Source organism: Kocuria sp. CPCC 205263, assembly GCF_040981075.1.
Lineage (GTDB): Bacteria > Actinomycetota > Actinomycetes > Actinomycetales > Micrococcaceae > Kocuria > Kocuria rosea.
The window spans coordinates 1-57,294 of the sequence record NZ_JAVKPV010000002.1 but is presented as its reverse complement, the minus strand read 5'-3'; the positions used below and the strand labels follow the sequence as shown (position 1 = coordinate 57,294).

Sequence of the window (57,294 nt, the reverse complement as noted above, 5' to 3'; positions counted from 1 at the left end):
ACGGGCTCGCTGGTGGCCGCGGGCGCCGTCGTCCTCGAGGGCACCGTGGTGCCGCCCCGGTCCCTCGTGGCGGGGGTGCCGGCCAGGGTCCGGCGCGAGCTCACGGACGAGGAGCAGGAGAAGGTCCGCGCCAACGCGCGCACCTACGTCCAGCTCTCCGCCGAGCACCGCCGGCTCACCGCCTGAGCCGGGCCCGGCGGCCCGTCACTGCGCCGCGAGGGTGCGCGCGTAGTCCAGGTACGCGCCGTGGTCGAAGCCGGGCAGCAGGCACGACTGCACCACCCAGCCCTGCAGCACCGAGAGGATGGCCTGGGCGAACATGCCGGCCCACTCGCGGGCCGCGTCGTCGTCGAGGCCCAGCTCCTCGACCGCCCACCGCCCGTAGCGCTCCTCCACCCGGTCCCGCACGCGCCCCAGGTGTTCCCCGGCCAGCGCGGCCAGACCGGGGTTGCTCACCGCCCCGCCCCACGTGATGAGCAGCAGGCGGGTGGTGGCGGGATCCGCCGCCAGCCGCTCCAGCAGTCCCACGACCCACGCCGCGGGGTCGGTGCCGGGCTCGTCCTCCGCGGCCGCGAGGACCCGGTCCAGGGCCGCGCGGGCGGCCGCGGCCACGAGCTCCTGCTTGCTCGGGAAGTGGTTGTAGAGCGCCCCCGCGGACAGCCCCGTGGCGGCGATGATGCGGTGCATCGACGCCCCCTCGTAGCCGTGCTCGAGGAAGCACTCGCTGGCGGCGGCCACGATCTCGCGGCGGCGCTCGTCCTTGTACTGCTGGCTCACCCGGGGCACGGGCTCAGCCTACGCCACGAACGGTCGTTCGATCGGAGCCGGCGGGCGGGATCCCGGCGGCGGGCGGCGTGGCAGAATGCGCCCATGCCTGCCCAGACCCTCAGCCCGTTCGTCGACGCCTCCCTCGACGCCGCCCACCTGGACGACCCCGGCACCGCGACCGGCCGCACGCTCGGATGGGGCGTGGTCAGCACCGCCGACATCGCGGAGAAGGTGGTCCCGGACATCGCGGCGCTGCCCGACGCCCGGCTCGTGGCCGTGAGCTCGCGGGACCAGGACCGCGCCGAGGACTTCGCCCGCCGGCACGGGGTGGAGCGGGCCTACGGCGGCACCGCCACGAGCACCGGACTGGACCGGCTCGCGGCCGATCCGGACGTGGAGATCGTCTACGTGGCCACCCCGCACGGCTACCACCACCGGGACGTCTCGGCGCTGCTGCGGGCCGGCAAGCACGTGGTGTGCGAGAAGGCCCTCGCCATGACCGCGGCGGAGGTCCGGGACCTGCTCCGCCTGGCCCGCGAGCACGGCGTCTTCCTCATGGAGGCCGTCTGGACCCGCATGACCCCCGGCTTCCGCACCGCGATGCGCTGGGTCCGGGAGGGCCGGCTCGGCCGGGTCCTCTCGGTCGAGGGGTCCATCGGCACGCACCGGGCCCTGGACCCGGCCCACCGCCTGTTCCGCCGGGCCGACGGCGGCGGGGTGCTGCTGGACATGATGGTCTACCCCCTGACGTGGACCTCCGCGGTCCTGGGGGCCCCGGAGCGCTGGAGCGCCCGCGCGGAGCTCGGCGCCACGGACGTGGACCTGGACACCGCCCTGACCCTGGACTTCGGGCATGGCCGGGCGCACGTGAGCGGCACCCTGTCCGCCACGGTCCCCCACCAGGTGACGATCAGCGGCACGGACGGCTGGCTGCGGGTGGACGGACGGATCAACTGCCCGACCACCCTGGTGCTGCAGACCGCCGAGGGCGCCCGCAGGGGCGCCGCCCCCGTCGTGGAGCGCGTGGACGTGGCGGGCGCCGGATACGTGTTCGAGATGCGCGAGGCCACCCGCTGCGTGCAGCAGGGCCTGCTCGAGTCCCCCGTGATGCCGTGGGCCGACTCCCTCGAGCTCGTGGAGCTCTTCGACCGGGTGCGGGCGCAGATCGGCGTGCGGTATCCCCACGACGCCCGCTGAGGGCGGTTCGCCCTGGGCGATGGGGGCCGGGACCCGTTGAAGACCGCGAGGAGCGGGATTATCATGGTCAACAGTTGAGTTGATCGGACTCAACTAAGTGTCGAAGACATTGCTCATATGGTTGAGGAGATGATTGACGTGGCCACGATGTTCACCCCGTTCAACGATTTCGACCGGCTCGCCGCCTCGCTGTTCGCCCGGCAGGGCCTGCGCGAGATGCCCATGGACCTGTACCGGGACGGCGACCAGTACATCCTGCGGGCGGACCTGCCCGGCATCGACCCGGAGAGCGTCGACGTCGACGTCGACGGCCAGCTGCTGACCATCCGCGCGGAGCGGGAGCTGCCCGAGGTGCAGGACGTCCAGTGGATCACCCGGGAGCGGCAGAGCTCCTCGTTCGTCCGCCAGCTCAACCTGGGCCAGGGCATCGACATCCAGAACATCGCCGCGAACTACGACAACGGCGTGCTCACGGTCACGATCCCCGTCTCGGCGCAGGCCAAGCCGCGCAAGATCCAGGTGGTCTCCGGCCAGGGCGAGCAGCAGGCCCTGGGCGAGGGCCGGGACGAGTCCGGCGACCGCGTGATCGGCGAGGGCGAGCTCGTCAACGGCGCCGGGGCCACCCAGTCCACGGAGGGCTGAGCCCGGCCCCCGGCACCGGCACGCCCCGGACGGGGCCCCACGGCCACGGGCCCGTTCCCCGCGGGGAACGGGCCCGCCGCCGTGCCATGGCCGCCCGCGCCCTCCGGCCGGACGGCGGGCCCGGCCAGCGGGCGGGGCGCCGCCTCGGGTATCTTGGCACCAGGAAGCACCACCACCGATCCGACGACATCCTGGGAGACAGCCCGCACATGGCCAAGATCATCTACACCCGCACCGACGAGGCGCCCCTGCTCGCCACCTACTCCTTCAAGCCGATCATCGACGCCTACGCCTCGACCGCCGGCGTCGAGGTGGAGACCCGCGACATCTCCCTGGCCGGGCGCATCATCGCCGCGTTCGGCGACCGCCTCCCCGAGGAGCAGCGGGTGGACGACGCCCTCGCCGAGCTCGGCGAGCTGGCCAAGAAGCCCGAGGCCAACATCATCAAGCTGCCCAACATCTCCGCCTCCGTCCCGCAGCTGAAGGCCGCGGTCAAGGAGCTGCAGGAGCAGGGCGTCGCCCTCCCCGACTACCCGGACGAGCCCCGCACCGAGGAGGAGAAGGAGACCCGGGCCCGCTACGACAAGATCAAGGGCTCCGCGGTCAACCCGGTGCTGCGCGAGGGCAACTCGGACCGCCGCGCCCCCGCCTCGGTCAAGAACTACGTCCGCAAGAACCCGCACCGCATGGGCGAGTGGACGGCGGAGTCGAGGACGAACGTCGCCACGATGGACGCCGACGACTTCCGGGACAACGAGAAGTCCGTGGTCATGGACGGCGACGACACCCTGACGATCCGCCTGGTGGCCGAGGACGGCAGCACCACGGTGCTCAAGGAGTCCGTCCCCGTGCTGGCCGGCGAGGTCATCGACGGCACCGTGATGCGCGCAGCCGCCCTGGACGCGTTCCTCGCGGAGCAGGTCGAGCGCGCCAAGCGGGAGGACGTCCTGCTCTCGGTGCATCTGAAGGCCACCATGATGAAGGTCTCCGACCCGATCATCTTCGGCCACGTCATCGAGGCGTTCTTCCCGGAGCTCTTCGCCGCCCACGGCGCGGCCCTCGAGAAGGCGGGCCTCTCCCCCGCCAACGGGCTCGCGGCGATCCTCAACGGCCTCGACGCCCTGCCGGCCGACGTGCGCGACGACGTGCGGACCGCGATCGACAAGGGCCTCGCCGAGGGCCCGAAGCTCGCCATGGTGAACTCCGACAAGGGCATCACGAACCTGCACGTGCCCTCCGACGTCATCGTCGACGCGTCGATGCCGGCCATGATCCGCACCTCCGGGCACATGTGGGGCCCCGAGGGCGAGGAGGCGGACACCCTCGCGGTGCTGCCGGACAGCTCCTACGCCGGGGTCTACCAGGTGGTCATCGACGACTGCCGCGCCCACGGCGCGTTCGACCCGACCACCATGGGCTCCGTGCCCAACGTCGGCCTCATGGCGATGAAGGCGGAGGAGTACGGCTCCCACGACAAGACTTTCGAGATCCCTGTGCAGGGCACCGTCCAGGTCGTCGACTCCTCCGGCTCCGTGCTCATCGAGCATGAGGTCTCCCCCGGGGACATCTGGCGGGCGTGCCAGACGAAGGACGTCGCGATCCGCGACTGGGTCAAGCTCGCCGTGACCCGCGCGCGGGCCTCCGCGACGCCGGCCGTGTTCTGGCTGGACCGCACCCGCGCCCACGACACCAACCTCATCGCCAAGGTCGAGCAGTACCTGACCGAGCACGACACCGAGGGCCTGCAGATCGAGATCATGTCCCCCGAGGAGGCCACCGCGTTCTCGATCGAGCGGATCCGCCGCGGAGAGGACACCATCTCGGTCACCGGCAACGTGCTGCGCGACTACCTGACGGACCTGTTCCCGATCCTCGAGCTGGGCACCTCCGCGAAGATGCTCTCGGTGGTCCCGCTCATCAACGGCGGCGGGCTCTTCGAGACCGGCGCCGGCGGGTCCGCGCCGAAGCACGTCCAGCAGCTGGTGGAGGAGAACCACCTGCGCTGGGACAGCCTCGGGGAGTTCCTGGCCCTCGCCGCGAGCCTCGACCACCTGGCGACCACGGCCGACAACGAGCGCGCCCGGATCCTCGGCGAGACCCTCGACCGGGCCACGGGCACGTTCCTCGAGGAGAACAAGTCCCCGAGCCGGAAGGCCGGCGAGATCGACAACCGCGGCAGCCACTTCTACCTGGCCCTGTACTGGGCCCAGGAGCTGGCCCGCCAGGACGAGGACGCCGAGCTGGCCCAGGCCTTCGCCTCCGTGGCGGAGCAGCTGGCGGCCAACGAGGACGCGATCAACGAGGAGCTGCTCTCCGTGCAGGGTCGTCCCGCCGACATCGGCGGCTACTACCGCCCGGACGACGCCAAGACGTTCTCGGTGATGCGCCCCTCGGAGACCTTCAACCGGGTCCTCTCCTCGCTCAGCGCGTGAGCTGAGCGCGCGGGTCGCCCGCGCGCTCCGGCACGGGCAGCACGCACGGCAGCGGCCGCACTCCCACGGGGAGTGCGGCCGTTGCCGTGCGGGGGGCATGCCACCCGGGGCCGCCTGCCCGGAGGCGGCCCCGGAAGACGGCTCAGTGGAAGAAGTGCCGCGCCCCGGTGAAGTACATCGTCACGCCGGCGGCCTCGGCCGCGGCCACGACCTCCTCGTCCCGGATCGAGCCGCCGGGCTGGACCACGGCGCGCACGCCGGCGTCGAGGAGCACCTGGAGGCCGTCCGCGAACGGGAAGAACGCGTCCGAGGCCGCCACGGCGCCGCGCGCGCGCTCGGCGCCGTCCTCGCCCAGGGCGTTGGCCCGCTCCACGGAGAGCTTGCAGGAGTCCACCCGGTTGACCTGGCCCATGCCGATGCCCACGGACGCGCCGCGGTCGGCGAGCAGGATCGCGTTGGACTTCACCGCCCGCAGCGACGTCCACGCGAAGGCGAGGTCGGCGAGCGTCCGCTCGTCCGCCGGCTCCCCCGCGGCCAGCGTCCAGCCGGCGGGATCGTCGCCCGCGGCGTCGAGCCGGTCCGAGACCTGCAGCAGCGCGCCGCCGGAGATCTGCCGGTACTCGAGGACGTCCCGCTCGAAGCCCTCGGGCAGCTCGAGCAGGCGGATGTTCTTCTTGGCCTGCAGGATCTCCAGGGCCGCCGGCTCGAAGCCGGGGGCCACGACGACCTCGGTGAAGATGTCCTGCACCGTCTCGGCCATCGCCCGGGTCACGGTCCGGTTCGCGGCGATGACCCCGCCGTAGGCGGAGAGCGGGTCGCACGCGTGGGCCTTGCGGTGGGCGTCGGCGATCGGGTCCTCGGCGCCGGGGGTGGCCACGGCCAGCCCGCAGGGGTTGTTGTGCTTGACCACGGCCACGGCCGGCTCGTCGAAGTCGTAGGCGGCGCGCAGTGCGGCGTCGGCGTCCACGTAGTTGTTGTAGGACATCTCCTTGCCGTGCAGCTGGTCGGCCTGGGCGATGCCGGGGGACGCGGCCTCGTCCACGTAGAGCGCCCCCTTCTGGTGGGGGTTCTCGCCGTAGCGCAGGGAGGCCGAGCGCTGCAGGGCCAGGCCGGCGTAGGGCGGCCAGAAGTTGGCGTCCTCGTCCTGCTCGAACTGCTGGGCCGTCCAGGTGGCCACCGCGGTGTCGTAGGCGGCGGTGTGCGCGAACGCCGCGGCGGCCAGCCGGCGGCGTGCCCGCAGGTCGAAGCCGCCCGAGGCCGCCGCCTCCACGACCGCGTCGTAGGAGGACGGGTCCACGACCACGGACACGGCCGCGTGGTTCTTCGCGGCGGCCCGGACCATGGAGGGGCCGCCGATGTCGATCTGCTCGACAACCTCGTCCTGGCCCGCGCCGGAGCGCACGGTGTCCACGAACGGGTACAGGTTCACGACCACGAGGTCGAACGGCTCGATCTCCAGCTCGGCGAGCTGGTCCATGTGGTCCTGCTTCCGGCGGTCCGCGAGGATGCCCGCGTGCACCCGCGGGTGCAGGGTCTTGACCCGCCCCTCCAGGCACTCCTGGAACCCGGTGACCTCCGCGACCTCCGTCACCGGCACGCCCAGGTCGGCGATGCGCCGTGCGGTCGAGCCGGTGGACACGATCGCGACGCCGGCCCGGTGCAGCCCCGTGGCGAGACCCTCCAGCCCGGTCTTGTCGTAGACGGACACCAGCGCCCTCTTGAGGGGCACGCGGTCAAGCTGGGTGGGGCTCACAGGTTCTCCAAGCGTTCGAGGTCTGGGGTTGCCGGCGGGATCCGCCGGGAACCATTTTACGGACCTTCGCCGGGTCTGCTCACCGGGCGTCGTGCAGGGCTCCCTGCCGGGCCGCCGCGCCGAGCGTGCGCACGAGCAGCTCGCGCTCGGCGGCCTTGATCCGCTCGTGCAGCTGCGCCTCGGTGTCCCCCTCCTCCACGGGCACCGCCGCCTGCGCCAGGATCGGACCGGCGTCGACGTCGGCCACGACCTCATGGACGGTGACGCCGGTCACCTTCACCCCGTGCGCGAGGGCGTCCCGCACCGCGTGCGCCCCCGGGAAGGACGGCAGCAGCGAGGGGTGGGTGTTGACGATGCGCCCCGCGAACGCCTCGACGAACTCGGCGTCCACGATCCGCATGAACCCCGCGAAGACGATCCGGTCGGGCTCCCGGGCGGCCACCGCCTCCTGCAGGGCACGGTTCCACCGCGTCCGGTCCGGGTGGTCGCCGGGCCGGACGAGGAACGTCTCGACGCCGGCCTCCCGGGCCCGCTCCAGGCCGGTGCAGGGCTTGTCCGCGCCCACGGCGGCGATCTCGACGTCGATCCGGCCCTCCCGGACGGCGTCGAGGACCGCCTGCAGATTGGTGCCGGAGCCGGAGACCATGACCACGATGCGCATGCCCCCGAGTCTAGTCGGGCGGGCGGGGAGGGGCCCCCGGGGTGCCCTAGAGTGAAGGGCATGACCCCTCCCCGCCCGACCCCCGAGGCAGCCCCCGCGGACGCACGACGCGCCGCCGCGACCCGCACGGCAGGGGGCGCGCTGGTGTGCGCGGCGGTCGCCCTGGTGCTCGTCGGCGCCGCCCTGTGGCCGACCGTGGCCGGGGTCGTGCTGGCCGCCCTCGGGATCGGGCTGGGCGTCGCGGCGCTCGTGCGCTCCCGCGGGACCGGCAAGCGCCAGCTGCTGGTGCTGAGCGCGGTCGCCGCGATCGTGCTGGGCGCGCTGAGCCTGCTCACCGGCGGGGCCCGTCTGGCGCTGTGGCCGGTGGCCGAGGCCTACCAGGAGTGTGTCGCCGGCACCCTCACCCTCTCCGGGGCGGCGCAGTGCCAGCAGGAGCTCGAGGACGGGATCTGGAGCTATCTCTCCGGCGGCCCGGCGGCGCCGGCGTCGGAGGACGCCGCGGGCGCCTCGGCCGCGTCCACGTCGAACGCCTCCGCGGACCCGGTCTCCGCCACGGCCGGCCCCTGAGCCGCCCACGGGCCCGCGTCCCGGTGCCCGTCCGCGGTGCTGCGGCCGGTCCCGGGTCCGTCGGCGCCGTGCCCCTCGGTCCCGTGCCGGTCAGCGCCGTGCCCGCGTGCGGGCCGCGGCCTCCGCCGGCCGGCCGAGCGCATGGCGCGCCGGGCCGCGGTCTCCTCCCGGCGCCGCCGGCGCGCCGCCCGCCGGCCGGCCGGCGTCCCGTCCTCGCCGTCCTCGCCGCCGCGGGGCGGCGCGAACGGCGGCTCGTGCTCGAGCCACGGTCCCACCACGCAGCCGACCGCCGCCCCGACGGCCACCTCGGCGCCGAACAGCAGCAGCACGGCGGGACCGTCCGGCCCCACGTCCGTGAGTCGGCCGAGCCCCAGCGAGCCGTGCGCGAGCCAGCTCAGCAGCATGACCAGCACGCCCGCGACGGCGCCCACGAAGACCCCGGTCAGCAGCGTCGAGAGCGGGTACGTGATCCAGCGTGCGGGCAGCCGCAGCGCCATCCAGTCGTCCAGGTGGTTCTCCCCCTCGCGCAGGAACCACCAGCCGGCGAGGACGCCGGCCAGGACCGGCAGCACGACCACCACGAGCGCCCAGGCCGGGAGCTCGGCGGGCGGCAGCGCGGCGAGCGCCGGGAGCAGCGGCACGGGCCCGGCCTCGGTGCCCAGCGGAGAGGCGTGCGTGCCCGAGCCGAGCTCGAAGCCCGCGCCCGTGGCCCAGGCCAGGGCGTAGACCGCGAGGTTGGGCAGGTAGCCGAGCTGGAGTCCCGTCAGCGCGGTGTCCCCCGGCACGCCGGTGCCGAGCCGCTGGTAGACGCCCACCACGTCGTTCCAGTTCCAGAACAGGGCGGCGGCCAGCAGGGCGGACCCGGCCCCGACCCCGGCCACGGCCGCGACGAAGCCGGAGCGCAGCACCGCCCACACGTAGGACCCGGCCCAGCGGGAGTACTGGCTCGTGCGCTCGACCCACGCGGCGGCGTTGACGCCGATCAGTCCCGGCAGCGACCGGGAGGCCCGGTACGCGCCCACGAACCCGCCCAGGGCCACGGGGACGAGCGGGAAGACGGCGGCCGCGGCCGGGCTCGCCGAGACCTGCCCTCCGCTGAAGAGCAGCGCAGCGGCGGCGCTGAACGCGGAGTAGGCGGCCAGGCCGCTGAGGTACGGCTGCCAGAACTGGCCCTCCCAGCAGGCGCGGGCCAGCCGTCTCCCGGCGTGCCAGGAGAGCGCGAACGGCACGAGGGTCAGCCCGAGCGGGACGAGGTTGAGCGTCCCGGTGGTCGCGGGCAGCCCTGCGCCCGGGTCCAGGGCCACCTGGAGCGGGGTGAGGTGGGCGAGCAGCCAGACGTGACCGGAGAGCACGAACCCGCCGGTCAGGCCGAGGGTGTCGAAGCCGTCGGCGAGCCACACCATGAGGACGGTCAGCAGGACCAGCAAATAGGACACCACGGCCACGGAGCCGAGTTCCAGCGCGCCCTGCAGCCACAGCGGCATGGGCACACCCCGGCGGTCCGGGCGTACGGCGGGGGAGGACAGGCCTAGGGAGTTCATCACCGCCCATCCTCCCACGCCCGGGCGGCACCCCGGCCGAGGCTTCACGGCGCCTTCACCGGCGGGCCACGCCCCGCTTGCCGTCCGGTCGCCCGGCCCCGGCAGGCTCGGGAGCATGAGAGTCGCCGTGGTCGCCGAGCAGTTCCTCCCCCACCTCAACGGAGTCACCCACTCGGTGCTGCGGGTCGTCGAGCAGCTGGTCGCCGGCGGGCACGACGTCGTGGTCGTGGCGCCCTCCTACGACCCCGCGCCGCTCGGGCGCCCGGCGGAGCAGGTCGTCGAGGACCTCGACGGGGTGCCGGTGCACCGGCTGCCCGCCGTTCCGCTCACCGGCTACCCCGCCGTGCGGGTGGCCGGCGGGACCGTGGCCCGGGTGCGGCGGCAGCTGGAGCGCTTCCGGCCGGACGTGGTCCACGTGGCCTCCCCGTTCGTGCTGGGCCGCCGGGCGATCCTGGCGGCCCAGCAGCTCGGGGTGCCGTGCGTGGCGGTCTACCAGACCGACGTGCCCGGCTACGCGGCCAAGTACGGGGCCCCGTTCCTCGAGCAGCTCCTGTGGGGGCACGTGCGCTCCATGCACAACCTCGCCACGCTCACGCTCGCGCCGTCCACCTCGGCGGTCCGGCAGCTCACCGAGCACGGCGTCCAGGACGTGCACCTGTGGCGGCGCGGGGTGGACACCGCCCGCTTCTCCCCCCGGCACCGGGACGAGCGGTGGCGGGAGGAGGTCGGCGGCGGCCGGCGGATCGTCGGCTACGTGGGCCGGATCGCCCCGGAGAAGCAGGTCGAAGACCTCTCCACGGTCGCGGACCTGCCCGGCACCCGTCTGGTGGTCGTGGGCTCGGGCCCGGAGGAGGACGCCCTGCGCCGCCGGCTCCCGCAGGCCCACTTCACCGGGCGCCGCAGCGGTGCCGACCTGGCGCGCATCATGGCGTCCTTCGACGTGTTCGTCCACCCCGGCGAGTTCGAGACGTTCTGCCAGACGATCCAGGAGGCCATGGCCTCGGGGGTGCCGGTCGTCGCGACCGGCCGGGGCGGTCCCCTCGACCTCGTGGACCGCTCCCGCACCGGCTGGCTCTATCCCCCGGGCGACCTCGGGGCGCTGCGCGGGCACGTGGCCGATCTCCTGGGCGACGAGGCGAAGCGGGCCGCCTTCGGCGTCGCGGCGCACGCGGCGGTCCAGGGCCGGACGTGGGACGTGCTGGTCGGGCAGCTTCTCGAGCACTACGAGCACGCCGTGGCGCTCTCGGCCCAGGGCCGGGGCCGGCGGCACCGCCGGGCCGTCTGAGGGCTACCGGCGGGCGGGGGACGCGTCCAGCACGGGCGCCCCGGTGCCGGCGTACCGCCCCGGCTCCGCGGTCAGCACGGTCAGCCCGTGCACCAGGGCCGTGGCCGCGGTGAGCCCGGCGAGCGGGTCGGCCGCCCCCGTCACGGACAGTGCTCCCCACGCCCGGGCCACGGCGGCGTCCGCGGGGAGCACCCGGCCCGGGAAGCGCAGCTCGAGCTGCTCCGCCCACAGCGTCTCGTCGGGCCGCTCGGCGAGCAGCTCGCCGAGCACCGTGGCCGGCAGGAACAGCCGCCGGTGGCCGTGCCGGCGCAGGACCTCGGCCAGCTCGGGACAGCGCTCCGGGGTGCGCACCCCCAGCAGCACGGAACGGTCCAGGAGGAGGTCCACGGCGGCGGGCCTCAGGCCGCGGCGGCGAACTCCCCGCGGGCCGGAGCCAGCAGGAAGTCCACGAACTCGGTGCGGACCTGCACCACGCGGGCGTAGTCCTCGACGCTCATGGCGGAGACGCTGATCGCCGGGACGCTCGGCGCGGGATCGCGGCGGGTCCCGTCCCCGGTGGCCGGGACAGCGAGGGAGTGCTGGATGAACGCGCCCGTGCGGGCGGCGGAGGGGCGGGGGTCGGACATGACCGGGATCCTTCGTGCGCTCTTGCTCGCACCGGGTACCGCTGCTGCGGCGATGCGAGCCGCTTCCTCATCCGAACCACCCGTGAACATGGGGTTGGTGCCCGGTCAAGTCGGAGCTTGCCGACCGGGTCTCTTGAAGCTCTCCCCATTGAACCACATCGGCCGAACCGTGTCCGTGCGCGGCGCCCGGGCAGGAACCGGTGCCACCCCCCTGTGCGCAGGCCTTCCCCGGGGCGTCACCGCTCGGACATCTCGACGACACATCGTTGTGCTGGAATGGGTCCCGCAGGACCGGGGACGGCGCAGGCGACGACCCCGCGCATTACGTTTCGGTGACACAAATCACGACTCGCCTGTCGAGGTGTCGGAGCCGCGGGGTAGCCTGAACCTGCTTCTCGAGATGCGGCGTCCACGCCCTCGGCCGGAGATCGACGATCCCCGGCGGGCCCGTGGAGGGGCTCCGACCCGCTGCACGCCAACCCGATGTTCCCGGGTGGATCGGATGACGAAGCGGCGGGCAACGCCATCGGATGCCTGCAAGAACGTCAGGAGAAAACATGACCATGTCCGAAGAAAGAACAGCCATCACCACCGACCAGCGCGAGGAGTGGATCGACGTGACCGTCACCGCCCTCCCCGATCTGCACCTCGTCCGTCTCACGTCGACCGACGGGGACGTGCAGGAGTACCTGAGCCCCGAGGCCGACGACCTGGCCGCCGCGGCGGAGCACACGGAGGGTACAGCGCAATGGTGCGCCAAGTACCGCCAGCTCCTCGTTCCCGGAGCCCTCGCGGCGACCGGACGGCACCCGTTCTTCAAGCTCCACCCCTCGTCCCTCCCGCTGTCGGCATAGCCGGCGGACAGGAGCGCGCGGAGGCCGCAGCCCGTTGGGCTGCGGCCTCCGTCGTGCGGGAGGACGGTGACGTCCGGAGCGCCGGTGGGACCTGCGGGGTGCTCACTCGAGGCCGTAGTCCCCCGCCGAGCCCCAGCCGCCGCCGGCCTCGTCGGCGGAGCCGTCGAAATCCCACTCGGAGGCCTCAACCTCGAACGGCACGGAGACGTCCAGCTCGGCGTCGGAGACACGGTTCACCACGAAGGGGTCCTCCGGCTCCTCCGCGGCGGGGAGCGGATCGGGAACGGTCACGGCGCTTCCTCCCGGTGCCGCTCGGCGGGTACGACGACAGAACCGCCGCCGGGCTCAGCCCGACGACGGTTCTGGAGGATCAACGGGCCGGAGCCCGCGGAAAATCCTTAGGAGATGACGTTGATGTTCGCAGCCTGGGGGCCCTTGGGGCCGTCCTGGGTCTCGAACTCGACGCGGTCGTTCTCGTTCAGCGAGCGGAAGCCGTTCGAGTTGATCGCGGAGAAGTGGGCGAAAACGTCCTTGGAGCCGTCCTCGGGGGTGATGAAGCCGAAGCCCTTGTCAGCGTTGAACCACTTGACGATACCGGTAGTCATGGGAGACCTGATCCTTCATGAGATGAACGTTTCCCGACGTTCGAGAAACAAAACAGTTGTGATGCATGGAAAACGTCTTCTCAGAAAAACTGCTGCACCCGAGTGGGCCGAACTGCTTGAAAGACAAAAACGAACCTCAACAACTGCGGACTACTCTACACGAGATCCGGCGCCGCACCACCCGGGGCGGTGCGCCGCACCCGACCCGGCACCGGGAACCGCTCAGAACCGGGGACCGCTCAGACCGGCGGGGCACCGAGCTCGATGAGGAGCACTCCGCCGGCGATCAGGGCCACCCCGGCCGCCGTCACCCAGGTGAACGGCTCGCGGAACAGGACCCGGCCGGCCAGCGCCGTCAGCGCCACGCCGGAGGCCGACCAGATGCCGTAGGCGACGCCCAGCGCCATGCCCTCGGCCAGGACGAGGCTCAGGCAGGTGAACGCCACCAGGTAGCCGACGGCCACGGCGGCGTACCAGCGGGGGCGGCCCCGGGCGGCCATCCGCAGGGACAGGGTCCCGGCGACCTCGGTGAGGATCGAGACACTGAGGAAGAGCCAGGCCATCAGGGGGCCTCCTCCGGCTCGGGGGCACGGCGCCGGGCGGGGCCGCGGGAGCCGAGCTCCACGCACAGCACGCCAGCTACGACCAGCACGATCCCGGCCAGCACGGCCGGGCTCAGCCGCTCACCGTAGACCACGGCCGCCGCCAGGGCGGTGAGCATCACCCCGAGGGCGGCCCACACGCCGTAGGCGACCCCCACCGGCATGCCGCGGCGCAGCACGGACGCCAGGAGGGTGAACGCGGCGAGGTAGCCGGTGACGACGAGCACGTACCAGGCGGGTTCGTCCAGAGCCGCCTTCAGCGACAGCGTGGCCGCCACCTCGGCGAGCACGGCGGCGAGCAGCAGCAGCCGGCGCAGCACGGCTCAGCCCTCCAGGAGCTCGTCGGCGACCGCCTTGACCCGGGCCCGCTCCTGCGGGTCGGGGGCGAAGACGCCCGCGGCGTCGGCGAACCACACGCCGTCGGCGAGCAGCCGCACGGCCAGCAGCCGGCTCCGGCGCTCGGCGGGCAGGTCCTCGGGCAGGTCCACCCACGGCTCCACCCGCGCGACCCAGCGCTCCTTGAGCGTCGCGCGCAGCCGCTGGTCGGTGAGCATCACGAGGTCGGTCTCGTCGACCTCCCCGGACAGGCACCAGTCGAGGTAGGCGCGCAGCCGCTCCTCCGCGGGCACCTGCTCCGGCGGGCCGGGCAGGCGGCGGGCCATCTGCGCGTCCCAGCCGTCCATCACCCGGTCCACCAGGGCGAGCATCAGCGCCTCCTTGGTGGGGAAGTGGTACATCACCCCGGGCTTGGTCAGACCCACCTGCCGCGCGGCCGACGCTAGGGAGACCGTGCCGCCGCCCCGGATCAGCTCGAGGGCGCCGTCGAGGATGCGCTCGCGGGAGGAGGTGCTCATGAAAAAGAACTTTACCAACCGGAAGGGTGGTGACACGATGTTGAGCATCCCGGTGCGCGGGCCTCGGCCGCCGCACCGGTCCGCGGGCACGACGACGTCCCGCCCCTGCCCGGTCCGCGCTGGACCCGGCGGGTGCTCCCCGACCCGGATCACCACTTCCAGGAGGACTCGTCCCATGACTTCCGCCCTGCACCAGTCACCGTCCGAGAGCGGCACCCCACCCGCCGGGCGCTCCCGGCCGGCCGTGAACCGGACGGTCTTCGCCGGCTCGGGCGTGACCATCATCCTGTTCTCCCTGTGGGCGATCCTCGCCCCCGACCAGGCCTCCGCGGTGATCAACGCCGTGGTCGGCTGGATCGCGACCAACATGGGCTGGTTCTACGTCCTGACGGCCACCGTGGTGACGGTCTTCGTCCTGGTCGTGGCGTTCTCCCGCGAGGGGACCATCAAGATGGGCCCCGACCACTCCAAGCCGCAGTACAACCTGTTCACCTGGACCGCGATGCTCTTCGCCGCCGGCATCGGCATCGACCTGCTGTTCTTCTCCGTGGCCGAGCCGGTCACCCAGTACTACGGCCCGCCCGCCGGGGAGGGCGGGACGGCCGAGGCCACCCGCATGGCCGTGGTGTGGACGCTGTTCCACTACGGCGTCACGGGCTGGTCGATGTATGCGCTGATGGGCATGGCCTTCGGCTACTTCGCCTACCGGTGGAACATGCCCCTGAGCATCCGCTCGGCCCTCTACCCGCTGATCGGCAAGCGGGTGCAGGGGCGCACGGGGGACGTCGTGGACATCGCGGCGCTGCTCGGCACGATCTTCGGCGTGGCCACCTCGCTGGGCATCGGCGTGGTGCAGCTCAACTACGGCCTCTACCTGCTCTTCGGGATCGAGGAGGGGACCGCGGCGCAGATCGGGCTGATCGTCGTGGCCGTGGTGATGGCCACCGCCTCGTGCGTCTCGGGCGTGGACAAGGGCATCCGCAGGCTCTCCGAGCTCAACGTGCTCATGGCCGTGGCGCTGATCGTCTGGGTGCTCGTGGCCGGCCGGACCTCGTTCCTGCTCGACGCCACGGTGCAGAACCTCGGCGACTACGTCTCCTCGCTGCCGGGGATGACCATGGAGACGTTCGCCTACACCGGTGCGGCGGAGTGGATGGCGGGGTGGACCCTCTTCTTCTGGGCCTGGTGGATCGCCTGGGCGCCGTTCGTCGGCCTGTTCCTGGCGCGGATCTCCCGGGGCCGCACCCTGCGCGAGTTCGTGATCGCGACCCTGACCGTGCCGTTCCTGTTCATCCTCATCCTGGTCTCGGTCTTCGGCAACAGCGCCCTGGCGATCGTCACGGGCGGCGACGACGCCTTCGGCCAGGCCGCCATGAACACCCCCGAGCGGGCGTTCTACTCGCTGCTCGAGCAGTACCCGGGCGCGCCGGTGCTCATCGCGCTCGCCTCGCTGGCCGGGCTGCTGTTCTACGTCACGAGCGCCGACTCGGGCGCGCTCGTGATGTCGACGTTCACCTCGACGATCCAGGACCCTACCCAGGACGGGCCCAAGTGGCTGCGCATCTTCTGGGCCGCCGCCACCGGGCTGCTGACCCTGGCGATGCTGCTGGTGGGCGGGGTGCCGACCCTGCAGGCCGCCACGCTGATCATCGGCCTGCCCTTCTCGATCGTGATGTACCTGGTCATGATCGGGTTCTGGAAGGCCCTGCGCGCCGAGCGCTCCCAGCGCGAGGGGCGCAGCTCCACCCGCCGCTCCGCGGCCGCGTCCCGCATCCCCGGCCCGGACAGCCACTGGCGCCGGCGGCTCTCCCGGACCGGCTCGTTCCCGGGCCCGAAGGCCGTGCGCCGCTACGAGGACGAGGCGCTCGTCCCCGCCCTCGCGGAGGTCGTCGAGGAGTTCCGGGCCCAGGGCCTCGACGCCGAGCTCACCAGCTCGGTGGTCGGCTACCAGGACCTGTCCGAGCACACGCTGACCGTGCGGATGGGCGAGGACCGGGACTTCTGCTACCAGATCTATCCGGTGGCCACGCCCGTGCCGGCCTTCGGCGGGTTCCGCACCAACCCGGACTCCGACCTGTACTACCGCCTGGAGGTCTTCAACGAGACCGGCTCCCAGGGCACGGACGTCATGGACTGGAGCCACGAGCAGGTCATTAACGACGTCCTCGACAGCTGGGAGGCGCACCTGGCCTTCCTGAGCATCCACGACGGGCCGTCCGTCATCCAGGACGGCGAGCAGGGCCACCCCGACTGGTCCACCGACATCCACGACGTGCCGACGGGGCAGATCCCCGCGGCGAAGGAGGCACACCCGTGAGCAGCACCTTGTTCATCGACGGCCAGTGGCAGGCCGCCGCCGAGGGCGGCACCCGCACCATCGTCTGCCCCGCCGACGGCGCCGAGGTCGGCACCGTCGCCGAGGCGACCGCGCAGGACACCGAGCGCGCGATCGCCGCGGCCCGCCGCGCCTTCGACGACGGCCGCTGGTCGTCCGTGCCGGCCCCGGAGCGCGGGGACCTGCTGCTGCGGGTCGCCGCCCGGCTGCGCGAGCGCAAGGACGAGTTCGCCCGCGCCGAGTCCCTCGACACCGGCAAGCGGCTGGTCGAGTCCGAGATCGACATGGACGACATCGCCGCGTGCTTCACGTACTTCGGCAAGGCCGCCGCGGAGCAGGCCGGGCGCGTCGTCGACGCCGGGGACCCCACCGTGGTCTCGAAGGTCGTCACCGAGCCCGTGGGCGTGTGCGGGTTGATCACGCCCTGGAACTACCCGCTGCTCCAGGCCGCGTGGAAGATCGCCCCGGCGATCGCCGCCGGGTGCACCTTCGTGCTCAAGCCCGCCGAGCTCACCCCGCACACGGCGATCCTGATGATGCAGGTCCTCCAGGAGGTCGGCCTGCCCGACGGCGTGGCCAACCTCGTGCTGGGCGCCGGCGCCGAGGCGGGCGCGCCGCTGTCCTCCTCCCCCGACGTGGACCTCGTCTCCTTCACCGGCGGCGTGCTGACCGGCCGGCGGATCGCGGCCGCCGCCGCGCCCACCGTGAAGAAGGTCGCCCTGGAGCTCGGCGGCAAGAACCCCAACGTGGTCTTCGCGGACGCCGACTTCGACGCCGCCGTGGACAACGCCCTCAACGCCGCGTTCGTGCACTCCGGGCAGGTCTGCTCGGCCGGGGCGCGCCTGGTGGTCGAGGAGCCGATCGCCGAGCGCTTCGTCGACGAGCTCGTCCGCCGGGCCGAGCGGATCCGCCTCGGCGGCCCCTTCGACGAGCAGGCCGAGACCGGGCCCCTCATCTCGGCGGCCCAGCGCGAGAAAGTGCACGCGTACGTGGAGCGCGCCCGCGAGCAGGGGGCACGCGTCCGCACCGGCGGCGAGCACTCCACCGGGACCTCCGCCGACGGGTCGCTGGACCTCGGGCAGGGCTTCTTCTACCCGCCCACCGTGATCGACCGCTGCACCCGCGAGATGGATTGCGTGCACGACGAGGCCTTCGGCCCCACCGTCACGGTCGAGACCTTCCGCACCGAGGACGAGGCCGTCGAGATCGGCAACGATACGATCTACGGCCTCGCCGGGGCCGTGTGGACCGCGGACGCCGGCCGCGCCCACCGCGTGGCGAGCCGGCTGCGCCACGGCACGATCTGGATCAACGACTTCCACCCCTACCTGCCGCAGGCGGAGTGGGGCGGGATGAAGCAGTCGGGCGTCGGGCGCGAGCTCGGCCCCACCGGCCTGGGCGAGTACCAGGAGCTAAAGCACGTCTACCAAAACACGGCCCCCGCCGTGACCGGCTGGTTCGCCGCATCCTGACCCGTGCCCGCCCGGCGTCGTCGTCGCCCGCACGACGACGACGCCGGCGCGCCCCCGACCCCGCACGTCCCGAGACCTGCCACGCCCCGAGAACCGCCAGGCCCCGAAAACTTCCCGAGACCTTCCCGAGGAGAGACATGACCACGCCCAGCACCACCCCAGCGCCCGAGACCCCGCAGGAGTTCGACTACCTGGTGGTCGGCGGCGGCTCCGCCGGCGCCGTCGTCGCCGCCCGCCTGTCCGAGGACCCGTCCGTGAGCGTCGGGCTGATCGAGGCCGGACCGCACGACCGGGACATCGACGAGGTGCTGACCCTCAGCCGGTGGATGGAGCTGCTGGAGTCCGGCTACGACTGGGACTACCCCGTCGAGGAGCAGGAGAACGGCAACTCGCACATGCGCATGGCCCGCGCCAAGGTGCTGGGCGGCTGCTCGTCGCACAACTCGTGCATCGCGTTCTGGGCCCCGGCCGAGGACCTGGACGAGTGGGAGGAGGTCCACGGCGCCGAGGGCTGGAACGCCGAGACCGCCTTCCGGCTCTACCAGAAGCTCGAGACCAACGACGACGAGGGCGCCCACCACGGCCACGACGGGCCCGTGCACCTGATGCAGATCCCGGACGACGACCCCTGCGGCGTCGCCCTGCTCGAGGCCTGCGAGCAGGCGGGGATCCCGCGCACCACCTTCAACACCGGCAAGACCGTGGTCAACGGCGCGAACTTCTTCCAGGTCAACCGCCGCGCCGACGGCACCCGGGCCTCCTCGTCCGTGTCCTACCTGCACCCGGCCGCCGACCGGGACAACCTCACGGTCCTGCACTCGACCCAGGCCAAGCGCGTGGTCGTCGAGGACGGCCGGGCGACCGGCGTCGAGGTGGTCGACAACGCCTTCGGCACGGCCCGGACCGTGCGCGCCCGCCGCGAGGTGGTCGTCTCCGCCGGCGCCATCGACACCCCCAAGCTGCTGATGCTCTCCGGGATCGGGCCCGCCGAGCACCTGCGCGAGGTCGGCGTGGACGTGCTCGTGGACGCCCCCGGCGTCGGCGAGCACCTGCAGGACCACCCCGAGGGCGTGCTCCAGTGGGAGGCCCGCCGGCCCATGGTCACCGAGTCCACCCAGTGGTGGGAGGCCGGGATCTTCACCCAGGTGGACCCGGACACCGACCGGCCGGACCTGATGATGCACTACGGCTCGGTCAACTTCGACCTGCACACCTACCGGCAGGGCTACCCCACCTCGGACAACGCCTTCTGCCTCACCCCGAACGTCACCCACGCGCGCTCCCGGGGCACGGTGCGGCTGCGCTCGCGGGACTTCCGAGACAAGCCCCGGGTCGACCCCCGCTACTTCACTGACCCCGAGGGCTACGACCTGCGCATCATGACCGCCGGGATCCGCAGGGCCCGGGAGATCGTCGCCCAGTCGGCGCTGGCCGAGTGGGCCGGTGCGGAGCTGTTCCCGGGCCCGGACGTGCAGACCGACGAGGAGATCGCCGACTACGTCCGGCGCACCCACAACACGGTGTACCACCCGGCCGGGTCCTGCCGGATGGGACCGGCCGACGACGCGATGTCCCCGCTGGACCCGCAGCTGCGGGTCAAGGGGGTGAAGGGTCTGCGCGTGGCCGACGCCTCGGTGATGCCGGAGCTGACCACGGTCAACCCCAACATCACCGTCTACATGATCGGGGAGCGCGCGGCGGAGCTGATCGCCGCGGACGCCTGAGCGCCTCCTGCGCAGCACCCCCGGCGCCGGGCCGGGCGCGGACGGGCCCCGGGTCGCACACCGACCCGGGGCCCGTCCGTCCCGGCCGCCCGCTCAGCTCATGAGCTTGTCCACCAGGGCCTGGGCGAACTCGGGCGTGACGTCCCCGTAGTTGAGCGAGAAGTCCTCGTCCACCTTGGCGGGCAGCAGCCCGGAGCACAGGACGGCGGCGCGGGCGTAGAGCCCGGCCAGCTCGGCGCCGATGGGCACGGAGAGCAGCTCCAGCTCGGGGTCGTAGGAGACGATCGGCACCCCCGCCTGCCGGGCCGCGAAGTGCTTGCCGATGCCCGAGGCCACGAACCGGGCGTGGCCGGACTCGACGTCGGCCGGGGTGCGGAACGCGTACCGGGTCCGGTGGTGGTGGTTGATCCGGTACAGCCCCGGGCGGTTCCGGTCCTCGGTGAGCTCCCACGTGGCGTCCTCGGGGACGAAGCGCTCGGCCACCCCGTTGTACTGCATCTCCGCGCGCCGCAGCTGCTCCTCGACCTCGGACAGCGGGGGCAGGGTCTCCAGCATCGCGGGCCCGGCGTCGAAGACGACGTCGCACAGCCCCACCGGCAGCGCCTCCTGCAGCGTCCCGAGGTCCACGTCCTGCAGCAGGGTGGTCCCGTGGTCCTCCGGGGAGAGCACCACCACGGACGCCTCCTGGGCCGCGGCCGCCTCCGCGACCACGGCCTCCTTCTCCGGGGTCCAGCCGCCCGTGAGCAGCACGGAGCCGTCCACGAGCTGGGTGAGCGAGGGCCCGCAGACCTGCCAGCGCCGCACGGTCCAGTGCTCGTCGCGGACCACCTCGAGGAAGCCGAGGGCCTGCAGGTGGCCCACGAACCACTCCTCGAACCGCTCGGAGTCCTCGAGCTGGCGGGCCACGATGGACAGGCTCGAGCGCTTCCCGCCGCCCAGGAACGTGAGGGCGTCCCGGAACGGCGCCCAGGACGTCGGGTACTCCCCCTCGTCCGGGCCGATGAAGCGCAGCGCCTCCACGGAACCGGTGGAGGTGAGCGCGGAGGGCTTCGTGAGCCGGCCCGGATAGCGCTTCTGCAGCCCGCACTGGGCGCACTGCCCGAAGATCCACGGCGCCTTCGCCTTGGGCTCCATGGCCGGCAACACGATGCGGTGCCGGCCGGTGGCCAGGCAGGAGCGCCCCTCCGGCTCGGGCAGCGCGTTGGTGCGCTCGAGCAGCAGCTGCCCCTCGGAGGAGTGCCAGCCCGGGGCGCCGGGGACCTCGTGGTCCCCGGCCGCCACCCGTGCGGGCAGGTTGTCGAACGCGCCCTGCACGTACCGCTCGGGCAGCTCCGCCACGATGCCCGCGGTGACGGGCCACAGGGGCTCCTCCTCGACGTGCACCATCTCGCCCTCGTAGCCGAGGGAGCGCTGGGTCAGGTGGAAGGACGAGTCCCGGAGCTTGAACTCGCGGCGCTGCCGCACCGTGCGCCCCGCCTTGAGGACGAGGGTGTAGTCGTTGGGCTTGAGGGTCCGGTCCGCCCGCGCCATCGGCGTGCCGTGCAGCGAAATCTGGAACGGGGGCACGCGCCCCTCCACCAGCTTGGCCTTCTCCAGCTTGAAGGAGTGCGGGTTGCGCCACTCGCACTCCACGGTGAGGGGCGCGTCCGTGTCCGAGGTGATGGTCACCTGCGGCGGGCGCAGCGCGGACCAGCGCACCACGTCGCCGGGGATCCGCAGCCCGCCGGAGAGGGTCACGGCGGGCACGAGACGGGGCACCAGGCCGGAGAAGTTGTCGTTCGCGGTCAGCTCCGGGTTGCCCGCGCGCAGCACCTGCACGTCGTCGAACATCACCCACCCCTCGGCGAGGCCGTGGCTGCCGGCCTCCACGAAGCGGTAGTCCGGGGAGGCGGAGTCGTCGAGGATCCGCTTGATCTGGGCGATCCACTCCGGCTCGTCCCGGACCATGATCCGGCACGGCCAGGCCGCGGGGATGTGGTCCACGGAGATGAAGGTGTCCGAGAACCCGTCCTTCGCGAAGATGACGACGGGGCGCGGGTGGCGCTCGAAGCGCACGTCCCCGGCGCTGAGCTGCAGGGTCCCGCCCAGCAGCGTCCCCGGGTCCATCCGCGCGGTGTAGGCGGAGACCCCCAGGAAGGCGTCCCCGATGAAGGACAGGAACACGGTGCGGGGCCCCGCCGTGGTCTCGAGCTCCACCTCCCGGCCGGAGAGGAAGCGCTTGGGCACCACGAAGCCGAGCTCGAACACGGGGTTGCCCACGTAGTCGGTGCTGTCCGTGAGGGACAGCGAGCAGGACTTCACGGCGCTGCGGCCAGGCCCCCGGCCGTTCGCGCGGACCTCGGCGCGGGCCTGCTCGCGGGACTGCTCCCAGACCGCGAGCTCCGCCAGCGCGATCTCGAGACCGGGCTCGCGGGTGAGGGGGTTCGCCCAGACCTGCTTCATGGCCTTGGACGCCTTCGTCTCGGCCATGTCGAGCCAGAAGTCGAGGTAGACCCCGAGCTCGGCGGCGGAGAGCCCCTGCGCGGTGGTCATCCCCAGGTCCTCGAACATGCGGTGCAGCTGGCGCCGCTCGGCCTCGCCGAACATCGTCTGGGACAGCGCGAGCCCGACCGGCCGCTGGTTCACGGCGTACGCCGTGGGCAGCCCGATCTCGCCGTTGCGCAGCTCGAGCCAGTAGCGCAGCGCGTCCCAGTACGCCTCGGTGTCCTTCTTGAAGGAGGACTCGAGGGCCTTCGCGTTCTCCGGCCCGGCCTGCAGGAGCACGGTCAGGGGCAGGAAGAACGTGGAGACTGACTTGTTGCCCGTGCGCGCGGCCAGGGTCGACATGTGCCGCCCGGCGAGCGCGAACAGGGCGAGCAGGGCGACGACGGGCGGCGGCGGGATCTCCGCGATGGAGTCCAGGCTGCGGCGGGTGGCGCGGTACCACTGGCCGTTGAGCCGGTTGAACACGTCGAACACCGAGCGCCGCCCGTCCTCGGTCACCAGCAGGGGCGTCACCGAGTCGGCGAGCGCCCGCAGGGTCGAGGGCCCGTCGAGGCCGCGCTCCTCGCCGATCGCGGCGAGCGTCTTGTCGTCGAGGTCGAGGTAGATCAGCTCTCCCGCCCGCTCCGGGCCGAAGAACGCCGCGCAGACCGCGTCGTTCCAGCGGAGGTAGGCGAGCTCCTCGGCACTGTCGGCAATGGCATGGTCTCCGAGGCGGAGCCCAGCAGTGTCGGGCACGAGTCCTCCGTCCGCGGCCGCACGTGGGGCCGCTGTCGTCGTTCGAGGGGTCGCCTCGATTATAGAGAGCCCGCGGGGCCGCTCCGCACGCGCGGCGCCCGGCGCCCCGGCCCGATACGGTGGGACGATGCACTCCCCTCCCGGTCCCCTCGTGGACTCCCGGCGGCTCGTCGCCGCCTCCGGGCCCGCCGTCTTCCGCCGCGGCCAGGAGTACTTCCGCACCGGACGCGTGCGCGCCGTGCGCTGGTCCCCGGGCGCCGAGGGGTCCGGCAGCCTCTCCGCCGAGGTCGAGGGCTCCGGGGCGGTGTACTCCGTCTCCGTGCGGGTCGGGGTCGGCGGCGCCCCGGGACCGGCCTGGTGCAGCTGCCCGGCCGGCGGGTTCTGCAAGCACGCCGTGGCCACCGTGCTGCGCCACAACTTCGAGACCGCGGTCCGGGCCCACCAGCAGGGCGGGACCGCGGCGCCGTCGTCCCCGGCCGGCGCCTCGGCCCCCGGGGGTACCGCCCCCCGGGTGGGCACCGCGTCCGTGCGACGGGGCGGGGCACCCGACTGGAAGGACGCCCTGACCGAGATCCTGGGCGGGCCGGACCCAGCGGAACCGCCCGCGGAGGAGCTCGAGGGAGTGGCCTTGGAGTTCGACCTGCGCCGGGAGCCGTACCGCTACGTGCACGGCACGGGCCGAGCGGGCTCGCCGTGGCACCTCTACGTCCGCCCGGTGCGCCGGGGCCGGCGGGGCGGGTGGATCAAGGGCGGGCTGGACTGGGAGAGCGTCACCGCCGACGCCGGCCGGTGGTCGCTGAGCCCCGCGCAGGTCGACTGGTTCGACGAGCTCCGGGCGCTGAGCGCCACCCGCTCCCCCTACGCGGTGCACGACCGGCACTGGATCCGGCTCGACTCCTACGCCTCCCCCCTCCTGTGGGGCATCCTCGGCCGGGCGGAGACCGCCGGGGTCACCCTGGTCGGCCGGGAGCACGGGCTGTCCGTGACGGTCGAGGAGCCGGGACGCTTCCACGTGGACGTGCTGCGCGGGCCCGGGAAGGACCTCGAGCTGCGGCCCACGGTGGACAGCGGCGGCCGCCGGATCGCCCTGGGCACCGCCCGGATCATCGGGGACCCCGGGCACGGGCTGTTCGCCCCGGACGGGGACCCGCAGGACGTCGCCGACACCGAGGACCTCAACGTCTTCCCGCTGCGCCTCGTGCCCCTGGCCACCCGGCTCACCCGCGAGCAGCGGCGGTTCCTGGACACGGCGGGCGGTCTGCGGATCCCCGAGGACGAGGTCGAGGAGTTCTTCGACCGCTACTTCCCGCGCCTGCACCGCAGCATGGACGTGGACACCGGGGACGGGTCCATCGAGCTGCCGCAGGTCGCGGACCCCGAGCTGGTGCTCACCCTGGAGCACCAGGAGCTCACGATCCGCGCCCGCTGGGAGTGGGAGTACCAGAAGGGCCGCGACCGGATCCTGCTGCCCTTCCGCCCCGAGGACCCGCTCGCCGACGAGCCCGTGCACCGCGAGTCGTCTTGGGAGACGGCGGTCACCGCCGCCGTCCGGCACCGGGCGCCGGGGGTGGACTTCCGCCGCTCGAGCTACGTGGCGCAGGACGCGCTGGTGCTCGTGCGGGAGTGGCTGCCAGCCCTCGAGAAGGTCCCGGACCTGCGGATCGAGCACACCGGCGGGCGCATGGCCTACCAGCAGATCGCCGACCCGCCCACCATCACCGTCAGCACCGCCGCCACCGAGCGCCGCGACTGGTTCGACCTCGGGGTCACGGTCAAGGTGGGCGAGTTCTACATCTCCTTCGCCGACGTCTTCCGCGCCCTCGACCTCGGCCAGGACGTGATGCTGGCCCCGGACGGGTCCTGGTTCTCCCTGGACCGCCCCGAGTTCGACCGGCTGCGCGAGCTGATCGCCGAGGCCCGCTCGCTGCAGGAGACCCCCGAGGGACCGCTGCGCATCCACCGCCACCAGGCCGGGCTGTGGCAGGACTTCGAGGACGTCGCGACGGACACCGACCAGGCCGAGGCCTGGCGGGAGGGAGTGCGCTCCCTGCTCGAGCTCGAGACCCTCGAGGCGCCCCCCGTGCCCGCGACCCTGCACGCCGAGCTGCGGCCGTACCAGCGCGACGGCTACTCGTGGCTGAGCGTGCTGTGGGACCACGGCCTGGGCGGGATCCTCGCCGACGACATGGGTCTGGGCAAGACCGTGCAGGCCATCGCCCTGATCTGCCGGGCCGTCGAGCGCGACCCGGACCTCCCCCCGTTCCTGGTGGTCGCCCCGACCTCCGTGGTGCCCAACTGGACGGCGGAGATCCGCCGCTTCGCCCCGTCCCTGCCGGTCGTGGGCGTGACCGACACCCAGGCCAAGGCCGGCACCGATCTCGTGGACGCCGCCGCCGGCGCCCGCGTGGTGGTGACCTCCTACACCCTGCTGCGCCTGGACGAGGCCGCCTACCGGGGGATGCCCTGGGCGGGGGTGCTCCTCGACGAGGCGCAGTTCGTGAAGAACCCGCGGACCAAGGCGCACCGGGCCGCGAAGGACCTGGACGCCCCGTTCAAGCTGGCGATCACGGGCACCCCCCTCGAGAACAGCCTCGTGGAGCTGTGGGCGCTGCTGTCCCTGACGGCGCCCGGCCTGTTCCCGTCCCGGCGGAAGTTCACGGAGACCTACCAGCGCCCCATCGAGCGCGGGGAGGACGCCGCCGCCCTCGCCCGGCTGCGCCGCCGCGTCAAGCCCCTCATGCTCCGCCGCACCAAGGAGTCCGTGGACCTGGAGCTGCCCCCCAAGCTCGAGCAGACCATCGAGGTGGAGCTCTCCCCCGCGCACCGCCGCATCTACGACACGCGCCTGCAGCGCGAGCGGCAGAAGGTCCTGGGCCTGCTGCGCGACCTCGACCGCAACCGGTTCACGATCTTCCAGTCCCTGACCACCCTGCGCCTGCTCAGTCTCGACGCGTCCCTCGTGGACCCCACGGCGGACGTCTCCTCGAGCAAGCTCGACCTGCTCTTCGAGCACCTGCCCGAGATCGTGGCGGAGGGCCACCGGCCCCTGGTGTTCAGCCAGTTCACGAGCTTCCTCAAGAAGGCGGCGGCCCGCCTGGACGAGCTGCGGATCCCCTACGCCTACCTCGACGGCTCCACGACGGACCGGGCCCGGGTGCTCGAGCGGTTCACGTCCGGGCAGGTCCCCGTGTTCCTGGTGAGCCTCAAGGCCGGCGGCTTCGGGCTCAACCTTACCCAGGCGGACTACTGCTTCCTCCTGGACCCGTGGTGGAACCCCGCCACCGAGGAGCAGGCCGTGGACCGGACCCACCGGATCGGTCAGCAGAAGAAGGTCATGGTCTACCGGCTCGTGGCCCGGGACACGATCGAGGAGAAGGTCATGGAGCTCAAGGAGCGCAAGGCCAGGCTGTTCACCGCCGTGCTGGACGACGACAGGATGTTCTCCAGCGCCCTCACCGCCGAGGACATCCGGGGCCTGCTCACGCCGTGACCTGCGGGTTCGTCCACCGGCCGTTGCTGGACGCGTCATCAGGGGGTCACATTCCCCCGCACGCACGGCGACCGGGGAGCAGGCACTAGCATCGGAAGTGCGTGGTGTCGTGCGGCGGCGTGGTGTCGTACGGCAACGCGGCCTCCTCGGCCCGGGCGCCTTCCCCGAGCCGATCCGACCATCTGACCTTCCGACCGGAGGATCCTCCATGCCTCATGCCGTGGCGGGTCTCGCAGCCTTCGTGCAGCGCTATGGCTCCCTGATCCACGCGATGGCCGACCGCGGGATGACCCGCGGCCAGGTGCGGATGCGCTTCCAGCTGCTGTTCCCGGAGGAGTCGACCGCCCTGCTGGACGCGGCGATCGCCCACCTGGGCGAGCGCTTCCCGCAGGAGGCCTCGGCCCCGGACCTCAACGACGGTGCGGTCGGCGCCGGCGTGTGGCTGGTCATGGCCCAGCACCTCGGCCTGGCCCCGGCCCCCGACTACGCGGCGCTGAACCTGAGCACGGCCCTGGTCCGCGACGTCACGGGGCTGCTCGCGGCGTCCGACGCCGACGGCTCGCTCACCCGGCGGACCCTCGGGCTGATCGGGGCCGCCCAGCAGCACTGCGCCGAGAAGGCCTCCTGCCGCCCGCTCAGCGCGCACAGCTACGAGATCGCACGGCTGGGCCTGTGCACGGAGTCCGACTTCCTGTGCGTGCTCGCCCACCACTGGCCCGCGCCCGAGCGCACCGTCTCCCAGCGCCTGGGCGGCGGACGGTGGGACGTGGCGCTCGAGCGGATCGGGCTGCAGGCCGGCGCGGAGCCCGCCCTCGAGCACGTCTTCACGGAGGAGGAGTACGCGACCGCCGTGACGGCGTTCCTCTCCCACTGCCGCAGCACCGGCCACCACCCGACCACCGCCCGCTACGGCCGGTGGGTCGTCGAGCAGGAGGCGGGCAGCACCCGCCGCCCCTACTTCGACGGCGTCCGCCGGTTCTTCGGCTCCTGGGAGGAGGCCATGCGCTTCGCCTCCGCCCGCCAGCCGGCCGGGGAGCCCATGGGGGACGGCTTCGCCGACACGAGGACCTGGTCCGACCTGGCCACCCCGGAGGCCCAGGAGATGCTGGGCCGCGCCGGCATCGGCGTGGTCCTGACGGACGCGGCGGCCCCGGTGGCCGACGAGGACGTGTGGGAGGACCTGCGCCTACTCATCGCCACGGTGCTCGCCCGGCTGCCCTGGAACGACTTCCTCGTCGTGGAGTACGAGCGCGACGACGACCGGTCGGAGGCCCCCGTCGCGTGGGCCGGGGTCGGCCCGCACGGCGTGGAGTGCGCCGTGCTCTCGGGCGGCCAGCTCGCGCACGCGGCCTGGCCCGTGGACGCCACCTTCTTCCACGAGGACGAGTGGAACGAGCCCACGGGCCGGGACCAGCCGTGGACCACCGCCCCGCTGGGCTTCCCGGAGGCGGCGCAGAAGCTCGTCGAGGGCCTGCGCTTCGGCTGGGGCTGCGCCGACCCGTACCGCTTCCACTGGGGCGTGGGCTCCTTCCCCGCGGAGACCCGCGACGAGGCCTCGGTCATCGCCCCCGAGCGCCGGCAGTGGCGCACCCCGGCGGCGCCGGACACCGTCGATTCCTGACCCCGCCCGCCGACTCATATGCCGGAGGCGGAGAATCATGCAGGATCGATATTTATCACCGGGAGAGCGGCGTCCTAGGCTGGCACGGTCCGCCGTCCCGACCCCGGCTCGCGCCGTCCGGTCCTGACGCCGCCGTCCGGTCCTGCGGTCGGACGCCGTCATCCGACCCCGCCCCGAGGAGCACCCCATGAGCCGCCACGTGCCGAGCACCACCCGGCAGGCCGGTCGGCCGGCCCGCGGCCTCCGGCGGGACTGGTCGGCGTCGGCGACCCTCGCGGGCTTCGTGGCCGTCGTCGTCTCCTACTCGGGGCCCGTGCTCGTGGTCCTCGAGGCGGCCCGGGCGGGCGGGCTCGACCCGGAGCTCACCTCCTCCTGGCTGTGGGCCGTCTCGGTCGGCTCCGGCGTCACGTGCGCCCTCATGAGCCTGTGGACGCGCCAGCCCGTCATGGTGGCGTGGTCCATCCCGGGGGCGGCGCTGCTCATCACCTCGCTCGGCGGCTACTCCTTCTCCGACGCCGTGGGCGCCTACGTGGTCACGGGCGTTCTGGGCCTGGTCCTGGGCGTGACGGGGCTGATCGGCCGGATCCTGGCCGCCGTGCCGAAGCCCATCACCGCCGCCGTCCTGGCCGGCGTGCTCTTCCCCTTCGCCATCAAGGTGGCGGCGGCCGTCGTCGAGAACCCGTGGGTGGCGGGCGCCCTCGTCCTCGGCTACCTCCTGGGCCGGCGGTTCTTCCCCCGCTACGCCGTCTTCGCCGCGCTGGGCCTGGGCGTCCTGACGGCTCTCGTCCGCGGCCGGATCGAGCCCGTGACCCTGGACCTGTCCCTCACCCAGCCGGTGCTGACCGTGCCCACGTTCTCGTGGGAGGCGATCGCCGGGATCAGCATCCCGCTGCTGATCGTGACCGCGGCCGGGCAGAACGCCCCGGGCCTGGCCATGATGCACACGGCTGGCTACGCCGCCCGGGACCGGCTGCTGCTCGGCGTCTCGGGCGTCGCGTCGGTCGCCTTCGCGCCCTTCGGCAGCCACGCCCTGAACCTCGCGGCCGTCACCGCGGGCATCGCGACCAGCCCCGAGTCCCACCCGGACCTCGGCCGCCGCTACGTGGCCGGCATCTCGTGCGGGGTCTTCTACGTCCTCTTCGGCCTGTTCGCGGACACCGTCGTCGCCGCGTTCGCGGCGATCCCCCCGGGGATGATCACTGCCCTCGCGGGGGTGGCCCTGCTGGGCGCCCTGCAGGGGTCCTTCTTCGACAGCATGCACCCCGGCCGGCACCAGCCGGCCGTCATCGAGGCGGCGCTCATCACCCTGGTGGTCACGGTCTCCGGCATCGCCCCCTACGGCATCGTCTCCCCGTTCTGGGGCATGCTCGCGGGCATCGGGTCGTACGCGATCCTGCGCCGCCCCGCGGCGGCCGCCACCCGCTGAGCACTCCCGCACGGCTTCGGCGCACCGAATCCCGGGGCCGGCGCCCCGGGTCTACACTCATCGGGAAGCGAAGGGGAGTAGTTCCCGGGTGCCCTGCACCCGTCGGTCTGTCGCCATCCCGGTCTCGACGAGGAGTCCCGGCAGCCCACCCGTGCCCGCGGGCGAACGAGACCTTCCGGACGACACCGCACCCCGGTCGGACCCCGCGCGCCCCGTGCCGCCCCGGGCCGCGCCGGGCCCGAGGAAGGCCGCATGACACCCGCACCCGACGCCCACGCCCCCACGCCCCGGGGAGACCCCGCCCGACCGGCCCGGCCCGAGCGCGGACAGATCCGCCGCTGGCGCAAGTACCTCGCGGAGGAGCGCGCCGAGGCGCGGATCTACAGCCTCCTCGCCGCCCGCAGCACCGGCCGGGAGCAGGAGATCCTGCGCCAGGTCGCCGAGGCCGAGCAGCGCCACGCCGAGCACTGGGTCCGGCTGCTCGGCCCCCACGCGGAGGCCGAGGCCCGGCCGTCCCTGTACTCCCGGCTGCTGATCTTCCTCGCCACGCACTTCGGCTCCGTCTTCGTCCTGGCCCTGATCCAGCGCGCCGAGAGCCGCTCCCCCTACGACCGGGAGGAGGACGCGTCCGACGCCATGGCGGCCGACGAGGCGGTGCATGAGGAGATCATCCGCGCCCTCGCCACCGAGGGCCGGCACAAGCTCTCCGGCAACTTCCGGGCGGCGGTCTTCGGCGCCAACGACGGCCTCGTGTCCAACCTCGCGCTGGTCATGGGCGTGGGCGCCACCGGCACCTCCCCCGGGATGGTGCTCTTCGCGGGCGTCGCCGGCCTGCTCGCGGGGGCGCTGTCCATGGGGGCCGGGGAGTTCGTGTCCGTGCGCTCGCAGCGCGAGCTGCTCGACGCCTCCCAGCCGACCCAGGTGACGCTCCACGTGGCGCCGAACCTGGACCTGGACGCCAACGAGCTCGTGCTGATCTACCGGGCGAGGGGCATGAGCGAGGAGGCCGCCGAGCACCGCGCGGCGGAGCGACTGGGCTTCTTCGAGTGCGACTGCGACCCCTCCCGGTCGTTCCGCGACACCGTCGAGGACGAGCCGGCGCCGCACTCCACCGTGGCGCTCGGCACCGATCTGGGGGCCGCGGCGTCGAGCTTCTGCTTCTTCGCCTCCGGCGCGATCATTCCGATCCTGCCGTACCTCGCGGGCCTCACCGGCATCCCCGCGATGCTCGTGGCCCTCGTCCTCGTGGGGCTCGCCCTGCTGGTGACGGGCGGCCTGGTCGGGCTGCTCTCCGGGGCCTCCCCCTGGAAGCGCGGGCTGCGCCAGCTGGCCATCGGCTACGGCGCCGCCTTGGCCACCTATCTCCTCGGCCTGCTGTTCAACACGAGCGTCGCCTGACCGGCCCGGTCGTCACGAAGGCAAATCGAACCTGTCCTCATTTGAGGGGACATCCCGGGCGGCCGGCGGACCCCCGGGTCGGGGACCGTCCGTGAAACCGCTGGTCGGAGCGGGTTTCCCCCCGATTCCGCCGCCCCCGCGCCCCGCCGACCGGCCCACGTTCCGGGGGCGGCCGGCGGCTCAGGGCCCGTCCCGCGAATTCCCCGGGGAAACCGGGTGCGGACGCGGCACCGCGTCGGATAAGGTGGCGATCGTGGTGAGAACCACAGCAATGGGGGAAATTGCACGGATCGGACCGATTCGGACGCACTGGGGGGTGCACCGTCTGCGGCATCCGTGTTCTGAAAGCCGCTCAGCCCACGGCTCTCCTCTGTTGAGGCGTTCAACGCCTGCCGATGGCCGCGGGTCCTCCATGGGAGGCGCATCTCTCCCCGCGCCGGGCGGACTCCTACCGCCCGTTCCCGCGGCCATCGGTCTACACCGCACCTCCTCCGCCTCGGTCGTCCCACTCCGCACGCCGTCTTGGCGCCCTGCCCGCTGGGGCTAGGATCGTAGGGCCGCGCCCGCCGTCGTCGAGACCGGACCGCGCGGCGCACCCGTCACCAGCGCCGAGGAGCCCGCCCATGCCCGCCCAGGGGACCGTCGAACACGTCCTGACCGTCCACTGCCCCGAGGCCCACGGGCTCGTGAGCGCCATCACGTCCAACCTGACGCAGCAGGGCTGCGACATCTTCGACGTGAAGCACTTCTCGGACCGCTTCACCGACGAGTTCTTCATCCGCTGCCACACCGTCAGCGAGGCCGGCACCGCCACCGTGGAGTCCCTGACCGAGGGCTTCGCCCCGGTCGCGGAGCAGCACGACATGCGGTTCCGGCTGGTCCCCGTACAGCGCCGGACCCGGGTGCTCGTCATGGTGTCCCGCTTCTCCCACTGCCTCACGGACCTGCTGCACCGCACCAGGATCGGCGAGCTGCCCATCGAGATCGTGGCCGTGGTCTCCAACCACCTCGATCACAAGAGCCTCGTGGAGTGGCACGAGGTCCCCTTCCACCACGTCCCCGTCACGGCAGCGACCAAGCCGCAGGCCGAGGGTCGGCTGCTCGAGCTCGTGGACCGCTACGACGTCGAGCTGGTCGTGCTGGCCCGCTACATGCAGGTGCTCTCCGACGAGCTGACGCGGGAGCTGTCGGGGAAGTGCATCAACATCCACCACTCGTTCCTGCCCTCGTTCAAGGGCGCCAAGCCCTACCACCAGGCCTACGCCCGGGGCGTGAAGATGGTGGGGGCCACCGCTCACTACGTGACGGCGGACCTCGACGAGGGCCCCATCATCGCCCAGCGCGTCATGCCCGTGGACCACGCCCACACCCCGGCGGACCTCGTGGCGGTGGGCCGCGACGCCGAGATGCAGGCGCTGTCCCGCGCCGTGAAGTGGCACGCCGAGGGCCGCGTGGTGCTCTCCGGCAACCGCACCATCGTCCTGGTCTGACCCGGCCCCCGCGCCCCGGGGCGGCCGGGCGCGCTCACGCGCGGGCGGGCCGGCGGACCGGCGGCGCCGAGCCGTCGGACGCCCCGAGATGCTCCACCCGGACGGCGACGCCCGTCTCGAGCGAGCGCTGCGCGGCGTCGGCCACCCGGGAGGCGGCCACGGCGTCGCGGGCCGTGCAGGGGCTGGGGATCTCCCCGTGCACCACCCGCACGAAGGCCGCCATCTCGCGGCGGTAGGCCTCGGCGAAGCGCTCGTGGAACGTGGTGTGCGGGGGCCCGGCCGGGAACCCGACCCCGGGCTCGGCCGAGGGCATCGCCATGTGCTCGTCCATCCCCACGGCCACCGAGCCCTTCGAGCCCTGCAGCTCGAGCCGCACGTCGTGGCCCGCGCCGTTGTAGCGGGTCGCGGCCACGGTGGCCACCGTGCCGTCGTCGAGGGTGAGCACGGCCAGCGCGGTGTCGACGTCGCCCACCTCGCCGATCCGGGGGTCCCCGCGGTTGGACCCGCGGGCGTACACCTCGACGACCTCGCGGCCGGTGATCCAGCGGAGGACGTCGACGTCGTGCACGGAGCAGTCCCGGAACAGCCCGCCCGAGGTCGCGAGGAACTCGACCGGCGGCGGGGTCATGTCACCGGTCACGGCGCGCACGGTGTGCAGCCAGCCCAGCTCGCCCGCGGCGTACAGCTCCCGGGCCCGGACGTAGCCTGGGTCGAAGCGGCGCTGGTGACCGATCTGGACCACGCCCTGCACGCGCTCGATCTCGTCGAGCAGGGGCAGCGCCTCCGCCACGGACAGCGCCACCGGCTTCTCGCAGAAGACCGGCAGCCCCGCGGCCAGGCCTGTCCGGATCAGCTCCGGGTGCGTGGCCGTGCCGGTCGCCACGACGAGGCCGTCCACCCCGTCCTCGAGCAGCGACTCGACCGTGGGCAGCGGCACTGCCCCCGTCCGGCCGGCCACGGCGGCCGCCTGCTCGGGCACGGCGTCCACGATGCTCAGCCGCACCGCCGGCTCACCCCCGGGATCGCGCAGTGCGGCGAGGTGGGCGGCGTGCATGGCGCCGATGCGGCCGGCGCCGATCAGTCCGATCCGGACGGTCATGGCGGGAAGTCCTTTCGACAGGGGAGGGTGCTGTGGGACCGGCCCCGCGCCCGGAGTTCTCCGGGGGCGCGGGGCCGGGGTCCGGTCAGGCGCGGGGGCGGGCCTGGGATTCGGCCATGTCGGCCTTCACCTGCTGCATCTGGGTGGTGTGCCCGCCGAGCTGCTCGAGCTCGTGGGTGAGCTCCTCCAGCTCCGCACCACCGGCCATCTGGGCGGTGAGGTCCCCGAGCAGGATGTCCTTCTTCTCGTAGTAGCCGATGGACCGCCCGCGCTTGAGCAGCAGGAACCGGTCCCCCACGGGGTAGGCGTGGTGCGGGTTGTGGGTGATGAACACGACTCCCAGGCCGCGTTCCTTGGCCTGGAGGATGTAGCGCAGCACCACCCCGGACTGCTTCACGCCCAGGGCCGCGGTGGGCTCGTCCAGGATCAGGACCTTGGCCCCGAAGTGCACCGCGCGGGCGATGGCCACGCACTGGCGCTCACCGCCGGACAGCGTCCCGATGGGCTGGTCCACGTCGCGCAGGTCGATGCCCATGTCAGCGAGCTCCTGCTTGGTGGTCTCCTTCATCCTCGCCACGTCCAGGCGCTTGAACGGCCCGAACCCGGTGGTCAGCTCGGAGCCCAGGAAGAAGTTGCGCCACACCGGCATCAACGGGACCACGGCCAGGTCCTGGTACACGGTGGCGATCCCGGCGTCGAGGGCCTGCCGGGGCGAGGTGAAGGTGGTCTCCTCCCCGCCGACCCGCAGGGTCCCGTCGGTGTGCTGGTGCAGTCCGGCGATGATCTTGATCAGGGTGGACTTGCCGGCCCCGTTGTCACCGAGCACGCAGGTGACCTTCCCGGCGTCGACGGTCATGGTGACCTCGCGCAGGGCGATGATGTTGCCGTAGCGCTTGCCGACGTCCGTGAGCTCCACCAGGGGCGCGGCGGTGTCGGTGGTGTCGGGGGTGGTGCCCGTGGGCGTGTTCTGCGTCGACACGGTGGTCACCTACTTCCTCTCGACGCGCTTGCGCACGTACATGTTCACGATGGTGGCCAGCAGCAGCATCAGGCCCAGGAAGAACTTGAACCAGTCCGGGTTCCACTCCGCGTAGACGATGCCGCGGGAGGCAATGCCGAAGATCAGCGCGCCCAGGGCACCGCCGATCGCGGAGCCGAAGCCGCCGGTGAGCAGGCACCCGCCGATCACCGCGCCGATGATGTAGAGGAACTCGTTGCCCACGCCCTCCCCGGACTGCACGGAGTCGAAGGCGAAGAGGTTGTGCATGCCCAGCAGCCAGCCGCACAGGCCCACGCCCATGAACAGACCGATCTTGGTCTTCGCCACCGGCACGCCCACGGCGCGGGCGGCGTTCTCGTCCCCGCCCACGGCGAAGATCCAGTTGCCGATCCTCGTCTTGAGCAGGATGAACGTGGCGACCGCGACCAGGGCGATCCAGTAGAACACCGTGATCCGCACGTTCACCCCGGCGATGGTCACCGAGGAGGCGAAGATCGCCTTGGCGGAGTCGAAGCCGTCCATGGTGCTGATCGAGGGCGAGGAGACCGAGCCGCCGATCAGCCGGGTCAGCGCCAGGTTGAGCCCGGTGAGCATGAGGAACGTCGACAGGGTCACGATGAAGGAGGGCAGCTTGGTGCGCATCAGCAGCCAGCCGTTGACCAGACCGATCGCCAGCGAGGTCAGCAGGGCGATGCCCACCCCGACCCAGACGTTGACGGCGAAGAACCAGCTGAACATCGAGGCGGCCAGCGCCGAGGTGATCACGGCCACACCGGTGGACAGATCGAACTCCCCGCCGATCATCAGCAGGGACACCCCGACCACCATGATCCCGATGGTCGAGGCCCCGTAGAGCACGGTGGAGATGGACTGGGCCTGGGTGATCGAGGGCGCGGCGACGGCGAAGAACAGCGCCACCACGATCGCCCCGACCAGCGCCCCGATCTCGGGGCGGGCCAGGAAGGTGCCCAGCAGGCCCTTGGTCTGGATCCGCTCGTCGGCCGGGGCCGCGGCGGTGGGCGTGGAGGGGGCTCCGGAGGAGCCGCGGTCCGGCGCCGGTGCGGCGGCCGGTGTACGGGTGGAGGTCATGGTCTTCTGCTCCTGGTTCCCGGGCCCGCTCAGCGGACGCCTTCCTGGGCGTACTGGAGGACCTGCTCGGCGTTCGACGAGTCCACGACGGCGGGACCGGTGAGCGTCGGCTGGCCGCCGCCGATCTTGAATGCCCCGCGGTGGTTCTGCCACAGGGAGTCCACGGACAGGTAGCCCTGCAGCCACGGCTGCTGGTCGATGGTGAACAGCACGTCGCCGTCGACGACGGCCTGGGCAAGGTCGCCGTTCATGTCGAAGGACGCCACGGTGACGTCGCTGCCGGCCGACTCCTTCGCCTCGAGCAGGGTCATGGTGATCGGAGCGCCGAGGCCGATGATCGCGTCCGCCTCTTGAGAGGCCTGCAGCTTGGCCGTGGCGGTCGAGGACACCTGGGTCATGTCGGTGCCCTGCACGTAGAGGATCTCCGTCTCCGGCAGCGCCTCCTTCACACCAGCACACCGGGCCTCCAGCCCCACATGGCCCTGAGCCTGGATCACGCAGATCGGGTGCTGAATGCCCTCCTCCTTCAGCCGCTGACCGGCCGTCTCCCCGGCCAGCTGCTCGTTCGAGCCGAAGTGGGCGAAGGCGCCGAGCTCCTGGAATTCGTTCTCTCCGGCATTGAGGGAGACTACGGGGATCCCGGCCTCCTCGGCGTTGGCCAAGACATCGCGCATCGCGTCAGGCGTAGCCAGGGTTACCGCGATGCCGTCGACGTCCTGGTCGATGTACTGCTGCACGAGCTGGGCCTGGCGGCCTGCTTCGGCGTCGGAGGCGTAGAGCAGCTCGACGTTGTCCTTGGCGGCAGCCTCTTCCGCCCCCTTGCGGATGGTGTCCCAAAACGTGTCCCCGGGAGGAGCGTGGGTGACCATCGCAATTTTCATCGACTCGGTCTGAGCCACCTGGCCACCCCCGCCCTCGCCCGCGGCCGTGGTCTCCCGGCCGCCCTCGGACGAGCAGCCGGCGAGCGCCATGGCCGGGACCAGCAGGGCGGCGGCCGCCAGGAGACGCCGGGGCGCCCTCGGCCGCAGGCTCTCGGGGGAAGGACGTCGTGCAGTCATGGGATGTTCTCCTCGTGTCGTTGCGGGGCCTCGCGCCTGCGGGCGCCGCCTGGGCCGTCCGCTTGGGGATCATCCTGGGTGACCCGGATCACAGATGTCAATAGAATGTATGGACATATTCACATCTCGCCCTTCACAATGGAGGAAGTCGGCGGTCCCGCCCTCTCGGTTCCACTCCTTGGAGGTCCACCATGTCCGGCCCACTCCGTCTCACGGTCGACAAGACCTCCCCCGTGCCCCTCTACCACCAGGTGGCGCAGGGGCTCGAGGACGCGATCCGCAGCGGTGAGCTGCCCCCGGGAACCAAGCTGGACAACGAGATCGACCTCGCCAACCGGCTCAACCTTTCCCGGCCCACCATGCGCAAGGCCATGGACCAGCTCGTGCGCGCCGGGCTGCTGGTACGCAAGCGCGGTGTGGGCACCCAGGTGGTGGGCAGCCAGGTCCGCCGCTCGCTCGAACTGACCAGCCTGCACGAGGACCTCCAGCGCAGCGGGGGCAGTCCCAGCACGGATGTGCTGGACTTCGCGCGGATCCCTGCCGACGACGAGGTGGCGCTGCTGCTGGGCATCGCGCCGGGCGACGAGGTCTACCACCTCGTGCGCCTGCGCGGCACGGACGGCGAGCCGCTGGCCCTCATGGAGAACTGGATCCCCTGCGCGCTCTGCGAGCTCACCCGCGAGCAGCTAGAGCAGGAAGGGCTGTACTCCCTCATGCGCGGCCAGGGCGTCAACTTCCAGCTGGCCCACCAGCGGGTGGGCGCCGTCTCGGCCGACGCGTTCCAGGCGGAGCAGCTGGGCGTCGAGCCCGGCGCCGCGCTGGTCAGCATGCACCGCACCGCCATGGACGACCTCGGCCGGCAGGTGGAGACCGGCCGGCACGTGTACCGGGCCGACAAGTACACCTTCGAGCTGACCCTCGTCCAGCGCTGAGCGCCGGACCACCGCCGCGGCCCGAGACCACCGCACGACGACGACACCGGAAGGCACACCGACCCATGCACATCGACAGCTCCCGCCCCGAATGGGTCCACCCCAAGGACTCCGCCGCCCAGGACGGCTGGTTCGTCTCCTTGGGCGGCCACGACTCCGCCACCGAGGTCCCCGGCTGGGCCCACACGGGCCTGCGCGTGGCCGACCTCGCCCCGGGCGGACGGATCCACCTGGACGCCGCCGAGGAGGAGCGCATCGTGGTGCCCCTGGCGGGGAGCTTCACCGCCGAGACGGGCGGCGAGCGCCACGACCTCGCCGGCCGGCCGTCGGTCTTCGCCGGCCCCACCGACGTCCTCTACACCGGGATCCGCCGGGACCTGACCGTGTCCACCGCCACCGGCGGCCGGGTGGCCGTGGCCTCGGCGCCCGCCCGCGCGGAGCACCCGACACGGATCGTGACCCGCGAGGAGATCCCGGTGGAGCTGCGCGGGGCCGGGAACTGCTCGCGCCAGGTGCACAACTTTGGCACCCCGGCGGCCCTCGAGGCCGACCGGTTCATCGTGTGCGAGGTGCTCACCCCCGCCGGCAACTGGTCCTCCTACCCGCCGCACAAGCACGACGAGGAGAAGGACGGGGAGACCGCGCTCGAGGAGATCTACTACTTCGAGACGCAGCTCGCCGAGGGCATGCCCGTGCCGGAGGCCGGCGGCACCGATCCCATGGGCTACCAGCGGGTCTACGCCTCGGACGACCGCCCCATCGACGTCAGCGCTGAGGTGCGCTCGGGCGACGTCGTCCTGGTGCCCTACGGCTGGCACGGGCCCGCCATGGCGACCCCCGGCTACGACCTGTACTACCTCAACGTCATGGCCGGCCCGGGCCGGGTGCGGGAGTGGCTGATCAGCGACGACCCCCACCACGGCTGGATCCGCCGGACCTGGGACGAGTCGGCGGTCGACCCTCGGCTGCCCTTCGGCCGCTGACCGGTTCCGTGCCGATCCGTCCGGGCGACCGCACCCGGAGTCGTCCCCCGGACGACGGGACCGCCCGCACGTGGAGCCGCCGGCTCGCGCTGCTCGTGTCCACCGTGCTGTTCATGGAGCACCTCGACGGCACGATCCTCGTCACCGCGGCGCCGAGCATCGCGGCCGATCTAGGCGTCGGCAGCGCCGAAATCAGCCTCGCGATGACCGTCTACCTCGTCACGGTGGCCACGTTCATCCCCGTGGGCGGCTGGCTCGCCGGTCGGTTCGGGCCCCGGCGGGTGTTCTGCGCATCCATCGTCGTCTTCACGCTCGCCTCCCTCCTGTGCGCCGCCGGCGGCAGCCTCCCGGCACTGGTGGCCGCGCGGGTCCTTCAGGGCCTCGGCGGGGCCATGATGGTCCCGGTCGGGCAGCTCATCGTCCTGCGCGCCACGGACCGGCGCGATCTGCTGCGGGCCATCGCCTGGATCACGTGGCCGGCGCTGCTCGCGCCCGTGCTGGCCCCGCTCGTGGGCGGGCTGCTGACCTCCTGGGCGAGCTGGCATTGGATCTTCCTGATCAACGTCCCGGTGGGCGCTGCGGCCCTCGTCGCGGCGCTGCGGCTCGTCCGCGACACGGAGACCGAACGCCGGTCCCTCGACGTGCCGGGGCTGCTGTGGTGCACGGTCGCCGTGTTCGGCCTGGTCGCCGGTCTGCAGCTCGTCCCGCACGCCGGGTGGGCCGGCACCGCGGTCGGGCTGCTGTGTGTCGCGGCCCTCAGCGGGGCCGTCGCCGTGCGCTGGCTGCTGCGCGCCGCGAACCCCCTGCTGGACCTGCGGGTCTACCGGATCGCTGGCTACCGGGCGGCGAACTCGGGCGGCTTCGTGTACCGGGCGGTCGTCAGCTCGGTCCCGTTCCTGCTGCCGCTGCTGTTCCAGGACGGCTTCGGCCGGTCGCCCGTGGAGTCCGGTCTGCTCGTCACCGCGGTGTTCCTCGGCAACGTGGGCGTCAAGCCGGCCACCACCCCGCTGCTGCGCCGGTTCGGGTTCCGCACCGTCCTCATCGCCTCCGTGTCCGGCGGCGCGGTCTGCATCGCGGCATTCCTGCTCCTGGCTCCGGGCACGCCCCTGTGGCTCGTCGCCATGCTGCTGCTGGCCAGCGGGGCGCTGCGCTCGATCGGGTTCACCGCCTACAACTCCCTGCAGTTCGCCGACGTGGAACCGGCGCAGATCTCCTCAGCGAACACCCTGTCCGCCACCAGCGCGCAGCTGGCCACCGGGCTGGGGATCGCCGTGGGAGCCCTCGTCCTGCAGCTGGCCTCGGCCGGTGCCGGAATTCTCCCCGAGGCCGGGGACCTGCTCCCGTACCGGGCGGCCTTCGCCGTCATGGCGGCCCTGCTCCTGCTGCCCCTGGTCAGTGCGCTGCTGCTCCCACCTTCGGTGGCCGAGCACGTCAGCGGGCACGCCACCACCGTCCCGGCGCCACCCCGCCCCCCTTCAGGACAGAGGACACCATGACCGCTCTGCCCGAACGCCCGCTCAGCGACGCCACGACCCTGCCGGCCCTCGGCTTCGGCACCTTCCCGCACGAAGAGGTGGACTCCGCCGCAGTCACCGAGCACGCCTTGGATCTGGGCTACCGGCTGCTGGACACCGCCCTGAGCTACGGCAACGAGCAGGCCGTGGGCCGCGGCATCGCCCGCTCGTTCGTCCCGCGAGAGGAGATCGTGGTGACCACCAAGATCCCCGGCCGCCACCACGGCTACGAGGGGGCTCGGGAGTCCGTGCGCACTTCTCTGGAGCACCTCGGCCTGGAGCGCATCGACCTGCTGCTCATCCACTGGCCCCTGCCCCGGCTCGACCGCTACGTCGACACCTGGCGGGCCATGATCGAGATGCGCGAGGAAGGACTGGTCCGCTCCATCGGCGTCTCCAACTTCACCTCCGCCCACATCACCCACCTGCAGGAGGCCACCGGGGTGACCCCGGCGGTGAACCAGATCGAGATGCACCCCTATTTCGGACAGCGCCCGCAGCGGCAGTTCCACGCCGAGCACGGCATCCTCACGCAGAGCTGGAGCCCGCTCGGGCGGGGCGGGGCCCTGCTGGCCGAACCGGCGCTGGAGGAGATCGCCCGCGCCCATGGCGTCGGGACCGGTCAGGTCGTGCTGCGCTGGCACGTCCAGCAGGGGGTCGTCCCGATCCCACCTCCGCGAACCCGGAGCGACGCCGCGTCAACCGGGAACTGAACTTCGAGCTCAGTCCCGAGCAGATGGCCGCCGTCGACAGGTTGGAGCAGGGTCGCATCTGGGGCCAGGACCCCGAGGAGTACGAGGAGTTCTGAGCCCCCGCTCCACCGGCCCAGGTGCGCGACAGGGCCCCCTCCACCCGGAGGGGGCCCTGTCGTCGTCCGTGGACGGTGTCAGCGCAGGGCGCCGACGGACGCGGCGGCGTCCTTCAGGACGCCGGCGGCGATCTCGAGACCCTCGATGCGGCCCAGGGAGACGTCCTCGTGCTCGATGTTGACCGCCATGTCCGGGTCCACCTCGTGCAGGGCGGTGAGGAACTCGGCCCAGTACGCGGTGTCGTGGCCGCGGCCCAGCGCCACGAAGTCCCAGGCGGAGTCCTTCGGCCACTCGTTGGCCCACTCGTCGCCACCGAGGTTGGTACGGTCCTCCTCGGGCGCGAGGCGGCGGAAGCTGTTGTCCAGCACACCGTAGAGCGCGGCGTTCTCCGTGTTGATCCGCACGTCCTTCGCGGCCGCGTGGAAAATCAGCGGGCCGAGTTCGCGGACCACGGCGACCGGGTCCATCTGCTGCCAGAACAGGTGCGAGGCGTCGAGCTCGACGCCCACGTGCGTGGCGCCGGTCAGCTCGATGAGCTTGCGGACATCGGCGGTGTTGAACACGACGTTCTGCGGGTGCAGCTCCAGGGCCACCTTCACGCCGTGGTCGGCGGCCATGCGGTCGGTCTCCCGCCAGAAGTCGGCGACGAGACCCCACTGGTAGTCCAGGATGTCCAGGGCGCCGGAGTTCCAGGCGTTGACGACCCAGTTGGGCACGGTGGCCCCCGGCTCCCCGCCGGGCAGCCCGGACATGGTGACCACCCGGGTCTCACCCAGGCGCTCGGCCAGCCGGATGGAGCGGCGGATGTCCTCGGCGTGCTTCTCGCCGATCTCCTGCTTGGGGTGCAGCGGATTGCCGTTGCAGTTGAGGCCCGCGATCGAGACGCCGGTGCCCTCAAAGATCGCGAGATAGTCGTCGCGGGCCGCGTCGCTCTCCAGGATCTGATCCATGTTCGGCACGTGGACGGCCGGCAGGAACCCGCCGGTGTTGATCTCGATGCCGGTCAGACCCAGGTCCGCGATGACCTTCAAAGCCTCGGGCAGGGGTCGGTCGTGCAGGATCGCGTTGTAGACACCGAGCTTCACAGGACGACCTTCTTTCCGTGATTGGCAGCCGAATCCACAGCGGCCGCCAGGATCTCCATGTTGTGCACACCCTCGTCGAAGGAGGCGTTGCGCGGCAGCGAGACGGACTCGTCAACACCGGCGACCTCCTCGAGGAAGGCGCGGGCCTGGTAGCCGAAGGCGTCGTTCTGGCCGAACCCGACGCCGGGGGCGTCCATGGCCAGCCCCTGCGACAGGTAGGCATGGCCGGGGCCCAGGTTGACGGTGCGGTAGCCGTTGGTGGCCTCCGCTCCCTCGTGGAGGAACAGCTCGATCTCGGCCGGGCGCAACTGGTTGAACCGCGCCGCGCCCTTCTCGCAGAACACCTCGAAGGTCAGGGTGTTCGGGTGCCCGGCGGCCACCCGGGAGACCTCGAGGCTGCCGGCGCCGGAGGCGAACTCCGCCGAGAACGCGGCGTAGTCGTCGTTCTCCACCGGCTCGAACGTGTCGCTGACCTCCACCAGGTGATGGCCGGTCACCGCGCCCAACGGCAGCGGCCGCTCGGTAACGGCCGTGGCCAGCCGGCCGCCGGACACGGAGGCGATGTCGCCGCAGAGGAACTCAGCGACGTAGGCCAGGTGGCTGCCGACGTCGGCCAGGGCCCCGGAGCCGGGACCGCCCTTGTAGCGCCAGCTCATCGGGGCCTTCGGGTTGAACCCGTAGTCGGTCCAGTAGCGGCCGCTGAAGTGCAGGACCTTGCCCAGGGTGCCGTCCTGGATGAGACCGCGGATCGCGGCGATGCCGGGCGTGCGCCGGAACGTGAAGCCGATCCGGGCGATGGATTCGGCCCGCTCGGCGGCGCGGGCCATGGCCCGGGCGTCCTCGAGGGTGTCGCTGAGCGGCTTCTCGCACAGCACGTGCTTGCCGGCCTCCAGCAGGCCCTCGACCGCCCGGCGGTGGAAGCGGTTCGCGATGACGACGCTGACCACGTCGATCTCCGGGTCCTCCGCGACCGCCTCCCAGGACCCCAGTGCCTTCTCGTAGCCGTAGCGGCGGGCCACGTGAGCCCCCAGCGTCTCGTTGACGTCGCCGATGGCGACGTAGCGCAGCGGGGGCAGGACGGGGTCGTAGAGCGTGGGGGCCACGCGGTAGGCGGCCGCGTGGGCCTGGCCTGCCATGCCGGCGCCGATGACGGCGATGCCGATGCTGTCGGTCATGTTTCTCTCCTGGACTGGGGACGGGACGAGGACGGTTCGGGAACGGGATGAACACGAAGGGAGAGCGGCCGTCGCTCCGGGCCCTGTGGCACCGGTCACGATTGGAGCGCTCCAACGAGCGTAGGATCTTCCGCGGACCGGGTCAAGAGATTTGTCAGGACAAATTCGGGAGAGCGATCAGGGACAATGCTGTGGTGAACACTCGACCGCCCACCATCTACGACGTCGCCCGGAGCGCGGGCGTCTCCAAGTCCTTGGTGTCCCTCGTCCTGCGCGGCTCCCCCAGCGTCTCGGAGGCCCGGCGGACCGCCGTCTTGGAGGCGGTGGAGCGGCTGGGCTACCGCCCCAGCCAGGCCGCCGCGGCGCTGGCCGGGGCGACGACGCGCACCATCGGGGTGGTCATCGACGACTGGCGGAACCTCTGGTTCGTGGAGCTGCTGCGCGGTCTGCAGGAGGGCCTGGCGCCGCACGGGCTGCGGATCGCGGTCGCCGACCACACGCTCAACGCGCACGTGGAGGCGCACCCGCTGGACGGCTTCCTGTCGATGCGCGTCGACGGGCTGGTGATCGCCACCGAACCGACCGGGGCCATGCGCGTGCCCGAGGGGCTGCCCGTCGTGGTGGCCGGCCACCGGGAGGGCGTGGTGCCGGGTGCCGAGGTAGTCGCCAACGACGACCGGCTCGGCGCGCGCCTGGCGACGGAGCACCTGATCGGCCTCGGCCACCGCGGCATCGGCCACCTCACGGGCGGCGGCGGAGCGGCCCGGCTGCGGGCGGAGGGCTTCGCGGCGGCGATGGCCGCGGCCGGCCTCGACCCCCGCACCGTCGCCGGACACGGTGCCACCACGGAGGAGGACGGCTACGTCGCCGCGGTGCGCCTGCTCGACGCCGCTCCGGAGACCACGGCGGTCTTCGCCGCCAACGACACCATGGCCATGGGGGCGCTCGCGGCGGCCGGTGAGCGCGGGATGCGCGTGCCGCAGGAGCTCTCGGTGGTCGGCTACGACGACTCCCCCATCGCCTCCACCCACCTCCTGCGGCTAACCACCGTCGACAGCCGCAACGCGGAGATCGGCGCGGTGGCCGCCGAGCGGCTGGTGGCCCGGATCGGCGGGGGCCCGGACACGGGGGCGGCGGTCCTGCTCGAGCCCGAGCTGGTCGTCCGCGGCTCCACGGCGGCACCCCGCGCGACCGGGTGACGGCGGCGCCCTGCCAGCGCCCCGCCGCCGCGCCGGGGAAACGCGTCAGGGCGCGGCGGGGCCGTCGCCCCGCCGCGCCCTGACGCCGGCCCCCGCTGCCGCTCAGGCGCGGGCGGCCACCGGTGCCGTGCTGTAGAGCTCCGGCCTGGGCTGCATCCGCACGGGCACGATCTCCCCGCTGGCCTGCGCCCGGACGCCGGCCTCGCAGCACGCGGCCGTGGCGTAGCCGTCCCACGCCGAGGGACCGCCGATCTGCCCGCGCGCAGCCGCGTCGACCCACGCCTGGATCTCGCGGTCGTAGGCCTCGACGAAGCGCTCCTCGAAGCCCGGGGTGACGCTGCCGCCCCAGGTGCCGGCCGTGCGGACGTAGGGCTCGCTGTCGCCGCCGATGCCCACCACGCCGGTCTCGAAGGACGCCTGCGTGGCGACCTGGTAGCCGAACTGCGCGTTGACGTAGGCCTCTACCTGGGCGAGGATCCCGGACTCGGTCTCCATCAGCACCATCTGCGGGTCCTTCTGGCCCTCCGGGGCGTTGCGGGTGGAGCGCCCGATCCGGACCTGGACCGAGGTGATCTCCTCCCCGGTGAAGAAGCGCACGGCGTCGAACTCGTGCACCACGGAGTCGTTGATGATCATCTCGTTGGTGAACCCGGGCGGGGTGGTCGGGTTGCGGTGCTGGTGGTGCAGGGTCAGCAGCTCCCCGTAGGTCTGCTCCTCGATCATCCGGCGCAGGGCGAGATAGCCCGCGTCGAAGCGGCGCATGAAGCCGACCTGGATCAGCTGCCGGCCGGCGGCCACCTCGGCCTCGACCACGCGCCAGGAGGACTCCGCGTCCGGGGTCAGCGGCTTCTCGCACAGCGTGGGCAGCCCGTGCTCGATCGCGGACAGCAGCACCTGCTCGTGCAGGAACCCGGGGGTGGCGATGAGGGCGGCGTCGATGTCGTCCCGGTCGAGCACCTCCTGGAAGTCCGTGTGGGCGACCGCGCCGGGGATGTGGGCGATGGCGGCCTCGGCCCGGGCCCGGTCGATGTCGACGACGGCGGCGATCTCGGCGCCGTTGATCCGGCGGTGGATGCGTTCGATGTGGTCGGCGCCCATGCGGCCGGCTCCGACGACGGCTACGCGCAACGGGGTGTTCATGGTGTTCTCCTTCCGCCGCCCCTGCGGGGCGGGATGTGCGGGGCGCTCCCGCCGGTCCGGGGACCGGCGGGAGCGGGGTGACGTGCGGGTCAGTGGTCGGACGAGGACGGGAACGCGAAGGACGCCCCCGAGGCGTGGTGCGGCTCGGGCCACCGCTCGGTGACGGCCTTGCCGCGGGTGTAGAAGCGCACCCCGTCGGGCCCGTAGATGTGGTGGTCGCCGAACAGCGAGGCCTTCCAGCCGCCGAAGGAGTGCCAGGCGACGGGCACGGGGATCGGGACGTTGACGCCGATCATGCCCACGGTCACGCGGCGCTTGAACTGGCGGGCGTAGGCGCCGGAGGAGGTGAAGATCGCGGTGCCGTTGCCGTAGGGGTTGGCGTTGATGACCTCGATGCCCTCGTCCAGGGTGTCCACGCGCAGCACCACGAGGACGGGCCCGAAGATCTCCTCCTCGTAGGCCTGCATGTCCTTCCGGACCTTGTCCAGGACGGTGGGGCCGACGAAGAAGCCGTCCTCGTGGTCCTTCACGATCAGGTCCCGGCCGTCCACGACGACGGCGGCGCCGTCCTGCTCGGCGGCGGTGACGATCCGGCGCACGCGGTCCCGGGAGGCGGGGGTGATGACCGGGCCCATGTCGGAGGAGGCGTCCATGCCGTTGCCCACGGTGATGTTCTTGGCGCGGGCGGCCAGCTTGTCCACGAGCAGGTCCGCGGCCTCGCCGACGGCCACGGCCACGGACACGGCCATGCAGCGCTCCCCGGCGGAGCCGAAGGCGGCCGCCGTGAGGTTGTCGGCCGCGGAGTCCATGTCCGCGTCCGGCAGCACGATCGCGTGGTTCTTCGCCCCGCCGAGGGCCTGGACGCGCTTGCCGTGCTTGGTCGCGGTCTCGTGCACGTACTGCGCGATCGGGGTGGAGCCCACGAACGAGATGCCGTCCACGTCCGGGTGGGTCAGCAGCCCGTCCACGGCCTCCTTGCCGCCGTGCAGCACCTGGAACACCCCGTCCGGCAGTCCGGCCCGCTGCCACAGCTCGGCGATCAGCAGGGCCGGGGAGGGGTCGCGCTCGGAGGGCTTGAGGATGAAGGCGTTGCCGGTGGCGATCGCCACCGGGGCCATCCACAGCGGCACCATGACGGGGAAGTTGAACGGGGTGATGCCCGCGACGACACCGAGGGGCTGGCGGAAGGAGTAGACGTCGATGCCGGTGGAGAACTGGTCGGAGTACTCCCCCTTGAGCTGCTCGGCGATCCCGCAGGCGAACTCGACGACCTCGAGGCCGCGGCCCACCTCGCCCTTGGCGTCGGAGAGCACCTTGCCGTGCTCGGCGGTGATCAGGGCGGCGAGGTCGTCGGTGTGGGCGGCCACGAGCTCACGGAACTTGAACAGCACGGCGGTGCGCTTGGCCAGGGACACGTCGCCCCACGAGTCGGCGGCCTTCCGCGCCGCGGCCACCGTGGTCTGCAGGTCCTCCTCGGTGGCCAGGTGCAGGATGCCGGACACCTGCCCGGTGGCGGGGTTGTAGATCTCCTGGGTGCGGTCACCGGTGCCGGGCGTGCGGGCCCCGGCGATGAAGTGCTCGACGTGCTGGATCTGCTGCTGGGTCTGCTGGGTCATGGGATTCCTCCTTCAGTTCCCCAGCAGCGGACGCTGCCGGGCCTTGTGCTGCTGGTAGACCTCGTAGGCCTCGTTCGTGGACTCGAGGGTGGCGGTGCCCGTGACGGGCACGTCCCACCAGGACTCGGAGCTGGGCGCGTCGATCAGCGGGTCCGACTCCACGTGCACGAGCACGGGACCGGAGCCCTCGGGCACGGCCTTGGCCTCGGCCACGGCCGCCTGCAGCCGGTCGATCACGCCCTCGCCGGGCTCGACCCGCAGCACGCGCACGCCGAGGGACTCGGCGTTCGTGGCGAGGTCGATCGGCAGCGTCGAGCCGTCGTCGAAGCTGTGCCGCTGCCCGTCGAGGTAGCGGTACTTCGTGCCGAAGCGCTGGGACCCCAGCTGCTCCGAGAGCGCGCCGATCGAGGCGTAGCCGTGGTTCTGGATCAGCACCACCACGAGCTTGAGCCCCTCGGCCACGGCCGTGACGAGCTCGGTGTGCATCATCAGGTAGGAGCCGTCCCCGACCATGACGACGACGTCGCGCGCGTCCTGCGGCGTCCCGGCCCGCTCCGCCTCGGCCACGGCGGCCCGCTTGACCCCGAGCCCGCCGGCGATCTCGTAGCCCATGCAGGAGAACGCGTACTCGACGTGGTAGCCGAAGGCGTCCTTGACCCGCCACATCTTGTGCAGGTCACCGGGCAGCGAGCCCGCCGCGCACACGACGACGTCGCGGTCGTCCATGGCCTCGTTGACGGCCCCGATAATCTCGTTCTGGCTGGGCAGCGGCAGGTGCCGCTCGGAGAACGCCGCGTCCACGGTCGCGTCCCAACGCTGCTTCTCGGCCTCGACGGTCTCGGCGAGGTCCGCACCGACCCGGTACCCGCCGAGGGCCCTCGTCAGTTCGACGAGCGTCTTGCGGGCGTCGGCGACGACCGGCACGGCGGTGCCCTGCTTGTAGGCGTCGAACGCCGCGACGTTGATGTTGACGAAGCGCACGTCCGGGTGCTGGAACGCGGTGCGGGACGCGGTGGTGAAGTCCTCGTACCGGGTGCCGATGCCGATGACCAGGTCGGCGTCGGCGACCACGGCGTTGGAGGCCGTGGAGCCGGTGGAGCCGACGGCCCCGAGGCACAGTGGGTGGTCCCAGTCCATGACCCCCACACCCGCCTGGGTGTAGGTCACGGGGATCCCGGTGGTCTCGGCGAACTCGGCCAGCGCCTCGGTGGCGAAGGAGTAGTGCACCCCGCCGCCGGCGATGACCACGGGCCGCTCGGCCGCGCGGATCGCCGCGACGGCCGCGCGGACGTCCTCCTCCTCGGGAGCCGGCCGACGGATCCGCCACTCCCGGGGGGCGAGGAACTCCTCGGGCACCTCGAGCGGCTCGGCCTGCACGTCCTGCGGGAGCGCGATCGTCACGGCGCCGGTCTCGGCCGGGTCCGTGAGCACCCGCATGCCGTTGAGCAGCGCCGAGAAGAGCTGCTCCGGCCGCCAGACGCGGTCGAAGTAGCGGCTGACCGGCCGGAAGACGTCGTTGACGGTGATGTCGTTGGCGTCGGGCCGCTCGAGCTGCTGGAGCACCGGATCCGGGCGCCGGGAGGCGAACTGGTCCGAGGGGAACAGCAGCGCGGGCAGCCGGTTCGTGGTGGCCAGGGCGGCGCCGGTCACCATGTTGGTGGCACCGGGGCCGATCGAGGTGGACACCGCGAAGGTGGCCCGGCGCCGGGTGTGCCGGGCGTAGCCGACGGCCTGGTGCACCTGGGCCTGCTCGTTGCGGCCCTGGTAGTAGGGCATCAGGGCGGGGTCCTGGGCCTGGTACTGCTTCAGGGCCTGCCCCACCCCGGCCACGTTGCCATGGCCGAAGATGCCGAACATGCCCGGGATCGTGCGCTGCCGGTACTCCTCGGCACCGATCCGGTCCACGGTCCACTGGTTGGCCAGGAACTCCACGAGCGCCTGGGAGACGGAGAGGGTGCGGGTGCTCATCGGGCGGCTCCTTCCTCGACGGTGTGCCCCTTGAGCAGGGACGCGGCGGTGGCCACGGCGCCGGCGACGTCGCCGTCCTCGGGGTAGAGGAGGGTGCGGCCGACGGTCAGGCCCTGGACGCCGGGCAGCGCGAGGGCGGCCTCCCAGGTCGCGAAGACCTCGTCCGGCCGGCCGCTCGGGTCCCCGCCCAGCAGGACCGTGGGCAGGGTGGTGGCCGCCATGACGCGCTCCATGTCCTCAACCACGGGCAGCTTCATCCACGTGTGCGCGGAGGTTCCCCCGAGCCCCTGGGCGATCGCCACGGACTGGATGACGGCGTCGGCCGAGAGGTCGTTGACGATGCCGGTGCCGGTGATCCGGGAGATGAATGGCTCCACCATCGCGATGAGCCCCAGGGCGGCGAGGGAGTCCACCGCCCTGGCCGTGTTCTCCAGGACGGAGGTGGTGTGCGGGTCCTCGAAGCAGATGCGGGTGAGCATCTTGCCGCCGTCGGCGCCGATCCGGTCCAGGGCCTCGGCGGTGTGCCCCGTGAAGCGGTCGTCGATCTCGTTGACGAGGCCGGGCAGTCCGCCGCGGTTCATGGAGCCGAAGACGAGCTTGCCCTCGAGCGCCCCGAGCAGCAGCAGGTCGTCCAGCACGTCCGGGGAGGCGAGCACGCCGTCCACCTGGGGGTCCGCCAGGGCGATCTGCAGCCGGTCGAGCAGGCTGCGCCGGTCGGCCATGGCGTCGGCCTCGCCGCGCACCCGCAGGGCGCCGCGGGCCGCGTGGTCGGCGGCGACGACGAAGTTCTGCCGCCCGTGCACGGGTCCGGGGTGACGACGGCGGGAGTCGGCGGCGCGCTGGACGGCGCGCGGGTCCTCCAGCCGGACCCGGGTCAGGTGCTCGTAGCGGCGGGGGTCCGCCGTGTCGAGCTCGAGGGGGGTTGTCGTGGTCATCGGGTGGCTCCTTCGGGTACGGCGCGGCCGCGCTCGCGCAGCAGCTGGAAGACCTCGTCGGGGGTGGGCATGGCGTCGGAGCACGAGATCTTCGAGGCCACGATCGCGCCGGAGGCGTTGGCGTAGTCGAGGACCTGCTCGAGGCTCCAGCCCTGGTTGATGCCGTGGCAGAAGGCCCCGCCGAAGGAGTCGCCGGCACCGAGGCCGTTGACGGTCTCCACCGGGACGGGGGCCGAGACCACGCGCTCGTCGCGGGTCTTGGCCATGACCCCCTCGGGGCCGAGCTTGACGACGGCGATCCGCACGCCGGCCTCCAGCAGCCGGTCGGCCTGCTCGTCGGGGGTGCCCTCCCCCACGGCCACCGCGCACTCCTTGTCGTTGCCGATGGCGATGGTCACGTGCTGGAGCAGCTCGTGGACCTGCGCGCGGGCGTCCTCCTCGGTGTCCCAGAACATGGGCCGGTAGTCGAGGTCCAGGATCGTGTGCTGGTCGGCCCGCAGCTGCTCGCGGGGACGGGCCTCGTGCGCGGCGAAGTGGGCCGCGCGGGACGGCTCCTGGCACAGGCCCGTGACGGTGGACCACAGGATCCGCGTGTCGCGCACGACCTCGGTGTCGATCTCGTCGGGCCGGATCTGCAGGTCCGGGGCCGTGGGGAAGCGTCCGTAGAAGTACAGCGGGAAGTCCTCGGGCGGGCGGATCGCGCAGAACGTGGCGGGGGTCTGCAGCCCCGGCACGGCGCTCACGAACCGGTCGTCCACGCCGTAGCGGGCGAGCTCGCGGTGCAGGTAGGTGCCGAACGGGTCGTCGCCGGTGCGGGTGATCACCGCGGTGGACTCGCCGTGGCGGGCCGCGGCGACCGCCACGTTGGAGGGCGATCCGCCGAGGTACTTGCGGAACGTGGTCACGTCCTCGAGTCCGACGCCCACGTCGTCGGGGTAGATGTCGACGCTGATGCGTCCCAGGGTCACGACGTCGTAGCTCACGCGTGGGCCTCCGTCCTCTGCTCGGTGTGCTGCGGGGTGCGGGCGGCGGCCTTCCGGGCCGCCTCTGCGCGCTCGGTCATCTGGGCCAGCTGGTAGCGGGAGACCTCCATCGCGCTCTCGTCCTCGGCGAAGACCGAGGAGACCATCACGGAGTCCGCCCGGTCGAGGAAGCCGTTGGTGGCCAGCCCGCCGAAGAACTCGTCCCAGTCGACGTCGCCGTCCCCGATCTTCAGGTGCTGGTGCACCCGGGCCGCGTTGCCCGGGGGGTTGGTGATGTAGCGCAGCCCGTGCGAGCGGTGGTGGTCCATCGTGTCCGCCACGTGCACCACGCGCAGGCGGTCGCCCACCGCGGCCATGATGTCCAGGGGCGCGTCCTCCATGTGGAAGGTGTGCGGGGCCACGTAGGCGAAGCCGAGGTTCGGGGAGTTCACGCCCCGGATCACCCGCCACGCCGCCAGGCCCTGCTCCACGAAGTCGTCGGGGTGCGGGTCGATCGCGATGTGCACGCCCTCCGCCTCGATGAGCGGCAGCAGCTCCTCCATGGAGCGGTAGAACGCGCGCTCGGACTCCTCGGACAGTTCGGGCCGGCCGGAGAACTCGGTGTTCATCTGCTGCACCCCGAGGTCCACCGCCATCCGGACGGCGCGCTTCCAGTACCGCACGGCGGCCTCACGGGCGTCGGGGTCTGGGGAGGACCAGCGCAGCACGGGCAGCACGGAGGCGATCTGCACCCCGGCGGCGCGGCAGGCCGCCCGCAGGTCCGCGACGAGCCGGTCGTCGGCCTTGGGGTGGTGGAAGAAGGGCAGGAAGTCAGCGTGCGGCGTGAGCTGCAGGTGGTCGTAGCCCAGGTCCGCGGCGAGCTGCGGGAACTCGAGCAGGGAGTGAGTGGCGTGGAACGGGGTGGGATCGAGGGCGATCTTCATGGGCGGATCTCCAGGTCTGTGGTGCGCGGACGGGTCAGCGGACGCGGGTGCGGGAGCCGCAGCCCAGCAGGTAGGAGCGCGTGCGGGTGGCGATGGGCAGCGGGACGTCGAAGGAGGAGACGGGGTACATGTCCTGCTCGACGATGCCGAAGATCGGCCGGTCCAGCTTCTCCACCTCCGCGATGACCTCCGCGAGGTCCGGCAGACCGGCGGGCGGCTCGACCATCACGCCGGCCAGGTTGGCGGCGGCCCAGGTCAGGTTCTCCCGGCGCACGCGCTCCATGATTACGGGGTCGATCTGCTTCAGGTGCAGGTAGCCGATCCGCTCGGGGTACTTGCGGATCAGGTCCGCGGAGGACGCTCCCCCGTACTCGGCGTGGCCGGTGTCCAGGCACAGGGTGACCAGCTCGGGGTCGGTGCGCTGCAGGAAGGTCTCGATGTCGGGCTGGCCGCACACGTGGGAGTCGGCGTGGGAGTGGAACTGCTGCTGCAGACCGAAGTCGTCGCGCAGCACCTTCCCCAGCCGGTCGTGGCCCTCGCACAGCGCGTCCCACTGCTCGGTGCTCAGGTGCTCGTTTTCGAGCGCCTGGCCCGTCACGTCGTCGCGCCACATGGCCGGGATCACCACGATGTGCTCGCCGCCCACGGCGGCGGTCAGCTCGGCGACCTTCCGCGCGGGCTCCCACGCCTCCTGCCACTGGCCGGCGCCGCGGTGGAACGCCGTGAAGACGGTGCCCGCCGAGACCTTCAGGTTGCGCTGGGCGAGCTCGTCGGCGAGCCGGGAGGGGTCCGTGGGCAGGTAGCCGTAGGGACCCAGCTCGATCCAGGAGTAGCCCGCCTCGGCGACCTCGTCGAGGAAACGCTCCCAGGGGGTCTGCTTCGGGTCGTCGGCGAACCACACGCCCCAGGAGTCGGGGGCGGTGCCGATGAGGACGGGGTTCTGCTGCTGCGCCGCCGCGCCGGCGGTCGTGGAGGTCGCGCTCTGCTGCGCCATGGTGACCTGCTTTCTGGTGCTGGACCGGCGTCACGGTGCGGATCCCGTGCGCCCGGCCGATCAGTGGTCCGGATCACAACCAGAATACGACATCAGGTCAGTTTGTAAAGACATACCGTCTAACTTCGCGCCCGACGATCCCTGGAACCCGATTCGGGGCCGTCGAAGGGGCGAAGGGACGCCCATCATGTCTTCTATTTGTCGTAATGTCTTGACATACTTTCGAGCACGGTGGAACAGTCGTCCACCACGTGCCATCCACCGGAAGGACCCATCCGTGCCCCTCGTGCGCATCGACGTCACCGAAGACCGTCGAACCCCCGAACAGCTCCGCGAGCTCGCCGACACCGTCCAGGACGTCATGCTCGACACCTTCGCGGCCCCGCCCCGCGACCGCTACCAGATCATCACCGAGCACCGGCCCGGCCAGATCATCGCCGAGGACACCGGCCTCGGCTTCACCCGCACCGACGACCTCGTCATCGTCCAGGTGGTCCAGCAGGGCCGCAACGAGGCCCAGAAGCAGGCCATGTACCGGGCCCTGGCCGACCGCCTCCGCGCACGCACCGGGCTGGACCCGCAGGACCTCATCGTCTCCGTCACCGAGAACACCCGCGAGGACTGGTCCTTCGGCGAGGGCGTCGCGCAGTTCCTCGAAGGCCGACTCTGACTCCTCGGCCGGCCCGGAGCACGGGGAAGGCCCCGTCCACGGTGTTCGCGGACGGGGCCTTCCCCGCGTGCCGGGTCGACAGGTCGGAGCCCGCCGGATCACTTGGTCTCGAAGATCTCCCGCATCAGCTGGGCGGTCTCGGACGGGGTCTTGCCGACCTTCACGCCCGCGGCCTCGAGGGCCTCCTTCTTGGCCTGCGCCGTGCCCGAGGAACCGGAGACGATGGCGCCGGCGTGGCCCATCGTCTTGCCCTCGGGAGCGGTGAAGCCGGCGACGTAGCCGACGACCGGCTTGGAGACGTTCGCCTTGATGAAGTCCGCGGCGCGCTCCTCGGCGTCGCCGCCGATTTCGCCGATCATCACGATGGCCTCGGTCTCGGGGTCCGCCTCGAACGCCTCTAGGGCGTCGATGTGGGTGGTGCCGATGACCGGGTCGCCGCCGATGCCGATGGCGGTGGTGAAGCCGATGTCGCGCAGCTCGTACATCATCTGGTAGGTCAGGGTGCCGGACTTGGAGACCAGGCCGATCTTGCCCTTGCCGGTGATGTTCGCCGGGGTGATGCCGACGAGCGACTCGCCCGGGGTGATGATGCCGGGGCAGTTCGGGCCGATGATGCGGGTGGTCTGCTTACCGTCCGCACCGGTCCTCGACTTCGCGTACGCCCAGAACTCGGCGGAGTCCTGCACCGGGATGCCCTCGGTGATGACGACCACCAGCGGGACCGAGGCGTCGATGGCCTCGATCACGGCGTCCTTCGTGAAGGCCGGCGGCACGAAGACGATCGACACGTCCGCGCCGGTCTTCTCGACGGCCTCGGCGACGGTGCCGAAGACCGGCAGCTCGACGCTGTTGCCGTCCTTGTCCTGGTGGGCCACGGTGGTGCCGGCCTTGCGGGCGTTGACGCCGCCCATGACCTGCGTCCCCGCCGCGAGCATGCGGCCGGTGTGCTTGGTGCCCTCGCCGCCGGTGATGCCCTGAACGATGACCTTGGAGTCCTTGTTCAAAAAGATTGACATTGCTGTTCGTTCCTTAGAAGTGTTCGTCCGGTCGGCGGATCAGTTGGCGGCGTGGGCGAGCTCGGCGGCCTTGTCCGCGCCCTCGTCCATGGTCTCGGCGAGGGTGACGAGCGGGTGGTTGGCGCCGGCCAGGATGCGCCGGCCCTCCTCGACGTTGTTGCCGTCCAGGCGGACCACGAGCGGCTTGTCCTCCTCGTCCCCGAGAATCTCGAGGGCCTTCACGATGCCGTTGGCCACGGCGTCGCACGCGGTGATGCCGCCGAAGACGTTGACGAACACGGACTTCACCTGCGGGTCGTTGAGGATCACGTCCAGGCCGGCGGCCATGACCTCGGCCGAGGCCCCGCCGCCGATGTCCAGGAAGTTGGCCGGCTTGACGTTGCCGTGCTTCTCGCCGGCGTAGGCGACGACGTCCAGGGTGGACATCACCAGGCCCGCGCCGTTGCCGATGATGCCGACCTCGCCGTCGAGCTTGACGTAGTTGAGGTCGTGCTCCTTGGCCTTCTCCTCCAGGGGGTCGGCGCTGGACTTGTCGGCGAGGGAGGCGTGCTCCGGCTGGCGGAACTCCGCGTTCTCGTCGAGGGTAACCTTCCCGTCGAGGGCGATGACCTGCCCGTCGCCGGTCTTCACCAGCGGGTTGACCTCGACGAGCGTGGCGTCCTCCTTCTTGAAGACGTCCCACAGCTTCACGAGCACGGGGACCACCTTCGCGGCGGTCTCGTCGTCGAACTTCGCCTCGCGGACGATCTCCTGGGCCTTGGCCTCGGTGATGCCCTCGGTCGGGACGACCTCGACGCGGGCGAGGGCCTCGGGCCGCTCGACGGCGAGCTGCTCGATCTCCACGCCGCCCTCGACGGAGCACATGGCCAGGTAGGAGCGGTTGGCGCGGTCCAGCAGGATCGAGAAGTAGTACTCCTCGGCGATGTCCGCGCCCTGGGCGATCATGACGCGGTGGACGGTGTGGCCCTTGATGTCCATGCCGAGGATCTGCTGGGCGTACTCGTAGGCCTCGTCGGCGGTCTTGGCGACCTTGACGCCGCCGGCCTTGCCGCGGCCTCCGACCTTGACCTGCGCCTTCACGACGGTGACCCCGCCGATTTTCTCGGCTGCGGCCCTTGCTTCTTCGGGGGTGGTCGCGACGATGCCCTGGAGCACGGGGACGCCGTGCTTCTCGAACAGGTCGCGTGCCTGGTATTCGAACAGGTCCACGGGTGAATGCCCTTCTTCGTCGAAGTCGTGGGCGGCGGCGACCCGGGCAGTGTGCGGGTCGCCCTCCGACCTGGTGGTGAACGGAGCACTCCGCATCCTCCCGGCCGGGGCCGGCAGGATGCCTCCGGGCCGTTCCGCGGAGCCGTTCCGGGCGCGGGACGTACCGGTGCACTCCCTGTACGAGACTGTAGTGCATGCTGAAACTGCGGCCACAACCGGGGGCGCGCGCGTGCGGCCCGGCGATTCTTGATTGACTGGCCCCATGAGCTCTGTCGACTCCCCCGAGAACCGGGCGTTCGCCCCCGCCGATGCCGGCTTCCTCGTCTCGATCGCGACCTTCGCGTTCGTGGCCCTCGGGCTGGAGGCTGTGGTCGACGGCACGGTGCTCACCTTCACGGGCGGGATCCCCGACGTCTACCCGCTGGGCTGGCAGGTCGTCACCTGGCTGACCCTCGGCGCGGCGTGGCTCGGGATCCAGCGGGGCCTCGTGGCGTGGCTGCGCCACCGGGCGGCGGACCCCGCGGCCCCTGCGCCCTCGGCCCCCTCCCCCTCGTCCGCGGTCGACCACCGGCGGACCACCACGGCCCTGGTCGTCTTCGTGCTGGCCGTCCTGCTCGGGGTGATCCTGCCCGTCTTCCTCGTGGGCGAGTGGCGCGTGCAGCCGATCCAGCTCTACCTGGACCTCTACGCGGAGTACGGCACGGGCGCGTGGCTCGGCATGGTGGGCTTCGCCGCCTACCACGTGGGGCGGGCCCTGCTCCTTGCGCTGGTCCTGACGTGCGTGCAGCGGGCCGTGGAGCTGCGCCGGCCGGTCCCCTGGACACGGGTCGCCCCGGTGGGCGGGCTCGTCCTCGGGCTCCTGCTCGCCCTGCCCGGGCTGGTCCTCGGCGGCTGGGCCTCCGTCGCCACGGCCGTGGTCTGCTGCACGCTACTGGGCGTGGTGCACAACCTCACCGGCAGGTCGCTGCGCTGGACGGCCCCTGCGGCCGTGGCGGTGCTGCTGTTCGTCTAGCGGCATCGGCCGGGGCCCCTGTCGCGGTGATGCCCTCCGGCTTCGACCCGAGCAAGGCCTCGGCGGAGAAATGTTGCGGCGATCACAAGAATTTGCCCACCGGGGTTCCCCGGCCCGGCCATATGTCCTAACATAATGACATCAGGACCACTGAGACGTGCGTCACGCACCGCGCGACGCGTCCGACCCGTCAGCACCGTGAAGAGCGCACCGGTTGCGCCCGAGCAAAGGAACTCCCGATGGCCACCTCCTCACCCCGGGAAGCAGCCGCTGCGCTGCCTCCCCTCACCTCCGGGCCGCATCGCAAGCGCCTCGGTCTCATC

At 72.3% G+C, this 57,294-nt stretch carries 49 protein-coding genes and 1 riboswitch (1 of these 50 only partly in view); of the genes, 22 read left to right on the top strand and 27 right to left on the bottom strand.

Features of this window, described 5'->3' with window-relative positions; genetic code table 11:
- Window positions 1-186: the 3' portion of a gamma carbonic anhydrase family protein gene (locus tag RF647_RS02715; RefSeq protein WP_368810394.1), read on the top strand. Its footprint begins 351 nt before the window's first position; the window shows 186 of its 537 coding nt (coding positions 352-537); its start codon lies off the left edge, out of view; its stop codon occupies window positions 184-186.
- Between the two features lie 18 nt (window positions 187-204).
- Here RF647_RS02715 and RF647_RS02710 read toward each other — a convergent pair whose 3' ends face one another.
- Window positions 205-786, bottom strand: coding sequence for a TetR/AcrR family transcriptional regulator (locus tag RF647_RS02710; protein WP_368810393.1), 582 nt, complete (start codon window positions 784-786; stop codon window positions 205-207).
- Between the two features lie 84 nt (window positions 787-870).
- Between RF647_RS02710 and RF647_RS02705 the strand changes: the two genes are divergently transcribed.
- From RF647_RS02705 to RF647_RS02695, 3 genes are all read left to right on the top strand, one after another.
- Complete coding sequence (locus RF647_RS02705; RefSeq protein WP_368810392.1) at window positions 871-1,965, top strand: Gfo/Idh/MocA family protein; 1,095 nt, start codon at window positions 871-873, stop codon at window positions 1,963-1,965.
- Between the two features lie 138 nt (window positions 1,966-2,103).
- Entirely contained in the window at window positions 2,104-2,607 is a 504-nt protein-coding gene (locus tag RF647_RS02700) for an Hsp20/alpha crystallin family protein (RefSeq protein ID WP_368810709.1), read from the top strand.
- 209 nt (window positions 2,608-2,816) lie between these two features.
- A complete protein-coding gene (locus RF647_RS02695) occupies window positions 2,817-5,039 on the top strand; it encodes an NADP-dependent isocitrate dehydrogenase (RefSeq protein WP_368810391.1) in 2,223 nt (740 codons plus the stop codon).
- A 142-nt stretch (window positions 5,040-5,181) separates the two neighbouring features.
- Here the strand turns inward: RF647_RS02695 and purH are convergent, their stop codons facing one another.
- Entirely contained in the window at window positions 5,182-6,792 is a 1,611-nt protein-coding gene (gene purH / locus RF647_RS02690; RefSeq protein ID WP_031282321.1) for a bifunctional phosphoribosylaminoimidazolecarboxamide formyltransferase/IMP cyclohydrolase, read from the bottom strand.
- A gap of 79 nt (window positions 6,793-6,871) precedes the next feature.
- Window positions 6,872-7,453 (bottom strand): phosphoribosylglycinamide formyltransferase, encoded by a 582-nt coding sequence (gene purN / locus RF647_RS02685; RefSeq protein WP_017832163.1) that lies wholly within the window; start codon window positions 7,451-7,453, stop codon window positions 6,872-6,874.
- A 60-nt stretch (window positions 7,454-7,513) separates the two neighbouring features.
- Here purN and RF647_RS02680 point away from each other — a divergent pair, with 60 nt between their 5' ends.
- Complete coding sequence (locus RF647_RS02680; RefSeq protein WP_368810390.1) at window positions 7,514-8,020, top strand: hypothetical protein; 507 nt, start codon at window positions 7,514-7,516, stop codon at window positions 8,018-8,020.
- Here RF647_RS02680 and RF647_RS02675 read toward each other — a convergent pair.
- Entirely contained in the window at window positions 7,909-9,561 is a 1,653-nt protein-coding gene (locus RF647_RS02675) for a DUF6350 family protein (protein ID WP_368810389.1), read from the bottom strand. The two genes, RF647_RS02680 and RF647_RS02675, sit on opposite strands and share 112 nt — an antisense overlap.
- 115 nt (window positions 9,562-9,676) lie before the next feature.
- Between RF647_RS02675 and RF647_RS02670 the strand changes: the two genes are divergently transcribed.
- Entirely contained in the window at window positions 9,677-10,846 is a 1,170-nt protein-coding gene (locus RF647_RS02670; RefSeq protein ID WP_368810388.1) for a glycosyltransferase family 4 protein, read from the top strand.
- Between the two features lie 3 nt (window positions 10,847-10,849).
- Here RF647_RS02670 and RF647_RS02665 read toward each other — a convergent pair whose 3' ends face one another.
- Together RF647_RS02665 and RF647_RS02660 are read right to left on the bottom strand one after the other, a co-directional pair.
- Complete coding sequence (locus RF647_RS02665) at window positions 10,850-11,233, bottom strand: PIN domain-containing protein (RefSeq protein WP_368810387.1); 384 nt, start codon at window positions 11,231-11,233, stop codon at window positions 10,850-10,852.
- 11 nt (window positions 11,234-11,244) lie between these two features.
- Complete coding sequence (locus tag RF647_RS02660; protein WP_368810386.1) at window positions 11,245-11,472, bottom strand: hypothetical protein; 228 nt, start codon at window positions 11,470-11,472, stop codon at window positions 11,245-11,247.
- Between the two features lie 13 nt (window positions 11,473-11,485).
- Window positions 11,486-11,611, bottom strand: a riboswitch (SAM riboswitch).
- A 418-nt stretch (window positions 11,612-12,029) separates the two neighbouring features.
- Here RF647_RS02660 and RF647_RS02655 point away from each other — a divergent pair.
- Entirely contained in the window at window positions 12,030-12,326 is a 297-nt protein-coding gene (locus RF647_RS02655) for a hypothetical protein (RefSeq protein WP_017832157.1), read from the top strand.
- 102 nt (window positions 12,327-12,428) lie between these two features.
- On the opposite strand, the gene RF647_RS02650 is transcribed toward RF647_RS02655, so the two are convergent.
- The 5 genes from RF647_RS02650 to RF647_RS02630 all read right to left on the bottom strand — a co-directional run bounded on the left by RF647_RS02650 (window position 12,429) and on the right by RF647_RS02630 (window position 14,387).
- Window positions 12,429-12,617, bottom strand: a complete 189-nt coding sequence (locus tag RF647_RS02650) for a hypothetical protein (protein WP_368810385.1) — start codon at window positions 12,615-12,617, stop codon at window positions 12,429-12,431.
- A gap of 107 nt (window positions 12,618-12,724) precedes the next feature.
- Entirely contained in the window at window positions 12,725-12,931 is a 207-nt protein-coding gene (locus RF647_RS02645) for a cold-shock protein (RefSeq protein WP_017832155.1), read from the bottom strand.
- Window positions 12,932-13,170: 239 nt separating this feature from the next.
- The gene (locus RF647_RS02640) at window positions 13,171-13,494 is read right to left on the bottom strand and encodes a multidrug efflux SMR transporter (protein WP_368810384.1); all 324 of its coding nucleotides are present in this window, start codon (window positions 13,492-13,494) and stop codon (window positions 13,171-13,173) included.
- Complete coding sequence (locus RF647_RS02635) at window positions 13,494-13,853, bottom strand: multidrug efflux SMR transporter (protein ID WP_368810383.1); 360 nt, start codon at window positions 13,851-13,853, stop codon at window positions 13,494-13,496. Before RF647_RS02635 ends, RF647_RS02640 begins: the two co-directional genes overlap by 1 nt.
- Window positions 13,854-13,856: 3 nt before the next feature.
- The gene (locus tag RF647_RS02630; RefSeq protein ID WP_368810382.1) at window positions 13,857-14,387 is read right to left on the bottom strand and encodes a TetR/AcrR family transcriptional regulator; all 531 of its coding nucleotides are present in this window, start codon (window positions 14,385-14,387) and stop codon (window positions 13,857-13,859) included.
- Between the two features lie 175 nt (window positions 14,388-14,562).
- On the opposite strand from RF647_RS02630, the gene betT reads away from it, so the two are divergent.
- The 3 genes from betT to RF647_RS02615 all read left to right on the top strand — a co-directional run bounded on the left by betT (window position 14,563) and on the right by RF647_RS02615 (window position 19,918).
- Window positions 14,563-16,704 carry a choline BCCT transporter BetT gene (gene betT / locus RF647_RS02625; RefSeq protein ID WP_368810381.1) on the top strand — a complete coding sequence of 714 codons (2,142 nt, stop codon included), beginning with the start codon at window positions 14,563-14,565 and terminating at the stop codon, window positions 16,702-16,704.
- Complete coding sequence (locus tag RF647_RS02620) at window positions 16,701-18,194, top strand: aldehyde dehydrogenase family protein (RefSeq protein WP_368810380.1); 1,494 nt, start codon at window positions 16,701-16,703, stop codon at window positions 18,192-18,194. The genes betT and RF647_RS02620 overlap by 4 nt, the downstream gene beginning before the upstream one ends.
- Window positions 18,195-18,331: 137 nt before the next feature.
- Window positions 18,332-19,918, top strand: coding sequence for a GMC family oxidoreductase (locus RF647_RS02615; RefSeq protein WP_368810379.1), 1,587 nt, complete (start codon window positions 18,332-18,334; stop codon window positions 19,916-19,918).
- Window positions 19,919-20,011: 93 nt separating this feature from the next.
- On the opposite strand, the gene RF647_RS02610 is transcribed toward RF647_RS02615, so the two are convergent.
- Window positions 20,012-23,137 carry a hypothetical protein gene (locus tag RF647_RS02610; RefSeq protein ID WP_368810378.1) on the bottom strand — a complete coding sequence of 1,042 codons (3,126 nt, stop codon included), beginning with the start codon at window positions 23,135-23,137 and terminating at the stop codon, window positions 20,012-20,014.
- Window positions 23,138-23,264: 127 nt separating this feature from the next.
- Here RF647_RS02610 and RF647_RS02605 point away from each other — a divergent pair, with 127 nt between their 5' ends.
- From RF647_RS02605 to purU, 5 genes are all read left to right on the top strand, one after another.
- Window positions 23,265-26,627 carry an SNF2-related protein gene (locus RF647_RS02605; protein ID WP_368810377.1) on the top strand — a complete coding sequence of 1,121 codons (3,363 nt, stop codon included), beginning with the start codon at window positions 23,265-23,267 and terminating at the stop codon, window positions 26,625-26,627.
- Between the two features lie 208 nt (window positions 26,628-26,835).
- Window positions 26,836-28,248: a hypothetical protein gene (locus RF647_RS02600; RefSeq protein ID WP_368810376.1), complete on the top strand. Its 1,413-nt coding sequence runs from the start codon at window positions 26,836-26,838 to the stop codon at window positions 28,246-28,248.
- A gap of 187 nt (window positions 28,249-28,435) precedes the next feature.
- On the top strand, window positions 28,436-29,674 hold the full coding sequence (locus RF647_RS02595; protein ID WP_368810375.1) for a benzoate/H(+) symporter BenE family transporter: 1,239 nt from the start codon (window positions 28,436-28,438) through the stop codon (window positions 29,672-29,674).
- 252 nt (window positions 29,675-29,926) lie between these two features.
- Entirely contained in the window at window positions 29,927-31,072 is a 1,146-nt protein-coding gene (locus RF647_RS02590; RefSeq protein WP_368810374.1) for a VIT1/CCC1 family protein, read from the top strand.
- Window positions 31,073-31,695: 623 nt separating this feature from the next.
- Window positions 31,696-32,562 (top strand): formyltetrahydrofolate deformylase, encoded by an 867-nt coding sequence (gene purU / locus RF647_RS02585; RefSeq protein WP_368810373.1) that lies wholly within the window; start codon window positions 31,696-31,698, stop codon window positions 32,560-32,562.
- 34 nt (window positions 32,563-32,596) lie between these two features.
- Here purU and RF647_RS02580 read toward each other — a convergent pair whose 3' ends face one another.
- The 4 genes from RF647_RS02580 to RF647_RS02565 form a co-directional block, all read right to left on the bottom strand.
- Window positions 32,597-33,661, bottom strand: a complete 1,065-nt coding sequence (locus RF647_RS02580) for a Gfo/Idh/MocA family oxidoreductase (RefSeq protein WP_368810372.1) — start codon at window positions 33,659-33,661, stop codon at window positions 32,597-32,599.
- Between the two features lie 85 nt (window positions 33,662-33,746).
- Entirely contained in the window at window positions 33,747-34,649 is a 903-nt protein-coding gene (locus tag RF647_RS02575; RefSeq protein WP_368810371.1) for an ATP-binding cassette domain-containing protein, read from the bottom strand.
- Window positions 34,650-35,750 carry an ABC transporter permease gene (locus tag RF647_RS02570; RefSeq protein WP_368810370.1) on the bottom strand — a complete coding sequence of 367 codons (1,101 nt, stop codon included), beginning with the start codon at window positions 35,748-35,750 and terminating at the stop codon, window positions 34,650-34,652. It abuts the gene before it with no gap.
- Between the two features lie 29 nt (window positions 35,751-35,779).
- The gene (locus RF647_RS02565) at window positions 35,780-36,721 is read right to left on the bottom strand and encodes a substrate-binding domain-containing protein (protein ID WP_368810708.1); all 942 of its coding nucleotides are present in this window, start codon (window positions 36,719-36,721) and stop codon (window positions 35,780-35,782) included.
- 278 nt (window positions 36,722-36,999) lie between these two features.
- Between RF647_RS02565 and RF647_RS02560 the strand changes: the two genes are divergently transcribed.
- From RF647_RS02560 to RF647_RS02545, 4 genes are all read left to right on the top strand, one after another.
- Window positions 37,000-37,740, top strand: coding sequence for a GntR family transcriptional regulator (locus RF647_RS02560; RefSeq protein ID WP_017832138.1), 741 nt, complete (start codon window positions 37,000-37,002; stop codon window positions 37,738-37,740).
- Between the two features lie 65 nt (window positions 37,741-37,805).
- Window positions 37,806-38,723, top strand: coding sequence for a 5-deoxy-glucuronate isomerase (gene iolB, locus RF647_RS02555; RefSeq protein ID WP_368810369.1), 918 nt, complete (start codon window positions 37,806-37,808; stop codon window positions 38,721-38,723).
- Window positions 38,724-38,731: 8 nt separating this feature from the next.
- Entirely contained in the window at window positions 38,732-40,219 is a 1,488-nt protein-coding gene (locus RF647_RS02550; RefSeq protein WP_368810368.1) for an MFS transporter, read from the top strand.
- The gene (locus RF647_RS02545) at window positions 40,216-40,950 is read left to right on the top strand and encodes an aldo/keto reductase (protein ID WP_368810367.1); all 735 of its coding nucleotides are present in this window, start codon (window positions 40,216-40,218) and stop codon (window positions 40,948-40,950) included. The genes RF647_RS02550 and RF647_RS02545 overlap by 4 nt, the downstream gene beginning before the upstream one ends.
- Before the next feature lie 173 nt (window positions 40,951-41,123).
- Here RF647_RS02545 and RF647_RS02540 read toward each other — a convergent pair whose 3' ends face one another.
- Both RF647_RS02540 and RF647_RS02535 read right to left on the bottom strand, forming a co-directional pair.
- Window positions 41,124-42,131 (bottom strand): sugar phosphate isomerase/epimerase family protein, encoded by a 1,008-nt coding sequence (locus tag RF647_RS02540; RefSeq protein ID WP_368810366.1) that lies wholly within the window; start codon window positions 42,129-42,131, stop codon window positions 41,124-41,126.
- Entirely contained in the window at window positions 42,128-43,306 is a 1,179-nt protein-coding gene (locus tag RF647_RS02535) for a Gfo/Idh/MocA family protein (RefSeq protein WP_368810365.1), read from the bottom strand. The genes RF647_RS02540 and RF647_RS02535 overlap by 4 nt, the downstream gene beginning before the upstream one ends.
- A 191-nt stretch (window positions 43,307-43,497) precedes the next feature.
- Between RF647_RS02535 and RF647_RS02530 the strand changes: the two genes are divergently transcribed.
- A complete protein-coding gene (locus RF647_RS02530) occupies window positions 43,498-44,505 on the top strand; it encodes a LacI family DNA-binding transcriptional regulator (protein ID WP_368810364.1) in 1,008 nt (335 codons plus the stop codon).
- A gap of 102 nt (window positions 44,506-44,607) precedes the next feature.
- Here RF647_RS02530 and RF647_RS02525 read toward each other — a convergent pair whose 3' ends face one another.
- From RF647_RS02525 to RF647_RS02495, 7 genes are all read right to left on the bottom strand, one after another.
- Window positions 44,608-45,645: a Gfo/Idh/MocA family protein gene (locus RF647_RS02525; protein ID WP_368810363.1), complete on the bottom strand. Its 1,038-nt coding sequence runs from the start codon at window positions 45,643-45,645 to the stop codon at window positions 44,608-44,610.
- Window positions 45,646-45,734: 89 nt separating this feature from the next.
- Window positions 45,735-47,261 (bottom strand): CoA-acylating methylmalonate-semialdehyde dehydrogenase, encoded by a 1,527-nt coding sequence (locus tag RF647_RS02520; protein ID WP_368810362.1) that lies wholly within the window; start codon window positions 47,259-47,261, stop codon window positions 45,735-45,737.
- A gap of 12 nt (window positions 47,262-47,273) precedes the next feature.
- A complete protein-coding gene (gene iolD / locus RF647_RS02515; protein ID WP_368810361.1) occupies window positions 47,274-49,229 on the bottom strand; it encodes a 3D-(3,5/4)-trihydroxycyclohexane-1,2-dione acylhydrolase (decyclizing) in 1,956 nt (651 codons plus the stop codon).
- Window positions 49,226-50,164 (bottom strand): hypothetical protein, encoded by a 939-nt coding sequence (locus tag RF647_RS02510; RefSeq protein ID WP_035926938.1) that lies wholly within the window; start codon window positions 50,162-50,164, stop codon window positions 49,226-49,228. The genes iolD and RF647_RS02510 overlap by 4 nt, the downstream gene beginning before the upstream one ends.
- Entirely contained in the window at window positions 50,161-51,147 is a 987-nt protein-coding gene (gene iolC / locus RF647_RS02505) for a 5-dehydro-2-deoxygluconokinase (RefSeq protein WP_368810360.1), read from the bottom strand. The genes RF647_RS02510 and iolC overlap by 4 nt, the downstream gene beginning before the upstream one ends.
- On the bottom strand, window positions 51,144-52,070 hold the full coding sequence (locus RF647_RS02500) for a sugar phosphate isomerase/epimerase family protein (protein ID WP_368810359.1): 927 nt from the start codon (window positions 52,068-52,070) through the stop codon (window positions 51,144-51,146). Before RF647_RS02500 ends, iolC begins: the two co-directional genes overlap by 4 nt.
- A 34-nt stretch (window positions 52,071-52,104) precedes the next feature.
- On the bottom strand, window positions 52,105-53,064 hold the full coding sequence (locus RF647_RS02495; RefSeq protein ID WP_368810358.1) for a sugar phosphate isomerase/epimerase family protein: 960 nt from the start codon (window positions 53,062-53,064) through the stop codon (window positions 52,105-52,107).
- 277 nt (window positions 53,065-53,341) lie between these two features.
- On the opposite strand from RF647_RS02495, the gene RF647_RS02490 reads away from it, so the two are divergent.
- Window positions 53,342-53,734 (top strand): tautomerase family protein, encoded by a 393-nt coding sequence (locus tag RF647_RS02490; protein ID WP_368810357.1) that lies wholly within the window; start codon window positions 53,342-53,344, stop codon window positions 53,732-53,734.
- A 98-nt stretch (window positions 53,735-53,832) separates the two neighbouring features.
- On the opposite strand, the gene sucD is transcribed toward RF647_RS02490, so the two are convergent.
- Together sucD and sucC are read right to left on the bottom strand one after the other, a co-directional pair.
- Window positions 53,833-54,750, bottom strand: a complete 918-nt coding sequence (gene sucD / locus RF647_RS02485; protein WP_031282624.1) for a succinate--CoA ligase subunit alpha — start codon at window positions 54,748-54,750, stop codon at window positions 53,833-53,835.
- Window positions 54,751-54,789: 39 nt separating this feature from the next.
- The gene (gene sucC, locus RF647_RS02480; protein ID WP_017832728.1) at window positions 54,790-55,959 is read right to left on the bottom strand and encodes an ADP-forming succinate--CoA ligase subunit beta; all 1,170 of its coding nucleotides are present in this window, start codon (window positions 55,957-55,959) and stop codon (window positions 54,790-54,792) included.
- 262 nt (window positions 55,960-56,221) lie between these two features.
- Here sucC and RF647_RS02475 point away from each other — a divergent pair, with 262 nt between their 5' ends.
- Window positions 56,222-56,971, top strand: a complete 750-nt coding sequence (locus RF647_RS02475; protein ID WP_368810356.1) for a hypothetical protein — start codon at window positions 56,222-56,224, stop codon at window positions 56,969-56,971.
- Window positions 56,972-57,294 lie beyond the last annotated feature (323 nt).

Bases quoted from the DNA above. Each gene is read 5' to 3' on its own strand.
- RF647_RS02705 (WP_368810392.1), top strand. From the start codon at position 871: ATGCCTGCCCAGACCCTCAGCCCGTTCGTCGACGCCTCCCTCGACGCC.
- RF647_RS02695 (WP_368810391.1), top strand. From the start codon at position 2,817: ATGGCCAAGATCATCTACACCCGCACCGACGAGGCGCCCCTGCTCGCC.
- purN (WP_017832163.1), bottom strand. From the start codon at position 7,453: ATGCGCATCGTGGTCATGGTCTCCGGCTCCGGCACCAATCTGCAGGCG.
- RF647_RS02680 (WP_368810390.1), top strand. From the start codon at position 7,514: ATGACCCCTCCCCGCCCGACCCCCGAGGCAGCCCCCGCGGACGCACGA.
- RF647_RS02675 (WP_368810389.1), bottom strand. From the start codon at position 9,561: ATGAACTCCCTAGGCCTGTCCTCCCCCGCCGTACGCCCGGACCGCCGG.
- RF647_RS02670 (WP_368810388.1), top strand. From the start codon at position 9,677: ATGAGAGTCGCCGTGGTCGCCGAGCAGTTCCTCCCCCACCTCAACGGA.
- RF647_RS02660 (WP_368810386.1), bottom strand. From the start codon at position 11,472: ATGTCCGACCCCCGCCCCTCCGCCGCCCGCACGGGCGCGTTCATCCAG.
- RF647_RS02655 (WP_017832157.1), top strand. From the start codon at position 12,030: ATGACCATGTCCGAAGAAAGAACAGCCATCACCACCGACCAGCGCGAG.
- RF647_RS02645 (WP_017832155.1), bottom strand. From the start codon at position 12,931: ATGACTACCGGTATCGTCAAGTGGTTCAACGCTGACAAGGGCTTCGGC.
- RF647_RS02640 (WP_368810384.1), bottom strand. From the start codon at position 13,494: ATGGCCTGGCTCTTCCTCAGTGTCTCGATCCTCACCGAGGTCGCCGGG.
- RF647_RS02630 (WP_368810382.1), bottom strand. From the start codon at position 14,387: ATGAGCACCTCCTCCCGCGAGCGCATCCTCGACGGCGCCCTCGAGCTG.
- betT (WP_368810381.1), top strand. From the start codon at position 14,563: ATGACTTCCGCCCTGCACCAGTCACCGTCCGAGAGCGGCACCCCACCC.
- RF647_RS02615 (WP_368810379.1), top strand. From the start codon at position 18,332: ATGACCACGCCCAGCACCACCCCAGCGCCCGAGACCCCGCAGGAGTTC.
- RF647_RS02605 (WP_368810377.1), top strand. From the start codon at position 23,265: ATGCACTCCCCTCCCGGTCCCCTCGTGGACTCCCGGCGGCTCGTCGCC.
- RF647_RS02600 (WP_368810376.1), top strand. From the start codon at position 26,836: ATGCCTCATGCCGTGGCGGGTCTCGCAGCCTTCGTGCAGCGCTATGGC.
- RF647_RS02595 (WP_368810375.1), top strand. From the start codon at position 28,436: ATGAGCCGCCACGTGCCGAGCACCACCCGGCAGGCCGGTCGGCCGGCC.
- RF647_RS02590 (WP_368810374.1), top strand. From the start codon at position 29,927: ATGACACCCGCACCCGACGCCCACGCCCCCACGCCCCGGGGAGACCCC.
- purU (WP_368810373.1), top strand. From the start codon at position 31,696: ATGCCCGCCCAGGGGACCGTCGAACACGTCCTGACCGTCCACTGCCCC.
- RF647_RS02580 (WP_368810372.1), bottom strand. From the start codon at position 33,661: ATGACCGTCCGGATCGGACTGATCGGCGCCGGCCGCATCGGCGCCATG.
- RF647_RS02570 (WP_368810370.1), bottom strand. From the start codon at position 35,750: ATGACCTCCACCCGTACACCGGCCGCCGCACCGGCGCCGGACCGCGGC.
- RF647_RS02565 (WP_368810708.1), bottom strand. From the start codon at position 36,721: ATGGCGCTCGCCGGCTGCTCGTCCGAGGGCGGCCGGGAGACCACGGCC.
- RF647_RS02560 (WP_017832138.1), top strand. From the start codon at position 37,000: ATGTCCGGCCCACTCCGTCTCACGGTCGACAAGACCTCCCCCGTGCCC.
- iolB (WP_368810369.1), top strand. From the start codon at position 37,806: ATGCACATCGACAGCTCCCGCCCCGAATGGGTCCACCCCAAGGACTCC.
- RF647_RS02545 (WP_368810367.1), top strand. From the start codon at position 40,216: ATGACCGCTCTGCCCGAACGCCCGCTCAGCGACGCCACGACCCTGCCG.
- RF647_RS02535 (WP_368810365.1), bottom strand. From the start codon at position 43,306: ATGACCGACAGCATCGGCATCGCCGTCATCGGCGCCGGCATGGCAGGC.
- RF647_RS02525 (WP_368810363.1), bottom strand. From the start codon at position 45,645: ATGAACACCCCGTTGCGCGTAGCCGTCGTCGGAGCCGGCCGCATGGGC.
- RF647_RS02520 (WP_368810362.1), bottom strand. From the start codon at position 47,261: ATGACCCAGCAGACCCAGCAGCAGATCCAGCACGTCGAGCACTTCATC.
- iolD (WP_368810361.1), bottom strand. From the start codon at position 49,229: ATGAGCACCCGCACCCTCTCCGTCTCCCAGGCGCTCGTGGAGTTCCTG.
- RF647_RS02510 (WP_035926938.1), bottom strand. From the start codon at position 50,164: ATGACCACGACAACCCCCCTCGAGCTCGACACGGCGGACCCCCGCCGC.
- RF647_RS02500 (WP_368810359.1), bottom strand. From the start codon at position 52,070: ATGAAGATCGCCCTCGATCCCACCCCGTTCCACGCCACTCACTCCCTG.
- RF647_RS02495 (WP_368810358.1), bottom strand. From the start codon at position 53,064: ATGGCGCAGCAGAGCGCGACCTCCACGACCGCCGGCGCGGCGGCGCAG.
- sucD (WP_031282624.1), bottom strand. From the start codon at position 54,750: ATGTCAATCTTTTTGAACAAGGACTCCAAGGTCATCGTTCAGGGCATC.
- RF647_RS02475 (WP_368810356.1), top strand. From the start codon at position 56,222: ATGAGCTCTGTCGACTCCCCCGAGAACCGGGCGTTCGCCCCCGCCGAT.